We start from the raw sequence: 57,671 nt of genomic DNA on the forward strand, positions 1-57,671 counted from the left end.
TTTTAGGATTCTGAACAGGCTCCGACTCCAGATATATATTGACAGATTCCTGATCTTCTTCATATCCTATAAAATTAACCTGCAGGAATTTTGTATTGACCTTTAATTTAAAATACTCCGAACAATAAGCTTTTAAAGCGTCGTTAAGCTGAGACTTGTATTTTGCATCATTGAAATGAAAAGGTTTTCCATACTTTTTAGATAAGCCATTTTCTAAATCATCCAGAAAAAAACGTCCTGTAATCTCAAATGTTTTTGATTTTGCATTGTAATTAATTTCTACTGAACCTACATGATAAGGATGGAAAGTATTGATATCAGCTTTAGCTGAGCCAGGAAAGCCGGCCTGAAATAAAAATACAAGAGCATAAAAAAACGAGATCAGTTTGGAAGGCATTGAATTTATTTTAAACAAATATAAAAAAAGTGGCAGTCATATGACTGCCACTTCACAAAGAGGTACAATAAATTTTAATTTATTCTTTTATTACTTTTTTTACAACTTTCGTATCGTTATTAAGTATTATGTTAAATAGGTAAGTTCCTTTTACCAGTTCAGATACATCTATCTTATTGGAAGTGGCACTCACCTCAGCTTGCTTAATTAATTTTCCTGATGCATCAAAAATAGTCACAGCTGCTTTGCTATATTTTCCAAGAGAGACATTCACCGCGCTTCTGGCCGGGTTAGGATAGATATTGATCTGAGAACCGGCTGCTGATTCTCCGGTTCCTAATGTCGCAGAATTTGTTTTCACAAAATATCCTCCAAATCCCGTTGTCTGGAAAGTCACTTCCCAATATTTATACGTGTCATTCCATACGATATCGGTCACATTCGGAGTGATGGTTGTGGTAAGACCTCCCGAATATGAAGCTACAGTTCCTGTATTTCCTGTACTGGCTCCAGCATATCTTTCAACGATAAGATTGGCTTTATTTGCATTATCTGTAGGAGACATCGGAAGTTTTACAGTACTCGTCTGATTGTAGGCATCAAACTCATCCTGTTTAAAATACAGTGTCACTTTTCCGGTAGACGCTACGGCATTATTTTCAGGATTTATTTCATATCTGCGTGTTACATATGATGGCTGAAGATTATCTGTCCAGACTTTTGAAGTCACATTTCCGGCAACCGTGCTTGCCGTTTCTTTTTCAACTCTGGCAATAAGCTGGCAGTTGTTTGTAAAATAATTATATCCATTAGCAACCGCTGAGGTTTTGTTTTGATTGGCAGTTGCAATATTTTTCACCTCAGCAATATTCTCATAGACCGTAGCTCGCATCTTCAGGTCAAATGTTCTTGAGGTCCATGTCGTCCCATCTGCAGAGGTTTTAGATCTGTTATTCAGAACAGCATTTTCAGCTTTCATAGCGATTCTTCCACCCAAACCGTTCACAACAATATAAAATTCTTTTCCTGTCACAATCTGAAGATTAAGATCAGAAAGATCCAGATAATTCCATGTAAATCTTTGAGTTCCGTTCAGCCATGAAGAAATATTCTTAGTCGCTATAATATCACCGGGATTACCATTGGCATCTACTTTTCGGATCTGAATATCCACTGGAATATTTCCCGGAACCGTACTTCCCGTCAGGAATGAAAAACCGCCAAGTTTCCCTGTTAAGGTAGGTGTATAACGAACAGCCAGGGCTACATTATCAAAATAATAATTAGCTTCTGTATTTGCGATGATATAAGGCTCATCATAAGTAATGGTTTCAAAGTTTGATTCTACACAATTCAGTTCATCAGAAACGGCTTTATAAATATCCAGTTTTCCGGCTCCCCATCTTGTGTTAGGAACAGTTCCCGTTGCTCCGTCCTGTCTTGCATTCAGGGTAAGACGGCTTTTCACCTGTGCGGCAGTAAGAGCAGGATTAGCCTGTAACAATAAAGCAACAGCTCCCGCAACTCCCGGAGAAGACATACTTGTCCCCTGATTTTTCACATAATAGGTCCCGTCTATATTATCTGAGGCTACTACAGTCGCATCGCTTGATCTTGTGGAGATTACATTTTGTCCAGAAGCAGTAATGTCAGGTTTCTGAAAACCATCCACTCTAGGTCCTTGAGAACTGAATGAAGAAATAGATTCCTGCGGAGTCAGTGTATAATAAGATCCTGAAGTGGAAGTCCAGCTTGCTCTTCCCAAATAAGCTGCCACCGTAATCGCATTGGATGCATTTCCAGGTGAACCCACAATATATTCATTATCACCATTCTGTAAAGCAGTAGCAACTCCCTGACTGTAAAGCCATCCGTGAGTATTGATCTGCTGAGTTCCGTTGTTGGTAATTTCTAAAGTATAAGTACCCTGTGCATTGGTCGTTGAACCTGTATTTCTGCTTACAATAAGCTGTATAAAACGTTTGTTATTATCAGTATGCCAATAATTATACATCGTAGCTGAAAGCCCTCCCCCAAGAATACTGTGAGTAGTAGTTGTACTTATATTCTGAATATATTGCTGACCATCAGGAGCTGTTAATTTAGCGGTTACCGGGCTATCATCATTAGCAAACATGATAAATGAAAACACAGAGGCTGCTGATGTATTACTGGCCACTGTAAATGTATAATTCTGTGAAGCAGCCGGTGCAATATCTACTTTTCTGTGAATACTGCCTCCATAATCATTTCCTGCAGAGATCACCACAACTCTTCCGGGACCTGAAGACGTAAAATTATTCACAGCGACCTCATGGGCTCCAGTACCGTCATGTGCATTTCCCTGTCCACCAATACTCATGTTTACCACAATGGGTTTATTAAGTGCTGTCGCTACATTCTGAAAATATGTAACTGCATTAATAGTATTGGTCATTGGGAAAGAACCGTTTCCTCCTTTTACGAAAACAATATCTGCTTCGGGAGCAAAACCTTTATGTCTTTTATCTGTCATGGCAGCTCCGTTTCCTGCTACCGTTCCGGCAACGTGAGTCCCGTGTCCGTTGGTATCTGTTTCACGGACGAAATTGGCGGGCGCGCCATCCAGCTCATCTTCAATCTGCGCTCTGGTATATTCTACACCGGTTGAAAATCCTGTAGGTGAAACTTCAGAACCTTGTGGAGTAAGCGTCTGATCCCAGATAGAATAAATTCTGCTTTTTGTCTGGTCAGTCAGTTTTCTGAAATCCGGATGCTTCCAGTCAATTCCACTATCATAAATTCCTACAAGAACTCCTGTTCCGTTATATGCCGTATTATTAAGCGCACCATCCTGCAGTAAACTTGCTCCGGACTGCGCTCTGCTCACATCATTATGAAGAATATCAAAACCAGGAGCCATCACCGAGGTTACATAAGACAGTTGCATTAATTTCTCAATATCAGCTATCCCAACTAGGGCGGTTGCAAAATTAGGCAGCACAGACTGTACAATAATTCCGTCCTGCTTTAATTTTTCCGGGCTTTTTGTATAAATAATACATGAGTACATCGTTTGAGCACCTTTTGAAGTAACCACCAGATGTTTATCCAGCTGCATTTCCGGTTTTTCAAACTCTTTTAAGCTTACTCCTTTAGCAATAGCTTCTTTGTTTCTCAGTAAAATTTCAAACCGGGAATCCAGTTTTTGGACCTGTCCGAATGCCGTAGCCGAATAAAGCCCGAGAAAAAGTGGAGCTACACTCAAGACAAGCTTCTTTCCTGAATGAGGAATGTGTACTTTTGCAGAAAGTAATTTTTTAATGTTCATATTGCGTATTTTTTAAAATGCAATTATACTATTTTTATTTAAAACAACAGTTTACAAACAAATAAACATAATCAATATCTAATAATTAAAATTAATTCAAAAAATACACCTATTTAAAACAAAAATTCACATTTATGCAGGATTTTCTATTTTATCTAAACCTGGGCTGGGAACACATCATTTCTTTGGATGCTTTGGATCACCAACTTTTTGTATTGGCATTAATAGCAGCTTATTCTTACACTGACTGGAAAAAAATCTTAATTTTAGTCACCGCTTTCACAATTGGGCACTCCATCACTCTGGCATTAAGTATTTTAGACATTGTAAGAGTTTCATCTGCGTGGATAGAGTTTTTAATTCCCTCTACCATCGTTATCACTTCTCTGGATAATATTTTAATGAAGAATAAAAAAAATACGCTGATGAAAATGAATTATTACCTCGCTTTATTTTTCGGTTTAATCCACGGAATGGGTTTCGCCAATACAGCAAGAGTGATGATTGCAAAAAGTCAGAGTATCGCAGTTCCGCTTTTAGGCTTTAATATCGGTTTGGAATTGGGACAGATCGTGATTGTTTTTGCTATTTTAATCCTGTTATTTATTTTACTTAAAATGTTTAAAGTCAATAAAAAAGACTGGGTATTATTTGTATCATCAGGAGTGTTTGCACTGTCCCTGAAAATGGCTCTGGAAAGACTTCCTTTCTAAGGTTGAAACATTTTTAATTTTTCAGCTACTTATTATTATATTTGACAATTCTTAAATCATCTGGCTATGAAACTAAAAATAACTGCCTTATCAGTGTTTTTATACGTAGGAACCTTTGCTCAAAATATTCAGAACAATCCGGGAAGTAACCACGGAAACAGGTTTGAGCAACTAGGAACCATTCTTCCCACACCCAATATTTACAGAACCGCTTCCGGAGCACCCGGGCACGGATACTGGCAAAACAGGGCAGATTACAGTATTACAGCTTATCTGGATGAGGATAAAAGGAATTTAAAAGGTTCTGAAACCATCACCTACTATAACAATTCGCCGGATGACCTCGATTATATCTGGTTACAGCTGGATGAAAACCAACAGTCCACTGTTAAAAAAGCAGATTTTCAGTCTTCTTCTACGATTCCGAAATCGACCAACGATCAACAACTTAAAGTTACAGATTTACCTGTAAAAGATAATGGCTACGGAGTGAATCTTGAAAAAGTAACTGACGCTGCAGGAGCCCCTTTATCTTACACCGTCAATAAAACCATGATGCGTATTGATCTTCCGAAAACTTTAAAGAAAGGAGAAAAACTTATTTTTAAAGTTGACTGGAATTACAACATCCCGAACAGAATCAAAATGGGCGGCCGTGGCGGTTATGAAAATTTCGCAGAAGATGGAAATGATCTTTACACCATGACGCAATGGTACCCGAGAATGTGCGTGTACAGCGATTTCCACGGATGGCAGAATCATCAGTTTACAGGAAGAGGCGAATTTGCACTGGTTTTCGGAAATTTTAAAGTTTCCATGAATGTTCCGGCAGATCATATTGTAGGCGGAACCGGAGAATGTAAAAACTATGATCAGGTTTTAACATCAGATCAAATGTCCAGATACCGAAAAGCTGAAAATGCCAGTGAGCCTATTGAAATTGTAACCCTTGATGAAGCTAAAAAGGCAGAAAAAAATCATTCCAAGCAAAGAAAAACATGGAATTTTGAAGCCAATGATGTAAGAGATTTTGCATGGACCTCATCCAGAAAATTTGTCTGGGACGGAATGCGCGTGACGATTCCTGAAAACAATAACAAAGTAATGGCCATGAGTTTCTATCCTAAAGAAGCTTACAATCTGTACAGAAAATACTCTACAAAAGCAGTGGCTCACACCATTAAAACATATTCTGAATTTACCATTCCATATCCATACCCTGTTGCACAATCTGTAGAAGCTGCCAACGGAATGGAATATCCGATGATCTGTTTCAATTTCGGAAGAACAGAAAAAGACGGAACGTATTCTGAAGGCACAAAAAACGGAATGATCGGCGTAGTTATTCATGAAGTGGGACATAATTTTTTCCCGATGATCGTAAATTCAGACGAAAGACAGTGGAGCTGGATGGATGAAGGACTGAATACCTTTACCGAATATCTTACCGAAGAAAAATGGGACAATAAATTCCCGTCAAAACGTGGTCCGGCATGGACGATCACAGATTATATGAAACTTCCCAAAGATCAGCTGGAACCCATTATGAGTAACTCTGAAAACATCATTCAGTTTGGTCCGAATGCCTATTCAAAACCTGCCACAGGATTGAATATTCTTCGTGAAACCATTATGGGAAGAGAACTTTTTGATAAAGCTTTTAAAACATATGCCAAAAGATGGGCTTTCAAACATCCTGAACCTGCAGATTTTTTCAGAACGATGGAAGACGCAAGCGGTGAAGATCTGGACTGGTTCTGGAGAGGATGGTTTTACGGAACAGATCCTGTAGATATTGCTATTGATAAAGTAACAGTTGCCACCCCGGATCTTAACACTGTTCCATTGGCTGCGGAAACGACCTATACTGTTGAGAAACCATTGCAAAATGAGTTTACAGATATTTCAAAAATCAGAAATAAAGAAGATAAAAATATTAGCTTTCAGGTAGAAAAAGATAAAGATCTTCAGGATTTTTATTACAAATATGACAGAGGTCAGGAAAAAGTAGATGCCAGTAAAGTCTATACTTCTAAATCGGATGAACATGAATCTTTGAACAAGAGTGACAAAGAAAAGTTTAAGAACATTACTGCTTATCAGATTGATTTCACCAACAAAGGCGGTCTGGTAATGCCTATTATCCTTGAATTTACATTTGAGGACGGTTCAAAATTATATGATAAATCCTCTGCACAAATCTGGAGACAGAATGAGCAAAAAGTTTCTAAAACGTTCTATTTTGATAAAAAGTTAAAATCAGTTCAGCTCGATCCGATGAGAGAAACAGCAGATATTGATACTTCCAATAATTTCTGGAGCAATGACGGATCATCTTCTGAAATATCGAAATTCCAGGTATTCAAACAAAAGCAAAACGGACCTGTAAGAGGCGGATCTAACGGAAGAGTAAATCCGATGCAGGCAGCAGGAAAGAAAAACTAAAAATTTAATAAAAAAAGAATCGCTTCAGGCGATTCTTTTTTGTTTGATCTTAATTCAGATAACTCTTCACAGAACTTTTATACGTTCTTCCCAACGGAAGCTTCTCCCCTCCTTCCAGATATACCGAACTGGTGTCATAAGAATTAATATGTGAAGAAAGGACAATATAAGATTTATGAATCCTTATGAATCCGAAGTCCTGAAATTTCTCTTCAAAATTTGACATCCGGTCCAGGATCATATATTTCTTGAAAGCTGTCACCAGAATGATATATTCTCCAAAGCCTTCCACCCATAAAATATCTTTCAGAAACACTTTATTGATCACATAGTTTGATTTAAACATAATAAAATCTTCCTGAGTTTTATTTTCGGTAGATTTTTTAAACTGCAGAAAATCTTTTGCTTTGTTAATTGCTTTTTTAAATGTCTCGAAATCTACCGGCTTAACCAGATAATGTACCACATCCAGTTCAAAAGCCTTCACGGCATGCTGCGTTTCCAATGTCATAAAAATGCACAATGGTTTATATGGTAGGCTTTCAAGAAGTTCGATTCCGTTGATCAAAGGCATATTGATATCTAAAATAACGAGGTCCGGCTTATTGGTTTTTAAATACTCCAAAGCATGAACGGGATTTTGGAAAGACTCCATGATTTCCACATCCTCTATATCGTTACAGTACTGCTTTACCAACTGTAATGCAGGATATTCGTCATCAACGCTTACGATTGTTAAATTAGCCATTATAATTAATTTTTAAAATAGTTCTGTAGTTTTTACGGTCTAAAGCTTCAGAAGAAAAACTGTATTTTTCAGGATAATATTTTTCAAGTATTCCTGTGATTGCTTTATTTCCCAATCCATGATAGCCTATATCCGAAGTATCGTTTTTGTTTTCGGCAATAGAATTTTCAATTTCGAGAATGATTTCATGATGTTCTATAGTACACATCACCTTTACAAAACCTGAAGTTTCCAGCCCGATTGCAGAATGCTTCAGTGAATTCTCAAACAGAGTAAGAAAAACGGATGGCGGAATTTCAATAACATCCCAAACGTCCTCGTTTTGAAGATGAAATGCAATATCCAAGCGGTTATTATATTTCAACTGGTACAATTCAGCAAGGGATTTTAGTGAAGAAAATTCCTGCTCAATGCTTATTTTTTCTTTTCCGCTGTCATAAATAATATATTGCAGCAATTTACTGAGCTGTAAAATCGAATTGGAAGTTTTTTCTGTCGGCACAAAGCTGTTTACATAAATATTATTAAGTGTATTTAATAAAAAATGCGGACTCAGCTTAGACTTCAGTAAGTCGACATACAGCTGTTCTTTCTGCTCTCCAAGATCTGCAACATCCTGTTCGATAAGGAATTTATCTTTTGTAATGCCCAAAAATGAAGCCACAAGAATTACAATCGCCTGCGTAATGTAGACATTATACAGAAAACTGATATTGGAGTCTCCTCTCAAAAAATGCAGGCTGAAAATAGCGGGTTCAGATAAAATCCTGAAAAGACTGGAAATTAAAAAGCAGATCAGCGCATACAAAATAAATTCAGGATACTTATTGGATAAATAAAATTTCGGAACAAGATATTGATATACCCAATAATAAATTCCCAAACTGTATATCGTATTAAAAATAATACTCCAAATAAGATCCGGAGGGTTCAGGAAGTTGTTTTCGGTGAAATAAATGATCAAAACAAACACCAAAAAGAAAAATACATGCTGAAATCCCAACAAGAACTTCCAGCGGTAAGACATCAGCTTATTTAAAATTCTAGGACTAAACAAAACCCTAAAAATCAACAATATAACTACAATATTTAAGAGTAAAAACATTTTTAAAATGTCAGTTTCAATGATTTCAAATATACCATCTTTTTAATGGGAAAATGCAGTTCACTGATAAAAAATGCCATTGATTGAAAAATTCATAAGCCGATATACGGATTGGATATATTTGAGAAATTACAATATTAACCAAATGTTACATGAAAATTATATTTAAATTAATTCCCGTATTGGCCTTATTTGCAGCCCCTATTTTTAAGGCTCAGAGTAAGGATAATTACAATATGTGGTTTCAGTATCTCATGTCTGCAAAACTTACAGACAAGAATACTTTAACAGCTTTGGCGCAATACCGTTCGTTTGATCTGGCTTACGACACCAGGCTCTTTTTGGTGAATGCCTATGTAGATCATGAAGTCGCCAACGGAATAAAGCCGGCAGTCGGTGCCATGTTCCTCGTTCTGGAGTCTTACAATGCGGATGACACCAAAAGAATACGTTATGAGAAAAGACCTTTCCAGCAGGTAACTATGGAAAATAATATCGGACGTACTTCTATTTCCAACCGTTTGCGTGTAGAAGAACGTTTCATCAACAATCCTGATGAATTTGTTGTCAGGCTTCGATATCTGATTTCTGTAAAAATACCCTTCAATAAAAAAGGCGAAAAAGAAAAAATATACGGTATTCTGAAAAATGAAATCAGAATGAATATGGTAAAAGACGAGCCTTTTGACAGCAACCGTATCACTGCCGGAATCGGAGTGAAAACCGGAAAAAATTCGGCACTGGAATTTGCTTTTATCAACCAGCTTGAAACCGGAAAAACAAGCAACTACGGCTATATCGGTTTCAGAAACAGCTTCGACTGGAGAAAAAAAGAGAAACAATAAAATAATCATTAAATCATAATATTATGCTTACAATTCTTGGGTTTTTGATGATCGTCATTTTTATGGTTCTGATTATGAACAAAAAACTGACCCCGCTTACCGCCTTGGTTTTGGTCCCCGTTATCATTGCTGTTGCAGCAGGCTACGGATCCGAACTTGGAGAGATGACAAAAAACGGAATTAAAGAAATTGCAATGACCGGCGTCATGCTTATATTCGCTATTCTTTTTTTCAGTTTAATGATCGACACCGGTCTATTTGAACCATTAGTAAATATCATTTTAAAAGCTGTAGGAGATAATCCGGTCAAAACAACCATCGGAACAGCCATTCTTACCACTTTGGTATCTCTGGACGGCGATGGTTCTTCCACCTATATTATTGTTGTGGCAGCCATGCTTCCTTTATATAAAAAACAGGGAATGAACCCGCTGATTCTTACCTGCATCGTGATGCTTGCCGGAGGAATTATGAATATTCTGCCGTGGGGAGGTCCTACAGCCAGAGTAATGAGCTCACTTAAGCTGAGCCACACAGAAATATTTGTTCCTATGCTTCCTATTATGCTGATCGGTATTTTATGGGTCATATTCGTAGCCTATATTCTTGGGGTACAGGAAAGAAAAAGAATTGCAAAACACGGAAAATATACGAAGTACAGTACAAACGATATTGTAGGAGAAAGTGATCCTAAATTACTGAGGCCAAAACTACTTTGGGTAAATTTTGCCCTTACAATAGTTCTTCTTGTAGTTATGATTCTTGACCTGATTCCTTTAGCCATCGCTTTTATGCTTGCCTTCTGTATTGCCGCGGTGATCAATTATCCACAGCTAAAAGATCAGCAAAAAATTGTAACAAAACATGCCGGAAATGCTTTATCGGTAGCAGGAATGATCTTTGCAGCAGGAATTTTCACCGGAATTATGAACGGTACCGGAATCATGCAGGCCATGGGAAACAGTATCATAGGGATTGTTCCTGAAAGCTGGGGTGGTTTTTTAAATATCATCACCGCTGTATTCAGTGTTCCGCTTACTTTTTTCCTTACCAATGATGCCTACTATTTCGGAATTCTGCCGATTATTACCGCTACCGGAGCGCAAATGGGAATTCCCGCCGATGTATTGGGCAGAGCAAGCCTTGTGGGACAGGCTTCCCACTTATTAAGTCCGCTTGTTCCTTCCACTTACCTGTTGGTTTCTCTGGCTGGGGTAGAATTTTCCGATCATTTAAAATATACTTTAAAATGGGCCATCGGCTCATCAATCATAATGTTGATAAGTGCATTGATTCTCGGAGTGATATAATATCATTCCGGGAACTTTATGACGGCTGTAATTGAATAACATCGAAATAATTGATCTCCATCTCAATATAAATTTTATTTTTGCATCAATAGAAGCACATATTGATGTCACCCTTTCAAACAAAAAAAACATTTACCGGTAAATATCTGAGAAATCTTACCTTATATGTATTTATAGCCATTATCGGCGGGGTGATTTCCGGGCACTATCTTCCTGAATTCAGTAAAAAGCTGGAGCTCATTAATTTTTATTTTTTCACCATTCTGGAGGCACTGATCCTTCCGGTGATATTTATTGCAATCATTTATGGAATTCTGAATCTGTTTGAAACAAAAAATTCAAAAAAAATCATTCTGCACACAGCGGTTTATTTTATTTCCATTACTTCTTTGAGCATCATTTTAGGGCTTTCCTTAGGCTTTCTAATAAAGCCGGGTGCTGATACAGGAATAGATCTTACAAAAATCCACTCCACCATTCCCAAGCGTTTCGAATTTGCTTCGGGAAGTCCGGATTTTTTCTCACTGTATAACAGCAGATACTCCATATTTCTTTTGATTTCCATTATCATCGGAATCATTGCGGGTAAGCTGAAAAGTAAAAAGCTGACCCATATTTTAAACTCAGGAATGGAGCTATTTTATGTTGTTATCAAATATCTGTACATCGTACTTCCCATTATTATTTTCTGCAACATCGCTTACGGTATTTCTGTATATGGTATCAACACTCTTCTTCCTTTAAGTAAAATTGTGGCGACGGTTTATCTGGCGAGTCTCATTTTTATATTTGGAATTTTGGGCTCACTATGTCATTTTTATCAATTGAATTTCAGAGAATTTCTGATCAGTATAAAAGATGAAATCATTCTTGTTATGACAACCTCATCTTCAAAAACGGCATTTCCTATGATTTTTGAAAAGCTCGAAAGTCAGGGCTACGCCAAAAAAGTGATCCGGTTTCTGATTCCGCTGGGATACAATTTTAACCTTGCCGGGGCCTGTATTTACATTTCTGCTTCCTGTATGTTTCTGGTTCAGTTTTATAATATTTCCATGGATTTACAGGACTATTTTATACTCTTCCTGATTATTTCCATCACTTCAAAAACAGCTTCCGGAGTTCCCGGATCAGGTTTTTTAGCATTGATCTTTACCCTTGAGAAGTTTGGAAAAATTCCATTAACAGATATCGCTCTTTTATACAGTGTCGACCGGTTTATGAACGAAGCCAGATCAGTTACCAATTTTATCGGAATAGCTGTTTCAGCCGCTATCATTTCAAAACTGCATCCTCTTCAGGAAGATGAATGATTATATTACACCTCCATACATTCATTTTTTTCTGCCAAAATTTCCACTCCACAAAATAAAAAGTCTGCCATTTCAGTCACAGGCAACCGATGGCACGCATTTAGAGAATTACAACACAGAAATAATTAAAAAATTAAATATATTATGTCAGTAAACTTTAAACCATTAGCAGACAGAGTTTTGATCGAGCCGATCGCTGCAGAAACTAAAACAGCTTCAGGTATTATTATTCCGGACACCGCAAAAGAAAAACCACAAGAAGGTACAGTAGTAGCAGTAGGTCCAGGGAAAAAAGATGAGCCTACAACTGTGAAAGTAGGTGACAAAGTTCTTTATGGAAAATATTCAGGTTCTGAATTGAAATTGGAAGGAAAAGATTTCTTAATCGTAAAAGAGGGAGATCTTTTGGGAATCATTGGTTAAGCAGTAGGCTTTAGGCTATAAGCAATAGGCGTGAGAGATTACAAAAAATATGATACTTGGAAAATTGCCCACGAGTTGGTAATGGAAATTTATATTATTTCTGAAAATTTCCCAAAATCTGAACTTTTTGGGTTAACCTCTCAAATAAGAAGAGCATCAGTCTCTATTCCAACAAATATTGCTGAAGGCTGTGGAAGATCAACCGATAAAGAATTTGCAAGATTTTTAGAAATAAGTCTAGGTTCAACAAACGAAACTGAATATTTACTTCTTCTCTCCTGCGATTTGGGTTTCACATCCGAAGATAAATTATCAAGCCTTAATCCTAAACTGAATTTAATCAGACAAAAACTTATACAACTTAGAAAAAAATTATTAAATAATAATTAACAGCTTAAAGGTTAAAAGCTTACTGCTTATAGCCTAAAGCTTAAAGCTTTAATATTATGGCAAAAGAAATAAAATTCGATATTGAATCAAGAGACGCTTTAAAAAGAGGTGTTGATGCATTGGCTAATGCAGTAAAAGTAACGTTGGGACCAAAAGGTAGAAACGTGGTAATCGAAAAATCTTTCGGTGCACCTCACGTAACTAAAGACGGTGTTTCTGTGGCTAAAGAAATCGAACTTGAAGACAGAGTAGAAAACATGGGAGCGCAAATGGTAAAAGAAGTGGCTTCCAAAACTAATGATATCGCAGGAGACGGTACTACTACTGCTACTGTATTGGCACAGGCTATCGTAAGAGAAGGTCTTAAGAACGTAGCTGCAGGTGCAAACCCAATGGATTTGAAAAGAGGGATCGACAAAGCAGTAACTGCAGTGGTTGAAAACTTAAAATCTCAATCTAAAACAGTTGGTGATTCTACAGAAATGGTGAAGCAGGTTGCTTCAGTTTCTGCTAACAACGACGAAACAATTGGTGCTTTGATCGCTGAAGCTTTCGGAAAAGTTGGTAAAGAAGGAGTTATCACGGTAGAAGAAGCTAAAGGGATCGATACAACGGTTGACGTTGTAGAAGGTATGCAGTTTGACAGAGGGTACCAGTCACCTTATTTCGTGACTAACCCTGAGAAAATGTTGGCTGAACTAGAAAATCCATACATCCTTTTAGTAGAGAAAAAAATCTCTTCAATGAAAGAATTACTTCCTGTTCTTGAACCAATCGCTCAAGGAGGTAAGTCTTTATTAATTATTTCTGAAGAAGTTGAAGGTGAAGCTTTGGCAACTTTAGTGGTAAACAAGTTGAGAGGTTCTCTTAAAATTGCTGCTGTAAAAGCTCCAGGATTCGGAGACAGAAGAAAAGCAATGTTGGAAGATATCGCTATTCTTACAGGAGGTACTGTTATTTCTGAGGAACAAGGTTTCACAATGGAAAACATTACTATTGATATGTTGGGAACTGCTGAGAAAGTATCTATCGACAAAGACAACACAACGATCGTAAACGGTGGTGGTGAAGAAAGCAAAATCAAAGGAAGAGTAGCACAAATCAAAGCTCAGATGGAAACATCTACTTCTGATTACGATAAAGAAAAATTGCAGGAGAGATTGGCTAAATTAGCTGGTGGTGTTGCCGTTCTTTACGTAGGTGCAGCTTCAGAAGTTGAAATGAAGGAGAAAAAAGACAGAGTGGATGATGCACTTCACGCTACAAGAGCAGCAGTTGAAGAAGGTATCGTTGCTGGTGGTGGTGTTGCTTTGGTAAGAGCTATTGCTGCTTTGGAAAACCTTACAGGAATCAATTCTGATGAAACTACAGGGATCAAAATCGTAAAAAGAGCGATCGAAGAGCCATTGAGACAAATCGTTGCTAACGCAGGTGGTGAAGGTTCTGTAATCGTTGCTAAAGTGGCAGAAGGAACTGCAGATTTCGGTTACAACGCTAAAACTGACGAGTATGTAAACATGCTTGAAGCAGGAATTATCGACCCTACGAAAGTAACAAGAGTTGCCCTTGAAAATGCAGCTTCTGTTTCTGGAATGTTGTTAACAACTGAATGTGTTATCACTGAAGTGAAGAGCGCTGAACCAGCTATGCCAATGGGTGGTGGAATGCCAGGAATGATGTAGTAGCGTTTCGCTAAGACAATTTGATATATAATATAAACCGTTCTGCTTTTTGTAGAGCGGTTTTTGTATATTAATTTTTGAAATACTATTTTCAAATATAATTTAAGATAACAGATATGACAAAGAAATTATTACTAATACTTTTTATCCTACAAAATTTTATAAATCTATATTGTCAGCAACACAAGTTTACTGATCTTGGAGAAGCTCTGAAATTCCCTGAAAATGTACATGAACTTAATTTAGATAAAAAAAACCTAACAAAAATTCCACTTGAGCTGAAAAAATTTAAAAATTTAAAAGTATTACGGCTGGTAGAAAATAATATTACTTCAATTCCTAATTGGATAGGCGAGCTGAAAAACTTAAAATATTTAAATCTCGGAGAAAATAAAATAAGTGCATTGCCTAATGAAATAGGAAATCTGGAAAATTTAATAGGTCTTGATTTGACATCAAATAATCTAACCACGCTACCTGATTCATTTGTTAATCTTAAAAATCTTGATTGGTTATGTCTTTATAAAAATAATAATTTCTCACACTTTCCTTCTAATTTTGGGAAGATGACTCAGCTAACCCAATTAAAATTAACAAGAAGTAATATAAAAGAGCTGCCGAAGTCATTTCAAAACCTGACCAATCTGGAGCTTTTGGATTTAGGATATAATCCAAATTTGAAATTCCCTTTAATAATTACAAAGCTTGTAAATCTTGAGTTCCTAAGTTTATATGGAAATGAAATAGAATCTATACCTAATGAAATTGTGAATCTGAAGAAGTTAAGAGAATTAAACCTTTCAAATAATAGAATTCAGACAATTAATGAAAGAATTGGCGAACTCCCAAAATTATACGAATTAAAACTATTTGGGAATGATATCAAAACTGTTCCCAAATCACTTGAAGATAACAAAGATTTAAGTATAAAACTTTAAACCGATGTGCAAACCCGATGTCGCGGATTTATAATCCGTGATTAAATTAATCGGATACAACGCTAAAACAGACGGGTATGTAAACATGCTTGAAGCAGGTATCATAGACTCTACGAAAGTAACAAGAGTTGCTCTTGAAAATGCAGCTTCTGTTTCTGAAATGTTGTTAACAACTGAATGTGTTATCACTGAAGTGAAGAGCGCTGAACCAGCTATGCCAATGGGTGGTGGAATGCCGGGAATGATGTAACAATCAGCGACCGAGGCAAATATATAAACCGTTCTGCTTTTTGTGGGGTGTTTTTTTTGTTAAATTAAAATTATAACAATAAAACAGATTAAGCACATGAATCATTTTTTATTATATTGCAAAAAATAACAAATATGGATGTATTTCAAATTCAACAGAAACAAATCGATCATCTTTTAAATTTAGATGAAGACCATTTCAACGACGTTAAAAGTAAAAGAATTTCACCTTCAAAACTTCAAGAAACATTTGTTGCATTTGCAAATTCAGATGGGGGAGATTTATATGTTGGTATTGAAGATAAAAGCGAAAAAGGAGAAAGGTTAGTAGGTTTAGTCAATCAAGAAGAGGCCAATGATATAATTTCCACTCTACTAGAAGAAACTAATCCAGCTGTCGAAAATGTGACAATTGAATTTTTAGAAACTCATACAAAAGGACTTATTCTTCATATATCTATACCAAAAAGCTCAAAAGTACACTATACTGCTAATGGAGATTGTTTTATTAGAATAAATGCAGCGAAAAGAAAAATAAAAGGAGAAAGAATTACACAGCTTGCTTACTCAAAAGGAGCTGCACCTTATGAAAAAAATCCCATTGATTCGTTAGAAGTAGCTGACATTCTAGAAAGTGAGCATCTTCAATCGTATATGCAAAGAGTTGAAACAATATTAGATGCAGATATTTTTTTAAGAAAACAACGATTATTAACAAAAGTAAAAAATGATTATAAGCCAAATGTTGCCTGTGCATTATTATTCGATGAAGAACCACAAGCTACTGTAGATACTAGATGTGCAGTAAAAATTTATAGACTAAGAACAACTGAAAAAGAATATAAACGAGAACAACTTGAAGAAAAACCAATAACAATAAATGGTCCAATAGAACAATTAATTGTCAAAACAATTTCACAAGTAAAAGAATATATAGATGGTGCATCTTTTCAAGATGGAACTGAATTAATAAAACTAACTTATCCATCAGAAGCTTTAAAAGAAATTTTTGTGAATGCCGTTATTCATCGAGACTATAGTTTGAACGACGACATCCACATAAAAATTTATGATAATAGAATTGAAGTTAAAAGCCCAGGACGTTTACCTGGCTATATGACAATAAATAATTTATACGAAGAACGTTTTTCTAGAAACCCGAATTTAGTTAGAATGCTTCATAATTTACCTGATCCCTTGAATCATGACATTGGTGAAGGATTAGATACAGCAAAAAATGAACTAAAAAAAGCAGGTTTAGTAGATCCGATTTTTGAAGAATTAGAAAATTCATTTGTTGTTACAATCAAACATCAAAAAATTGCATCAATTGAAGATGTAGTAATAAAACATTTAGAAGATAATCCAAAATCAATTATTTCAAATAAACTAGTGCGCCAACTCAGTGGTGAAGATGACATGCAAAAAGTAAAACTTGCACTACAGCGCCTTAGAAGTTTAGGAAAAATTAAACCTGTTGATGAAAAAGCATCAGCCTTTAATTTTAAATATATTAAAAATTAATAAAATATACATGTGGATTTACGCATTTAGTTTTTAATCAATAAGATTTTTTTTTATAGAAATAAACCGCCTCTTTTAAAGGATGATTTATTGTAAAAAGCAGGTTAATATTAATCAGAAATACCAAAAACCTTCCTCAAACATTTTCCCTATCTTTAAAACCAAATCCTACCATCATTGAAAACAAAATTATTCCTCCTGTCATTTTTCGGCCTATTCTTCGCGAATGCACAAACCCTAAATTTTAAATATCTCTCAGATATGTCAATGGGAAGAGGAGCTACAAGCAGTGTCATTGTAGATGATAATATCTATGTGAGCAATGGTTATAAAAGCACTGATGGCAATGCCAACTTTATTGAGAAATACAGTATTAAAGATAACCGCTGGAGTATCATCAACTCTACTCTGCTCCCTAGAAGATTCGCCAATTCGGAGACTTACAATAATAAAATCTATATTTTTAACGGTTGGGGAAATAGCCATCTTGAAATTCTAGACCTTGAAACTCATAAAATAACAAAAGGAGCTGTTAATCGTGCCTACACAGGAAATGCAGGTTCTGCCATCCATAACGGAAAAATATATACGTTCGGCGGCAGCGGACTAAACAATGCTGCAACCACTGTATTTTCCAATAGATTCCAATACTATGATATTGCTTCAGATACATGGCATCCATTACCCGATATGCCCACAGCCAGAGAAGCAAGGGGCAAAATTGTGAATGATAAGCTGTATGTCATTGGTGGTTTTAACGGTACATCATCCCGTCTGGTCAATGTTTACGATCTCAACAAAAATCTTTGGACTGAGCAATACACGATGCCTGCTGCGATATCCGGTCATGCATTAGCGGTATCCGGTCATAAGATTTTTATTGTTGGGGGGTATAATAATCAAACTTTTCTGGCTTATTTCGATACAGAAACCAATAAACTGCATCAGTTATCATCCAACATGATCCCGCGAAGACATGCTGCTGCAGAAGTTTATAACAACAAATTATACATCATGGGTGGAAGTACAACGTCTTCAACCAAATCAGCTATTAGAAGTATTCAGGTTGCGGATATTAGTGAAGAAGCACTTTCCAATGAAGAAACCAATAAAGATGTATTTAAATCAAAAGTGTATACCAATGCCCACAAAGATGGTTTCGTCATCAGCAATAAAAATAACAGCAATCAGTTTGAATACATTGTTTATACAATGGATGGAAAGGAGGTCGGAAAAGGTTTTGCGCATTACAACAAAAATATAGATTTGTCAAAAGTACCGCGTGGAACGTATATTTTTACGTATAAAAACGAGAAAGGAGTATTGCAGAAAGTTAGAGTTATGAGGTAAAATTAATAGGCAGGAAGAAGGAAGCCTGAGGTTAGAAGTTTTAACACTACCGATATCGCATCGCAGATTTACAATCCGTGACTTTTTCCCTATCTTTGTCCCTCAATTTTCTATTGAAGCAAACTCTTCAACAGAAAGTCAAATCAAAAACTAACAATCTTAAAACCAGTGAAAACCAAATTTTTACTTATTCCTTTATTTGCTTCATTCTTAGCAAATGCACAAACCCTAAATTTCCAAAATCTTGTGGATATGTCTGCCGGAAGAGGCGCAATTACAAGCGTAATCGTGAATGATAACATTTATGTAAGCACTGGCTATACCGCAAACGGAGATTCCGGTTACATTGAAAAATATAACATTACGAATAACACTTGGACTGTTCTCGATATGGCTCTGACTCCTAAAAGATTTGCCAGTTCGGAAACGTACAATAATAAAATTTATGTTTTTAACGGTTGGGGAAATAACAATATGGAAATCGTAGATCTTGGCACAAATACGGTAACCAACGGAGCGACCAACCCATTGTATGCCGGAAATCTAGGCTCTGCAATTCATAGCGGAAAAATATACACCTTTGGAGGCAGCGGATTAAATGGTACTTCTCCTTACTCTAATAAATTTCAGTATTACGATATCGCTTTAAATACCTGGACTACATTACCGGATATGCCGACAGCCAAAGAAACGAAAGGCAAAATCGTGAATAATAAATTGTATGTGATCGGTGGTTTTAATGGAACAAACTCTAATCTGATCGATGTGTACGACCTTAATACAAATGCCTGGACCAATCAATATTCAATGCCTGTTGGCGTTTCTGGACATTCGGTCGCTGTATCGAATAATAAGATTTTTATTGTAGGTGATTATGATAATCAAACTTATCTGGCTTATTTTGATACGACCACCAATCAACTGCATCAGTTATCATCCAATATGACTGCCCGAAGACATTCCGCAGCAGAAGTGTATAACAACAAGTTGTACATTATGGGAGGTAATACAACAGCTGTTATCGGTTCATCAATTAAAAGTACACAAGTTGCGGATATCAGTGAAAATATACTTGCCGTAAATGAAAAAAATGTATTTAAAATACAGGCATATCCCAATCCATTCAGAGATCATTTGGTCATCAAAAATAAAAGTGACAGTCGGTTTGAGTACATTATTTTCTCAATGGATGGAAAACAAATTATTAAGGGTTCGGCCAATTTCAATCAACATATAGATTTATCATCTTTAGAAAAGGGAATTTATATTTTTAGTTTTAAAAATGAAAAAGGATTGTTGGAGCAGATTAAGATTATGAAGTAATAAAAAGTAAATAAAAAAACAATGACCAAACAATTAAAATTAGCAGCTGTATTACTCGTGACAGTTGCAAGTATGAGTGTAAATGCTCAAAAGAAAGCACCTGCAAAAGCTGCTAAACCAACCACTGAAAATAAAACCACCAAACCTACCAAACAGGAAACAATGGATTGGATTGGATTGCAGGAAAAATGAAAGAAAATATAGGCACACATCGTGACGAAGCATTTCTTTCTTATAAAGACGGAATTTTTACCTATAGAAGCAATTACGGAATTGATAAGTTTTGTGATTATAGTTTTGACTTAAATAAAGTCACAAAAATGAATAGCGAATATTCAGACGATTTTTATATTCAAGGAAGACAATTAATTTACGTTCAATGTGATTATGACAAAGCAGGCCAAGGTAATTTTTATAACAACCTTTCAATAAGTGGACCCAATTATAATAATTATAGAACACCATTCAGTTTTACACCTGATCAAGCCCTAGTAGATAGATTAAAGAAAGCATTTGCAACATTAGTTGAATATAATTCTACAAAAAAAGAAGCATCAGAAGCTTTTTAACAATACGCATAAAAGCTTAATCATATTTTAAGGCAGGAAAAAGAATAATCATAAATTGATCTTGATCACTTCAAACTCCTGCTTTATATATTTTAATAATTAAACACATTATGAAAATCACCCTTTTTTCCGACATCCACGCCAAAATACTATTACCTTTCAAATTGGTTGATTTGTATCAAAAAGAAACAGGAAATACTATTGATTTCATATTGCAATGCGGCAGGCCTTTAATCAATTATACAACATTTTAAACTACATCAATAACCTACCATTAAGTACATATGAAAAAAAATATACTTTTTTTATTGAGCTTTATATTTTCGGCTTTGTTTTTTGGACAAACGGCAAACCTAGACCTTTCCTTTAATCCTGCAACAAGCAGTTATACCCATATTCGATGCATTGCAATCCAATCCGATAATAAAGTCCTGATAGGAGGTGATGCCTACATTGGACAACCTGTACCAATCGTTGCAATTGCCAGACTCAATGCTAACGGGAGCTTTGATTCTACTTTTAATCCTCCGACTACATTTAATAATTTCATGACCACTTCAATCGTCGTGCAGCCTGATGGAAAAATTCTTGTTGGAGGTTCGGATAACGGCTCTGGAGTCAAAAACTATATTTCCAGATTAAATCCTGACGGCAGCATTGATTCATCCTTTAATACAGGATCCGGGGCAAATGAAATGGTAAGATCAATAGTGCTTCAGCCTGATGGAAAAATTATCATTGCCGGCGATTTTACTTATGTTAACGGTCATTTTGCGAACTACATAACACGTCTCAACGGAGACGGAAGTATTGATACATCTTTCGCACCTCAGTTTGGTCCTAATAATAAAATAAATTCTTGTACACTTCTCCAAAATGGAAAAATTATTATAAATGGTATTTTCAGTGCTTATGACAATGTAACCAGAAATTCCATTGCTCGCCTTAACGCCAATGGAACACTTGATACTTCATTTGATCCTCAGATCACCATCAATGATTTTGTACGTTCAAATGCTGTAGAAGATAATAACGGGAATATTCTTTTCGGAGCTTATTTTTCTATCAACGGGATATCGAAACAGCGACTTATCCGATTGAAAAATGACGGTGCATTAGACACTAATTTTAATTTGGATAATGAAACTGATACTCCGATAGGTTCAATTTGCCTTCAAAGCAATCAGAAAATATTAATTGGAGGAGAATTGAATCAATATAACGGAATACCGATCAAAAAAATTGCCCGTTTAAATAGTGATGGAAGCCTTGATCCATCTTTTAACGTGGGAACAGGACCCAATAGTGCCGTTTCTTCCATAATATCAATTAGTAATGATACCATTTTTATTTACGGGGCATTTTCTAAATATAATAATAACGATAGATTTAGAATTGCAAAAATCATAATAACCGGTAATCTTAGCACTGCCGATGCCGAAAAATTAAAAATCAACGTATATCCTAATCCTGCTCATGATCGATTATTTGTGTCTGAAAAAAACATCAGGACGTATGAAATTTTCAATATGATCGGACAGAAAGTGTCATCGGATACCGTTGACAAATCTTTCATTGATATTTCAAATCTACTGAAAGGAACTTATCTATTGAAATTCAAATTACAAACAGGAGAAACCATGACACAAAAATTTATTAAAGAATAATTTTAAAATAACTAAAGATGAACTCAAAAAGGTGTATCAAGTTTCGGTAAGCTCCTTTAGGTTTGTAGGTATGAAAATAATATCTTTAGAAGAAGAGAAAGCGTTTAATTAAAGGCCCGCTCTGAATAAACTCATAGGTTGATAAAGAATTAAATGCTCTTTCTTTAAAAATAAAATCCAAATTTAAATATGATTTCCACTAAAGACTACACTCTCCTTCCCGACCCCAAAATACTGCAAACCATCTGCAAAGCAATCTCTGTTTTAGATGCTATTCTTTCTCAGGAATGGGAATACCGCTATTATTCTTACAATAATAAATGGTCGGATAATGAAGAGTTTTTCGAAATGCGAGATGGTTCAGGAGATCAAATGCTCGTTTTGTTTTCACCGAAAGGATGTGTCATCAACGGTTTTGCGCACGAATATCCACCGTCTGACAAACATCAATTAACAGCAAATTTACCTTCAGCTTTTAACGAGTTTATTTTTGGAGAACCCGTTAACACAATCGGAACAACATTTTGTCTATGGGCTACCGACAAAGAAAACTGGCAAACAGGGCAGCTTCAAAGTGATGATGACCATTCTGCAGAACTGTTGAGTATTTTTGACGGTAATCCACAAACGTACATCGACTGGGCAACAGAATATTTTGAAGATAGCTATAAAGAACCCGGAATTCCTTTGGAAACCGTTGCAAAAATTTACAATAAAGAGACCCTAACAAAAAACATGGTATTGACTCTTGTTGAAGAACCAGAAGACTGGCAACAACTTGAAGCAGATCTTAAAGAAATCGGTTATCCGTACGATTTCAATTAAAAAAATAGCAGGTAGCGTATGGATAAAAATGAAAAAAAACGGAGAAAGCAAATCCTTGATGAACTGAGACAAAAACAACAGGAAGAATTCGAACTCAATTTGCCTATGGCGCGAGAAGCTTTTGAAAAATTATTTGACGACCTTGATGAGCGTTTAGAAAAAATAGGTTGTGATAATACCAACAGATTAACAATAGAATTTTTAAGGGATAATAAAATACAAAACCCTGAAAATGTTTTAAAATGGTTAGCTGAAAACGGCGGTTATTGTGACTGCGAAATTTTAACAAACGTTGAGGAAAAATTTGAAAATTAAATATGATTCAGATCTGTTACATATACTTACTGATTTAAAATCGAGAAACAATCATTGCTTTTCTTTATTTTTACTGTCACAAAAAGAAAAGTCAGATATGAAGAAAATAGAAACAAAAATTGATGAGGCCTTTAAAAATACTTTCCTTCTGCCCAGAGAAAAAGCAGTAACCGATTTTTTGACTGATGTTTTAAGTTCAAAATATAAATTTCGGGAAGATGATGAAAAAATCGAAGTCATCAGCCTCTACTACTACGCTTCAAGTCCTTTGAGCTTTTTGTTTGCTTTACCTAATTATGAATTTTATTCTCCGGATAAAACCGTCAATATTGCAGAACTGCATTTGAAAGAGCATGCCTTGGAAGACTACTCTTTCATGGATGTTCAGGAATTATGTAAAAAAGTTCTGGATGAAAATAATATTGATTATTCAGCCTATCTTGATGAGAATGATCAATTGGATCCGGCTAATTACTGGGAAAATCAATTCGGTTTGGAATGTGATTTCTTAATGAACTGCTGGAGAAATGCCAAAGAAAAAACGCAGTCTAAAATGATTGGGTTTTTAGAATCTTCAGATTCCGGAGCAGGACTCTATGATTTAGATAACGGTTATGACGTTCCTTTTGATGTGGGCGTTGATGAATACCTTCAATCTAACGGCTTTAGTATTAAGAAGGTAATTTAAAGACACCCGAAAACTATAAATAAAGAAGAATATTTATAAAAAATAGTCTTTTTTCATTTCAATAATAAACCAAAACACTCCAAAGCCTGGAGTGTTTTTTCTTTACAATAAAAACTCATACTTCTTTCGTACTCCTGTAATATTTATAAAATCATTATTCTATAAATATTAATAATTCACTTACTAACAAATCGTTATGTTATTTTTTTTCGTAAATTCACATTAATAAAGTCACCAATAAAAGAAATATTATCATGAAAAATCTACATTTTCCACGAAATAATTTATAACGAAATACAGTACATTATCAAAAATGAAAACAAATTCTATAACCTAAAACATATTCAAATGATAACTAATATCCAAGAAAACATCATTCCTTACATTGGGGAAACCACTCCCTTCTTTTCAATTCCCGAAAACTTAAAATTTAATGATCATATCCTGGAAACAGAAATATTAGATTTCGATTTTCAGAATAAAAACTTTCCTGAGCACTGTAAAGTGTTTTCTTCACTCGGTAGCTGTAATTTATATCGGATTATAAACGATACCTCTCTAAAAAAAATATATTTTCTTGGCGAGACCATAAGATTCAGAAAATTATCCCATAAAACATCAAGTTCCGTTTTTGTTACCTGTGAAAGTTCTTTAGAATCAGAAATGAAAGGGAAATCAGTGATTCTTATCAAAGATATCCACTCCCGTGAAATGTTGTATTCATTCGAGATCAATCATTATATTATTGCAGAAGAAGCATTTAAACATTTTTACAAAAATTTCTATCATGATGATTCAATAACAGCTTATGATAAAAGCCTTCCGGAGAGTAGAATCAGTGAGATAAAAAGCGAGAACCGATTTAATATATCCATAAAACCCTTTACCCCGGAACAATGTAAAGGACATTTTGAAAACTATCCACTGGTCCCTTTTGCTTTTATCGGGGATCGAATTCTAAAGGAGATTTTTACTTTTTTAGGAGATAAATATTCCTATGAAATAGAAAGCATGGACGGCTATGCATCTAACGCAATTCCCACCGGTAAAGAAATTGTTATCGAAGTTTTCCATCAAAAGTTTTTAAAGGATTTATTTTACTTTAAATCAGAAATAAAAGATGCATCGGGCACATCTTACGGAACTTTAATTTTTAATATCAAGTCTAAAATTAAAGAATAAAACAAATTCGCAATAGAAAATCCTTCTTCAAATTAATTTTTAAAGTCGTTCTTCCGGAACGGCTTTTTATTATGAAAACAATTACATAAGTTTACAGGTTGTGAAAAACTCAAATAAACACTTAAAAAATGGAAAATAAAGAAGACATTCTGGATAAAGGACCATTCTACCACGGTACAAAAGCAGATCTTAAAATAGGAGAAATGCTGACTGCAGGATTCGGGTCGAACTATTATCCCGAAATCATAATGAATCATATCTATTTTACAGCTTTACAGAACGGCGCCGGATTGGCTGCTGCACTGGCAAAAGGAGAAGGTAGTGAACGTATTTATATTGTGGAGCCCACAGGAAAATTTGAAGATGACCCGAATGTAACCGATAAAAAATTTCCGGGAAATCCTACCCGATCTTTCCGCAGCAAAGAGCCTTTAAAAATTGTTGGTGAAATAACCGAATGGATAAAACTGACCGATGAAGAGCTCCAAAACTGGAAAGAAAGACTCGCAAAATTAAGAGAAAATCCTGATGCTGAAATTATAAATTAACTGATAGTTGATTATTTTGAGGTTGATTGGATAAGTATCTATAGCTTTATTCTTACGTTAGAAATAAAACAAGCAACTTGAACCCTCCATCTTCCATCTTTCATCTTCCTTTCTCAATTATTTTTCACAAAAGATGTCCAATCCCGAAACTCCGGTTGTCATTAAGATATAAACCCCTAAAAATATATACAATGAAAATCACAGTAATCGGCGGGACAGGATTGATCGGGAGCAAATTGGTCAACAGTCTTAAAAATTCAGAGCATGAAGTATTGGCAGCTTCACCAAATAAAGGTGTGAATACACTTACAGGAGAAGGCTTAGACCAGGCTTTGGAGCATGCAGACGTTGTTGTGGATGTTGCCAACTCCCCTTCTTTTGCGGATGAAGACGTCATGAATTTCTTCAAAACTTCCGGAGAAAATATAATAGCTGCAGAGAAAAAAGCAGGTGTCAGTCATCATATTGCTTTATCTGTTGTAGGAACCACGCGTTTGCAGGACAGCGGATATTTCAGGGCAAAAAAAATACAGGAAGATATTATAAAATCTTCAGGAATTCCTTACACTATTGTACACTCAACACAGTTTTTTGAATTTGTGGGCGGGATTGTTCATTCAAGTACCATAGATAATAAAATTATCGTTTCTCCGGCATTAATTCAACCTATTGCTTCCGATGATGTGGTAACAGCACTGACTGCCATAACCATTGGTGAGCCTAAAAATACAACCGTAGAAATCGGAGGTCCTGATAAAATCAAATTATCTGATTTGGTCAAAAAATACACAACCATCATGAAAAACAAAGATGAAGTAATTTCAGATCCTGATGCAACATATTTCGGAGCACCCTTGGACGACTCAACTTTAATTCCAAATAACAATGCGAAATTAGGAACAATTCATTACGATGAATGGATTTCCAATCCTGAAAATCAGAGATAAAACAACCGTTTTTATTATTAAATTTATACGATCCAATTACATTTATTAAAACATTAAATAAACATCATGAACGAATTTTTAATTGCCATACACAGAGATATCATCAACAAAGACGCTTCTCCATCTCCGGAACAAATGCAGGCTGCCATTCAGCCTTTTCAGGACTGGCTGGGAGGAATTGCAGCTCAGAATAAATTGGTTGCTCCTCCAAAAAGATGGGATCTAGGCGGAAGAGTGGTAAAAAATAATACCGTAACCAACGGTCCATATGCAGAAATCAAGGAATCAATCGGTGGAATGTTTATCATCAGAGCCAATGATTACGATGAAGCAGTAGAAATCGCAAAAGGATGCCCGATTCTTGAATGGGGAGCAAGTGTGGAAGTGAGAATGGCTATTCCAACAGTAACTGAATAATTTTTTTCATTTAAATTAGATGCACGAAAACGCATTAATACCAAACTTATTCAGAACAGAGTACAGAAAAATAGTTTCTGTGCTCTGTTCTACATTTGGTATTGATCATATCGAAATTGCCGAAGATATTGTAAGTGACACTTTCCTTACTGCCACAGAATACTGGAGCATCAGTGGAATTCCCGAAAATCCAACGGCCTGGTTATACACCGTAGCAAAAAATAAATCTAAAAATTATTTTAAACGAAATTCTCTTTTTCAGCAGAAAATTTCAACTGAAATAAAATATGCTTCCAACGACCGCGAAGAATTTGAAATCGATCTTTCTCAGAAAAATATTGCCGACAGCCAACTGGCGATGATGTTTACCATTTGTAATCCTTCCATTTCAAAGGATTCTCAGATTTCTTTAGCCTTAAACTTACTTTGCGGGTTCGGAACGCAGGAAATTGCAGATGCTTTTTTAATCAATAAAGAAGTGGTTTACAAAAGACTGCAACGTGCCAAGGAAAAATTAAAAACAGAAGGCATTAAAATAGAACAACCCACTGTTTCACAAATTAATACAAATTTAGAAACCGTTCTTACGACTTTATATTTATTATTTTCCGAAGGCTATTATTCCACATCTCAAAATACAATTTTACGACAGGATTTTTGCCTTGAAGCCATTCGGTTGACTACTCTTCTCATTGAAAATAAAATGACCAATACTCCGGCAGCGAATGCTCTGTTATCATTAATGTATTTTCATTCTTCGAGATTTAATGCAAGGTTCAATGAAAAAGGAGAAAGTATTCTGTATGAAGAACAGGATGATAAACTTTGGGATTATGACTTAATCGAAAAAGGAATTGAGTATTTAAATCAAAGTGCCGCCGGAAATCTGTTAACGAAATTCCATCTCGAAGCAGCCATTGCTTTTTGGCATACGAAAAAACAGAATACTGATGAAAAGTGGGAAAATATTCTTCAGTTATACAACCAGCTTTTACAGATCGAGTACTCTCCTATCGCCGCGCTCAACCGCACTTTTGCTTTTTCAAAAGTAAGAGGAAAATCAGCAGCTATTTCCGAAGCTGCAAAATTAAATCTCACAGAAAATCCTTTTTATTATTCTTTGTTAGGGCATCTTTATACAGATATTGATGATGTTAAAGCCATTAAAAATTATGAAAAAGCATTGAAGCTTTCCAATTCAAGCTCGGATTCTGTGTCGAGTACGCTGAAAAAATATATTGATCAGTTGACGGAAAAATAACTAACAATGAATAAAACACCGATGAAATAAGGATTTCCGTAAGGTCAACCTGATGACTTGTTTTACTTTTGATTCTCAAATTTTTGATTTTTAAATATAAAACAATGAAAAAAGTATTACTAATTTTCACACTCGTATTTTTCGGAATGTATTATTCTCAAACGGCTCCAAAATTCGAAAATGATACGTTGACCACCTCAACCGGATTTAAAGTATATGAAGGTTTAGACTTAAAAATCGGAACGGGTTCCATGAATGACGGCGATTTCAAATTTATCCGAACCAATGCAGGTTCTATATTCAATTATTATTCGACGACTGGTTATCAAGGTTTGGCCAATCAGGCTAATTCTTTCAGAAGAAGCAATTCCGGACTGACTTTTAAAGTAAAGAAAATCATGACGCGAGGAAGCAAAAAGAATGGCTTTGTATATTACGTCAAAATCGGCAGCGGATTGATCAACTATGAAATGGATGTGGAAAATGCGATAAAATCAGGCGAAATTATTGTTCCTGATAAATTTTTACCCAAAGAAAAATCTCAAAATCAAAATTCAGAAACGAAATATGACAAATTGAAAAAGATAAAAGAATTGAGGGATTCAGGAGTTTTGTCGGAGGAAGAGTTTCAGAAAGAGAAAGATAAAATTATGAAAGAATAATTTATAAAAATGCTCTGATTTTTAGAGCATTTTTTATTTTTACAAAAAACAAAATAAAAAAATCCAATCATTATGGCCAAAAATAAAACCACCGAAACGACAGTCAGTGTTGAAGATTTCGTCAACTCATATGTAGAAAAAGACGAGAAAAAAGCAGACAGTTTTGAATTAATTAGACTGCTGAGCGAATGGTCAGGATTTGAACCTAAAATGTGGGGACCAACCATCATCGGATTTGGTAGCTATCATTACAAATATGAAAGCGGACATGAAGGCGACATGCCTTTAATTGGGTTTTCTCCACGCAAAGCAGAATTTTCACTATATGTTTATTCGCCAACTAAAGAAAGCGAACCTTTATTAAATGACCTTGGAAAATTTAAAATGGGTAAAGCTTGTATTTATATTAAAAAACTTTCTGATATTAATATTCATACTTTAGAAAAAATTTGCAGAGCAACCATTGCTTATTTAAATGAAAATCATGAATGTGCGTGCAGAGAAAAATAATGCACACGGATTATTCATAAATTTCTTCCCCATTCCAAAAAACTTCCCGAAATTTGCCATCTGTGCGTTAAATAAAAATCAATGAATTAAAAATTTAAATTAAAACATACAGTAAAAACTTAGTATAAGTTTTCTTCGGGGCAGGGTGCAATTCCCTACCGGCGGTTACAGTCCGCGACTCCTTTTTAATTAAAGGACTGATTTGGTGAAATTCCAAAACCGACAGTTAAAGTCTGGATGGGAGAAGAAAATGAAACAATCAGTGAGGCTATTTCAATGGACTCATTGTGTTGTATTTCATTTCCATGTACCGAAGTGTATTTTAACTTTCAAAAAGTAAAATAACATGGAAAAATTATTAGAAAAATTCGGAGCAACACCGAAAGAACGTGTAGAAAAAGCACTTCTAACATTACAACAGGGGAAAGGCATTCTTTTAGTCGATGATGAAAACCGTGAAAACGAAGGCGACATCATTTTCCCCGCATCCACCATTACAGAAAAAGACATGGCACTTTTGATCCGCGAATGCAGCGGAATCGTTTGTCTGTGTATTTCAGAGGAAAAAAGCAGGCATTTGAATCTTCGCCCGATGGTGGAAACCAACAATTCAAAAAACCAAACCGCATTTACGATTTCCATTGAAGCCAAAGAAGGCGTAGAATCTGGAGTTTCCGCAAAAGACCGTGTCACAACCATCAAAACAGCGGTTGCTGAAAATGCAGTGGCAGAGCACATTGCAAGTCCGGGACACGTTTTCCCGTTAATTGCAAGAAGAGACGGTGTTTTTGAAAGACGCGGACACACGGAAGGAAGTGTAGATTTGGTAAAACTCGCCAATCTGGGTCAGGACGCTGTTTTGTGTGAATTAACCAACGAAGACGGAACTATGGCAAGACTTCCGGAAATTGTAGATTTCGCAGAAAAAAGAGAAATGACTGTGGTGACCATCGAAGATATTTATTCATACCGAAAAATGATGATCAGCCAGAATTAGGAATTGAATGGGAAGATGGAGACTGAAAGTTAACATTATTGTAGATATTTTTCTGCATTGAAACTTCTAACACCCAGTTTCCGACTTCAAGTCACAGAGATCAACGCACAGAATAACCGTTCATTTTTTTGAGCGGTTTTTTCATTTTGAATTTCTTATTAAAATTAAGTTATCATTAAATAAAATTTATTTATGAATATGAGTTTTTGATTATCTTTAAGCCAAATTAAGGATTATGAAAAAAACTCTATTTTTTATGCTGACTGCTTATAGCTTATGTTCAGCGCAAACTACGATTACAAAAGCATTTAACGACCCTGTAGCAGGTGAAACTGTCAACAATTCCAATGTAAACGGAACGGTGGATAATTCTGCAACAGGTAACAACGTCACCTTCAGCAACGCTTCCTTAACTCAGGGTGCTGCTGCTCCTTCAGCCTATTCTTTGCCTACTCCCGCTGAAATCTCTACTTATCCGGGAACGACCATAAAAATGGTAAACGGCAGCAATACTATCTTCTATAAAGCAACCGCTTCCAAACTGGAGATCACAGGATTGGTAACACCGGATGCCACTCTGAATTTTTCAACCAATAACGGAACTTATATTTCGTATCCTGCAGCTTTTGGATATTCGGAAAATGATACAGCATCCGGAACATTCTCTTCTTCGGCAGCTTCTGGAAACTTCAGTGGAAACATTGTCATTTCTGCTGATGCCGCAGGAACTTTAATTATCGGAACAAAAACTTATACCGGAGTTTTAAGGATAAAATCTATACAGACTTTTAACTTAACAGTAAGTGGTTTCCCGGTAGGAACTGTTACCAATACAGCTTATATGTATTACAACAGTACGTATAAATTCCCGTTGCTTTCTTCAACAAGTGCGAATATCAACGTACCGGCTTTAGGTATGAATCAAACTACGGTGGGTGCTCAGGCTTTAAATGAAACATTTTTATCGGTTAACGATCATATAGCTAAAAAGCAAAACATTACCATCTATCCGAATCCTGCTCAGGATTTTATAAAATTTAAAGGAGAAACCAGCAAGTATTCTAAAGCAAATATTTACAGTTTAGACGGAAAATTAATCAAAACTTCAGATTTAAAATCAGGAAGAATTCAGGTATCAGAGTTACCGCCAGCTCCTTATTTTATTGAAGTTTCGGGAACAAACACAAAAGAAGCTACAAAATTCATTAAAAAATAGTAGTCACTATAAAAAATACAATCCGCTCAGTTGAATACCGGGCGGATTTTTATTTAATAAGAATAAAAAATTAGAAAGTAGCAGCAGGAGCTGTGGAGTTATTCAGTTTCTTTTGTAATTCAGTTTTCTTTCCTTTAGAAAAATCATAGCTGAGGCCCAGAATAAACATCGATTTGTTATTCATAATCTGATTAACACGACTGTAATTCACTAAACTTTCCTGCAGACTTTTCGTCTTATATTCAGAAGGCATTCCGACCCAGTACATTCCGGCCATAAAAGTCCATTCTTTCTTTTTATAACTGGCAAATACATGATTCTGGTTTTCATTGGTATTTAAAAAAGCTCCATTCAGCGTATAAACAGGAATATTCAACTGATATTGCAGACTGAAAGATTTGTATTCTGAAGACAATACCAAATTATTCGCGAGATAATTATTTTTAATTAAAGCTCCACTACTCGTTCGGATCATTTCTGAAGCAGGAGTTAAGTATAATTTTGCTACCAAAAGACTGTTTCCGAAAGGTTTATAAGAACCCGACAATTGCACACCGAATTGTTGGGAATTTTTAGCATTTTCATAAGTCAAAGCATATCCAAAATCCTGATCCAGCACATAATATTGATTGATCGTTCGATCTGTATATCTGTAAAATATATTTGCATTAAAATCAAAATACTTGTTATTAAATGAATAAATAAAATTATTCGCAAACATCTGCTGAGATTTTAAATAGGGATTTCCTTTCTGTACAATATTTGGAGCCATCTGAACAATATTACTGCTCAAAGCAGAACTCCACGGACCTATAGGTCTGTAGCTGCTCGTTAAACGGAGACTTTGATTATCTTTCAGCTGGTATCCTAAAATAATTTTCGGAGTAAACGACCATTGATCAAAAGTATTCTCTGCACTTTTATTGTGAATATTCGTTAATCCTGCTCCAATACGATAACTGAATTTTTTAACTTTTCCTGAAAATTCCGTGTAAAAATATTGCTCAAGATAATTGACACTGTATTCTGAAAAGCCGGAAAGGTTCTGAAGATCATTAGAAATATTCGTATTTGAAACACGATATCCCGAAGATAATTTTCCTGCGTCGAAAGTATGAACATGAGCCAGTTCACCCACAATTCCTGTTTGCCGGGTCTGAAGATTCATATCATTATCAAAAACCGGATCTCCCGAAGAAACAACCCATTCCTTAGCCAATTCCAAAGTATTTGTTTTAAATGCAGATCCTACAATATTCACGCTTAGCTCATCTTTTTTTCCGATGTTTTTTGAAAAATACAGATCTAAAGTAGGCGTTGTATAATCAGACGACCCGTTTTTCAGCATAGCATGCTCTTCCGACAAATGATCCTGAGTAAAAATACTTTTTCCGTTTCCTTTCACGAAACTTGAATAAATATCTACATTCATTTTAGCCTGAAAAGCGTAATTATCGGGTACCATTCGGGTATATCTTAAGGCTACGTTCTGATAAGTGTATCCGAAATGATCCTTTTTATTTTCATCTGAACGGTAATGGCTGTTATTAAGCTGATAATCGTAAATACTATTGACTTTTCTATTGTCATAATCTCTGAAATTGATAGAATATTCCAAACCTAAATTATTTTTCCCTTTGGTATAATTCGCATAAGCTGCTCCATTAACAAAACCCGTATTTAAAGCAGAACTTACGTCTGTTCCGAAAACATAGCCTGTTTCGGTAGAACGGGTAATAAGATTCACCACAACATCAGCTCGTGTCGCCCATCTTGCAGGCGGAATATCATAATATTCCACTTTTACAACTTCAGAAGGAGCTACACTTCGAATCTGCAGGTCCGTAGCTTCAATTCCGTTGATTAAAAATAAAGTCGTCCCGCCTTTGGTACTTTTTAATGTATTAGCAATCGGATCGATTTGTAATTCCGGTAAAGTACTCAAAAGATCTTTTGCATAGCGGGCTTTTTCCAATGCCTCTTTATCAAAGGTATAGACCGATTTATCAGCAAACTGTTTTTTACGTTGGGATTTCAGGATCACTTCCTGAATCTCTTCCGTTTTAGTCTCATCAATCGTGTCTTTTTTTACATTTTCCTGAGAAAACACCAAAATTCCACATAGAAGAAGCACAGAAAATATAGTTTTTTTCATATCAGCAATAGAATAATATACAGTAATGACAGTCAATATCCGGTATTTGTTACATACGCAGCAAATTGAAATTATAAACACAATCGTAAATAACTCATAAACAGAAATTTATTTTTTCACAAAAAAGTGTTTTTTTTTCACCTTTGCCCGTTTTTTGCTGTTGCCTCAATAACCATCACTTTATATTAATGAAAATTTACGATTATGAAAAAGCATCTCACCTTAGTATTTTGCTCACTTCTCTTATCGGAAGTGAATGCCCAGGAAGCTAATGCTGTTTCTTCAGAAAAGCTCAATATTATTAAGACCAACGTTACAGCTTATGCATTTAGAAATATCAATTTAACGTACGAAAGATCATTCAACAAATGGCTGTCGGTAAATATGGGATTTGGGACGATGCCCGAGGGAAAAGTACCGTTTATCAATTCATTTTTAAATGATGAAGATGAAAAAAGATTTCAGAATCTCGAAGTAAAAGCCTTCAATTTCACCATTGAACCTCGTGTATATATTGGTCACGGCTATGGTAAGGGGTTTTATTTTGCTCCTTATTACCGGTATTCAAAAGTTACTTCGAATACGTTCGACTTTTACTATGATTACAATTTCAGCGGAACAACCTATGAGATTCCCTTAAAGGGTTATGGAGATACCCGTGGGCACAGCGGCGGCTTAATGGTCGGGGTTCAGTTTTTTCTTACAAGAAGCCAGAATCTCGTCCTTGATTTCTGGATTGCAGGAGCTCATTACGGTAGTGGCAATGGTGAGTTTACAATGACCAGCGATGTCGTCCTTACTCCCGACATGCAGGCACAGCTGAAACAGGAAATTGAAAATCTGGATATCCCTGTTGTCAATTATTCTGTAGAAACCAATGCCAATGGTGCTGTCATAAAAGTTGACGGACCGTGGCTGGGCTTCAGAAGCGGATTATCTCTGGGATATCGATTTTAGCATCAAAAAATATATTTAAACATTTTGACAGGTAAGGGAAAAAGAAATATCTTTCCCTTATGAATTCATCACAAATCACCACCGCCCAAAGAATCAAGGCGATTGTCGGCGGATCGATAGGAAATCTTGTAGAATGGTATGACTGGTATGCGTATGCCGCATTTGCCATCTATTTTTCGCATTCTTTTTTTCCGGATTCGGATCTTACGGCGCAATTATTAAATACAGCAGGAATTTTCGCTGTAGGTTTTTTAATGCGACCTGTCGGAGGCTGGCTTTTCGGAAGTATTGCTGACAGAATCGGAAGAAAAAAAGCCATGACCCTTTCCGTTTTACTGATGTCATTCGGATCTCTACTGATTGCGTTGACACCAACATATAAAACAATAGGCGTTCTGGCCCCCCTGTTATTATTAGTAGCACGCCTTTTACAAGGCTTAAGTGTGGGTGGCGAATATGGAGTTTCTGCGACCTACCTCAGCGAGATGGCAACAAGTGAAAGAAGAGGGTTTTATTCGAGTTTTCAATATGTCACCCTGATTGGCGGGCAGCTGATTGCGTTGGGAATTCAGTTGATTTTACAGAAACTATTATTAACGGAAGCTCAACTGGAAGATTGGGGCTGGAGAATTCCTTTTGTCATCGGAGCCTTACTTTCTGTCATTGCATTATATTTAAGAGCCAATCTTCATGAAACCGAAGCTTTTGAAAATAAAAAACAGGTTGATGAAAAGAAAAAAGGATCAATAAAAGAGCTTTTAAAACACCCGAAAGCCTTAATTACAGTAGTTGGATTAACGCTTGGCGGAACACTGGCATTTTATACCTACACCACCTATATGCAAAAATTCCTGGTGAATACGGTTCATCTTACAAAGGAAGAATCTACCTTAATTTCTTTTATTTCATTATTTATTTTTGCCTGTTTACAGCCGGTTTTTGGCGCTTTATCGGATAAAATCGGAAGAAGACCTTTATTATTAAGTTTCGGAATATTAGGAACAGTTTTCACGTATCCGCTTTTAAATGCCTTAAGTACAACGACATCAATGTGGGGCGCTTTCTTTTTAATTATGTCTGCATTAATTATCGTGAGTGGTTATACTTCTATAAACGCTGTGGTAAAAGCAGAACTTTTCCCTTCGGAAGTAAGAGCTCTCGGTGTGGGATTACCGTATGCATTAACGGTTGCTATTTTTGGAGGAACGGCAGAATATATTGCTCTTTGGTTTAAACAGGCTCATGTAGAACATTATTTCTACTGGTATATTACAGCGTGTATTTTCTTTTCATTCATTGTTTATGCAACGATGAAAGATACTAAGAAAAACTCGACACTGGATAAAGACTGATATACTTACTAAAATAAATTGGCGGCTCAGGGAATCTGAGCCGCCAATTTATTTATTTTAATGATAAGCTTGTCTAAACTTTTCAATGATATTATCCAGATTATGACGCTGTACATACACACTCTTCACCTCTTCGTACCGTGGAGATTTGTAAAAAACCTCATGGAAATCCATACTTCCGTTTCCTACTTTTACAACTTTCTGTACTTCGATATTTAATTTTTTCAATTCCTCTTTAAAGCTGTGGAATTCATCTTGAATGTTATTCATTTATATTTTTTGGATTTTAGGGTTAAAAATATCTTTTCATGCAAACACCCTACCAATTTTATAGAGGATGAAGCTTAATTTCCATTAAAATTAATAAATCTTTAACATAAAAACAAGGGTTTAGTGTATTTTTTATGTTATTTTGAAAAAAAATCACTTATTTATTTCTAATCCTTATACAATACGTACATTTGTTGACTATAAAAAAAGCTTGTATTAACCATGAATAGTAAATTTCTTCTCTTTTTTATCATTGTTTTTTCAAATTTTGCCTTCGCGCAGAAAAAAGAATTTCATGCCCCGGATTATACCCTGATAAAAAAGGCTATTACTGATAAAAATTCAGAATTCTATTATCCTCATCTTCTGGAAAGACTGAAAGCGAACGATACTTTGATCACGCCCAATCAATACAGACATTTATATTTTGGACAAACCTTACAAAAAAACTACAATCCTTATAACGGAAGGAAGAAAACGGATGAGCTTAAAAAATATTATCAGGCGACCGTAGAACTTAAGGAAGAGGACCTTCCGAAAGCAATACGGACTTTCCGTGAAGGATTGGAAGAAAACCCGTTAGATATTCGTGCTATGAACTATCTGGCCTATATGTATCATTTATCAGGTGATGAAGCCACCGCCAAAAAAGTTTCAGAGAATTTTCACGGATTATTCGGAGCTATTCTTTCTTCGGGAGACGGACTGAATTGCGAAACAGCTTTCCATGTGATTGCTGTTTCCCATGAATATGTTCTCCTCAATATGTTTCAGCTGGAAAATAAATCTCAGAGTTTTGACGGAACATGCGATTATCTAGAGTTTGAAAAAGGAAAATATAAAGTTCCAGGCATGTATTTTAACGTAAGTAAATTACAGGAAAAGAATCTGGAAATATTGAAAGCTAAATAACTTTAAAAATTCCTTTTCACAGCGGATAAAAAAACAACCTTACGATGGCAAGGTTGTTTTTTATGATGATAGCAAAGAAAAAAGATTTGGAAATTATTCCTAAGAATTATGGCTTTCCTCCTCTACTTCCACTTCATGTCTTAACTGGGCTTTATATAATGTTGCGTAATATCCGTTTTTATCAAGAAGTTCCAGGTGTTTTCCTTCCTCTACAATTTTACCGTGCTCCATTACAATAATCTTATCCGCCTTTTCAATAGTTGAAAGTCGGTGTGCAATGATGATGGAAGTTCTGTTTTTAGTAATTTTTTCTGTCGCTCTCTGGATTAGTTTTTCACTTTCATGATCAATTGAAGAAGTAGCTTCGTCTAAAATTAAAATCTTAGGATCCGATAAATAGGCTCTCAGGAAAGACAATAACTGTCTTTGACCAAGAGAAATTGATGATCCTCTTTCGCTTACCACATAATCATAACCTCCGGGAAGCTGTTCGATAAACTGGTCAACTTCAATTTCTCTGGCACCCGCTTTTATTTTTTCCAGAGTAATAGTTTCATCTCCGAACGCCAGGTTCTCGAAAATACTTCCATGAAACAGAAAAACATCCTGTAAAACAACCCCTATATGACTTCTTAAATTATACAGTTCGTAATCTTTAAGATCTACATCATCGATTAAAATATTTCCTGAATTAATATCATAAAGTCGGGTAATCAAGCTGATGATCGTAGATTTCCCGGCTCCGGTTGCTCCTACAATTGCGACTGTTTCTCCCGGATTTACTTTAAAATCAATCCCTTTCAGTACTTCCTGCTTTTCGTCATATGCAAAATGTACTTTTTTAAATTCGATCTTTCCGTCAAAATGATCTTTCTGTACTTCACCTGTATTCGGCATTGAATTTTCTTCATCCATTAAGCCTAAAACTCTTTCTGCTCCCACAATACCCCTCTGAATGTTGTTAAATCGGTCCGCAATCTGTCTCAAAGGACGAATCAGCATCGAAATATACTGTATAAAAGCAATCACAACTCCTGCACTGATGGTGATATACCCTCCGTAGAAAAGAATAAATCCTATAAAAAGTGAAGAAATTAATTCAACTACCGGAAAGAATAATGAGAAAATAAATACAGTTCTCAATAATGCTCCCTTCAGCGTAATATTAATATCATCAAATTTTTTAAACTCAGATGCCTGTCTGTTGAAAACCTGAATGATAGACATCCCGGCCAATCTTTCCTGAACAAAAGAGTTCTGCGTAGACGTCCAGTTTCTTTCATCACCAAAAGCTTTTTTTAATCTTTTTTGAAAAAACCTTGTAATCATTACCATTAAAGGTAAGATGGCCAATGTGATATAACTCAGATGAACATCGGTACTGAACATCATGATCAACACGAAAATGATTCTCAGAATATCCCCAAAAACCATCAGGAAACCGTCTGTATAAACGGTAGCAATAGTTTCAACATCACCTACTGCTCTTGTGACCAGCTGCCCGATAGGCGTTTTATCAAAGAATGAAGTTTTGAAGTAAATAAGTTTAGCATAAAGCCTTTCCCTGATATCTCTGATTACATTCTGAGAGATGAAATTGGAAAAATACACTAAGAAAAAGTTTAAAATAGTTTCTGCAAACACCAAGCCTACCAAAATGTAGATATGCTTCATCATTAAAGCCTTGTCCTGCAGTTTTGTAATATCATTATCCACCACTTCCATCGTGAGATAAGGTCTGTAAGTAGAAACTATTGACAGTATAATGGAAATTATCAAAGTAAAGATGAACCAAGAACGGAATTTCATCCCGATAAAGAACAGCCTCTTAATAATCCCCCAGGTATCTTGTTTTTTCATTGTACGAATTGAAGAAAGAATTAAAATAAAATTCTCTGCAAAAATAAGACTTTCTAATTTCTCCGCCTTTACAACTTTGTGAATTCCTGATGAAAAATTCAGATCGGTGTTATTTATGAGATAGATGATTTTGATTTTTATTGAATAGTGACTTTGAGCTTTTCCAGTCAATAATAAAGCTTTAATAAAAAGTCCTTCGACTCCGCTCAGGATGACATCGCTACAAATTAATCTCTCATAAAGGCAGTTAGTATTAGAAATATCATACTGAGTGTAGTCGAAGGATCTCTTAAATATAATTCAAATATAAATTTCGACATCCCAAACTCCTCCGTTGACGTCTCGAACCCATCTTACTACATCCAAAACTCCTCTCACGGGGTTATTTACACAAAAAATGACGTTATGCAACCCAAAATTTGACTTCCGAAATATCGAATTTGACGTTCCGAACCCCAATTTTGGGGTTGTACAACCTCAGTCGAGATATCTGAAACCACATCGGAGCACTTCTGGACATCATCAGATATATCAGATAAAAAAAGAGACCTGCTCCGCGAAAGCCGTCTCTTTTCAATTCTATGTAAAGGTATATTAATTGACTTTTGCAAGCCACTCTAATACATATCCTGCAACTTCTTCCCAATTTTTTTCACCTGCAATGAAATGGCTTCTTCCCGGAAATTCTTTAAAATCCACAATGCTGTTTTTGTCTTTGTAAGCTTCCGCAATTTTTCTTGAGAAATTGGCGGCAAAAATATGATCTCTTTCTCCGGCGATGAACAGTAGTGGCTCATGAGCTTTATGTAAGTCCAGTTTTGCAGAAGATTTGAATAACGGATCTCTGGCCAGTTTTCTACTTTCAGGAGCAGCAACCGTTTCATACAATCTGTCGCTTTCTTCTTTTGAATAATTATTGAAAAATGCCTTATGGTACCATTCTTTTGAGCCCATAAATACAGTATTTCCTTTAAAGAAATTCACCACGGGCCAAACAATTTTCACCGTAGAAAAAGGAGCGATCACATTTTTTGGAGGAGCACCGTCAATGCTTACCCCAGCAACAGCTTTTCCCATATCAATTAACTTCTGAACCATCAGCCCGCCAAACGAATGCCCGATCACAATTGGCTTTTCAGGAAGCGTATCGATAAATTTTGATAAATAATCTACCACATCATCGAAGCCTACCTCTTTCAGATCTGACGGAATATTCTTTTTCAGATCTTTAGGATCACCTTTATGTCCGGGATTTGCCGGAGTGTGTACGGTGTAGCCTTGAGCTTCAAAATAAGTTTTCCATTCTTTCCAGCTTGTATTGTTCACAAATAATCCATGAATTAATACGATAGTTTTTGTTTTCATAACTTTTATTTTTATTGGTTTTAAATTATGAGACAAAGTTCCGCGAATAAGATGAGGATAATTTTAACCTTGGTTAAAATCGTATTACTTACCCGAAATTCTTTTTCGGATTCTGCTCAGAGAAGGTCCCTGGATCCCTAAATAAGAAGAAATATGATACAGCGGAACATTATTAAAAATATCAGGATGCTGCTTGATGAGATCTAAATACCGTTCTTCTGGGGATTTCAGGATAAACCCTTCAATTCTTGACATCGTAATATTGAAAGCTTCCTGTGCGAGAAGTCTTCCAAACTTTTCCCATCGGTGCGACTGATGATACAAAGCCAGCAAATCGGTATAACGGATATAGATAATCGAAGCATCCGTCAAAGCCTGCGTATGATAATCACAAGGTATCTGATTAATAAAACTTTTAAAAGAAACGACAAAACCATTGGCTGAATACAAAAAAACATTCTTCTCTTCGCCTGTTTTTTCATCTATCGTATAAGAGCGGAAAACGCCATCCACAATAAATCCGAAATAGGTACAAACGGTTCCCCGAAGATTATAGAAATCTCCTTTTTTGTAATTTTTAGGCAGCCAGCAGTCTTCAGATAATTTAAAATCTTCTTCCGGAAGACCTGCGAAATGATTGAGGGCAAAGGCTAATTTTTCGATCTCATCCATGGTTTATGCTTTATATTGAAAATGAAAATGGTGACTTTGAAACATCAGGTCACCATCATATATTTATCATTCTTTACTTCCTATTTCTTCAATTTCCAGGGAAGGTTTTTTTAAGGTTTCTTTTCGAAATCTGTTTTCCAAAACTCTGTAAAAACCGTAAACAGCACCAATCGCAAATAACCAGCTTATTATATTAACCAAAGAAAAGCCTGTATAATTGTTTTCGTTATAAGTATTGGTAAGCCCCTGATAAATTCCGTAGCAAAAAAGAAATACGATCTGAAAGCCTAAATATATCCCAATAGCCAACAGGCCCAGCTGCCATTTTGTTTTTCCAAACCTCTCGGCAAGTTCTGCATAGTACCTGTAAGCACCAATCAGAATAAAGATTGACATCATAATATTATTAGTTTTATTTAATTAAATTCATAGCCCACATCTACCAGATATAACCCATGCGCCGGCGCAGAGGTTCCTGCAGAATTACGGTGTTTATCTTCAATGACCGTCCGAAGATCTTCCGGCTTCAATTTCCCGGCACCTATTTCTACCATCGTTCCCACAATTGCCCGCACCATATTTCTTAAAAAACGATTCGCTGAAACGGTAAATTTCAGCTCGCTGCCATTTTGCGCCCACTCTGCTTTATACATTTTACAGAGATTGGTTTTGTTGTCGGTATGTAATTTTGCAAAACTTGTAAAATCCTCATATTCAAATAAAATTTTACAGGCTTCATTCATTTTATCAATATCCAGAGGTCTTCTCCAGTGTTGCCATGCCGACTCTTCTGTAAAGGGATTTTTTTCCATTGAAATATAATATTCATATGTTCTGAAAGTTGCATCAAAACGCGCATGAAAATCATCTCTCACCTCAAAAATTCTTTTTACAGCAATATCAGCCGGAAGAAAACTGTTTAATCTGCGGGTAAAATCTTCATTCAATACTTTTTCAGTATCAAAATGGGCAAAAATTTTCTTTGCATGAACACCTGTATCCGTTCTTCCTGCTCCCGTTGTTTTTATTTTCTCTCTTAAAATCGTGGAAAGTGCTTTTTCCAATTCTTCCTGCACAGAAATAGCATTCGGCTGGATCTGATAGCCGAAATAATTTTTACCGTTGTAGGAAAATTCAATAAAATACCTCAATGTAATAAAATAACTCTACAAAAATACTTTAATTTAATGATAATCAATAATCATTTTTTTTAAATAAATGTTGAAAAGTCGCTACCATATTAAGTAAAATCCATGTGAAATTTCCTATTTTTGCAAACGTATGAAAAGATGGTACCTCTATCCTTTTTCCCTCGGTTATCACATGGTAACGGGTATCCGAAACACGATGTATGATCTGGGAATTTTTAAATCAACGAAATTCAAGACTCCGATAATTTGTGTCGGCAACCTTTCTGTGGGCGGAAGCGGAAAATCGCCAATGGTGATGTACCTCGCTCAATACCTGTCTAAACACTACAGAACGGGAGTCCTTTCACGCGGTTACGGAAGACTCACAAAAGGCTATGCTGTAACGAATTACGAAAGTAATTACAAAATGGTAGGCGATGAAGCCATGCAGCTGTTTGAGCGTTTCAAAAACCGCTTTGTGATCGCCGTTTCTGAAGACAGAGTTCCCGGAGCCAAAAAAGTGATTGATGATATGGATCTTGATGTTCTGGTATTGGATGACGCCATGCAGCACAGAGCCATCAAACCAGGATTCAATATTCTGATGACAGATTTTAATGATCCTTATTTTAAAGATCATCTTCTTCCCGGAGGAGATTTAAGAGAATCAAGAGCGGGATCAAGAAGAGCAGATATCATTATGGTCAGCAAATGTCCTGATGAACTGACAGAGGAAACCAAACAGTACTATGTTTCGAGAATAAGACCGGACCGTACTCAAAAAGTATTCTTTTCATCCATCGGATATGACGAAAATGTATACGGAAGAGAAAAAATACTTCCCGACAACAACCTGAATTATTATGATATACTTTTAATTACAGGAATTGCCAATCCAAAACCTTTACTCACCCATCTTGCAAAGTTCTCTCAAAGAGTGAAGCATTTAAAATTCAGGGATCATCACAATTTTACAGATGATGATATCAAAAAAATTATTGCTGAATATAAAAAACTGGGTGAATATAAATTAATCTTAACGACAGAAAAGGATTATGTCCGTCTTAAAACTTTTGACTATCTTAGAGACATTGTTTACTACTGGCCTATCAATGTAATCATTGATAAAAAGGAAGAATTCAATCAAATTATCTTAGATTATGTTAGAAAAAATTAAGCAGACCGCAGATTTTATAAAAAACATCATTAAAGAAACGCCTGATTTTGCGATTGTTCTGGGATCGGGATTAGGAAAATTACAGGATGAAGTAGAAGCCATTCATATCTTAGAATATCCTGAAATTCCGCACTTTCCTCAGACTACTGTTGTGGGGCATGGTGGAAAATTAATTTACGGAATTCTCGAAGGAAAAAAAGTGTTGATGATGAGTGGTCGTTTTCACTATTATGAAGGTCATTCTATAGAAACTGTTGTTTTTCCGGTCAGAGTTTTTCATTTATTAGGAATTAAAAATCTGATTTTATCTAATGCATCCGGGGGGGTCAATCCTCATTACAGTGTTGCTGATATCGTTATTTTGAAAGATCACATCAATATGATGCCCGAGCACCCTCTTCGTGGAAAAAATATCGATTCTTTCGGTCCTCGTTTTGTTGATATGAGCGAACCTTACAACAGGAAAATGATTTCTGTTGCCGGGCAGGTGGCCTCAGAAAATAATATTAAATTTCAACAGGGAACATACGTTGCTCTGCAAGGTCCTACTTTTGAAACCCCCGCAGAATACGGAATGATTAAAGCAATCGGTGGTGATATGGTCGGAATGAGTACTGTTCCTGAAGTAATTGTAGCCAAGCACATGGGAATGGATATTTTTGCGATCTCTATTATTACAGATCTGGGCGGGCCGGATATTGCCTTTGCCGTTTCCCACGAAGAAGTTCTGAATGCTGCCAACAAAGCAATGCCTCAAGTGATTACTCTTGTAAAAGGGCTTGTGAAGAATTATCAGTAATCTTTTATAGAAAACATCAATTTCATAAATTTTCATTAATTCATACGAAATCAATCCCTAATTGCGTTTCATTGTTTAGATTTGCATAAAATGAAATTGAAAATATGAGAAAGTTATTAGTCTTATTAATGATAGGAATCTTTGGAATAAGCTATTCACAAAAGCTTCCGACCGTTCTTAAAACAGGTTTTTCCAAAGAAGCATTAAATCAAAAACTTGAAAATGAAGAGGGAAAAAGTATTACGATACAGCAAATTCTGGATCAGCATAAAGGAAAAGTTTTAGTGATCGATTTTTGGGCCGGATGGTGCAGAGACTGCTTAAAAGCTCTTCCAAAAGCAAAAGAATTGGAGGTAAATAATAAAAATATCGATTTTGTATTTCTTTCATTAGACCGTTCTAAAGAAGGTTTCGATAAAAGTCTGGAAAGATTTGAAATGAAAGACAAAGAAAATTACTGGTTTGCTTCAGGCTGGAAAAACGACTTCAATAATTATATTGATCTTAACTGGATTCCAAGATACATGGTTATTGATCAAAAATCTGCGATTGCAAAATACTATGCTATTTCTCCGGAAGATCCTGAGATTCAGACAACGATTGATAAACTTTTAAAATAGATGATGATCGTAAGAGAAGCTACAGAACAAGATCTGAAAGTCCTTTTAGAATTTGAGCAGGGAATTGTTTCTTCAGAAAGACCTTTCAATGAAACTTTAATTGACGGAGAAATTCACTATTATGATCTTCATGCGCTCATTCTTTCTCCAGATGCAAGTTTAGTGGTGGTTGAAGGGAATAATAATGAAATTATCGCCTCAGGCTATGCCCTTATTAAACAATCTGAAAAAAACTATACTCAATTCAGAGAATACGGCTATCTCGGTTTTATGTTTGTAAAGCCTGAACATCGGGGAAAAGGAATTAATCAGCTGATTATAGACAATTTAACAGACTGGATAAAAGAGAAAGGTATTTCGGAAATCAGACTGGACGTTTACGATCAAAATGAATCTGCAGTAAAAGCTTATGAAAAAGCAGGCTTTGAGCCTCTTCTTCTTACCATGAGACTGAAAGCTTAATAAATTCAATCATTAAAAATACAGGAATCCATATCTTTGCGGTATGGATTCTTCTTTTCCTATCCGCAAAATAATTCATGTTGATATGGATGCATTTTATGCCTCCGTGGAACAGTATGATAATCCTGCACTGAGAGGGAAGCCCATTGCCGTGGGCGGCGGACACCGCGGGGTTGTTTCGGCAGCGAGTTATGAAGCCCGGAAATTTGGTGTTCGTTCTGCCATGCCCAGTAAAACAGCAAAAGAAAAATGCCCGCATCTGATTTTTGTTCCCCCCCGATTTCCACGCTATAAAGAAATTTCGAGAAAAATCCGTGAGATTTTCCATGAATACACAGACCTTGTTGAGCCTCTTTCTTTAGATGAAGCCTATCTTGATGTCACTGAAAATAAAAAAGGAATAGAATCTGCCAATCAGATAGCGAAAGAAATCCGTCAAAAAATTTTTGAAGAGACAGGTCTCACTGCTTCTGCCGGAATTTCAATTAATAAGTTTTTAGCAAAAGTAGCTTCAGATATCAATAAACCGAATGGGCAAAAAACCATTCATCCATATAAAATTGAAGGTTTTCTGGAAGAACTGCCTGTCGAAAAATTTTACGGCGTAGGGAAAGTTACAGCTAACAAAATGTTTAGTTTAGGGATTTATAAAGGAAAAGATTTAAAGAAAAGATCTATTGAGGACCTCACAAGAATGTTTGGAAAATCGGGTGCCTATTATTACAATGTGGTTCGGGGAATTCATAATTCAGAAGTCAAACCTCATCGTATTCAAAAAAGTGTAGCCGTAGAAAGGACTTTCTTTGAAGATCTTTTTGATGAGCAACAGGTTAATGAAAAAATAGAAAGCCTGAGTGAAGAACTTCATCAGAGACTTCAGAAAAATAATATCCTAGGCCGAACTTTAACCTTAAAAATTAAATATAAAGACTTTTCACTCTTTACCAGAAGTATGACTAAGGAAGAATATTTTGCATCACCGCAACAATATTTCAACACCGGAAAAAAACTTTGGGAACTCCGTCCCTTTGATAAACCTGTTCGTCTATTAGGATTATCCCTTTCCCATCTTAATACGGAAGAAAAAAAGCAGGTCTCTGTTCAACTAAAAATTCCGTTCAAAGAATTTGAGGACCAATAAATTGTTTTTTTTCACTACATTGTAGTAACCAAATTCAAAAATTTATGAACCAAACGATGATTCAATTTTTCCACTGGTATTCGGAAGGAGATGGAAAATTATGGAAAGAAGCCGAAAAACAGGCAGAATATTTATCAGAGCTCGGAATCACATCCGTTTGGTTTCCACCAGCATACAAAGGGACAAATGGAGGCTTTTCTATTGGATATGATGCTTATGATCTGTTTGATTTAGGCGAGTTCGATCAAAAAGGGACTACTCCGACAAAATACGGGACCAAGGACGATTATACCAAAGCCATTAAAGCTTTAAAAGAAAAGAATATCCAGATTATTGTTGATATTGTTTTAGGACATAAAGCCGGTGGCGATGAACTGGAAAAATTCAAAGCGGTAAAAGTTGATGAAAATAACCGGGAGAAAGTAATCTCCGATATTATTGAAATAGAATCTTATACTAAATTTACTTTTCCTGGAAGAGGCAAAAAATATTCTGATTTTGAATGGAATTTCACCTGTTTCAGCGGTGTTGATTATGCCGAAGGAATGGATTCCCATATTTTCAAAATCCAGTCTGAATATGGAGATGACTGGGAAGAAATGATTGATGATGAGAAAGGAAATTATGATTATCTGATGTATAACGACATTGAGCACCGCAATCCTCATGTTCGCGAAGAACTTAATAACTGGGCTAAATGGTATTTTGACCAAACAGATTTTGATGGGGTAAGACTCGATGCTTTAAAACATATCTCTTTCGATTTTTATAAAGAATGGCTTACCTTGCTCCGCTCCAATTCAGGGAAAAATATTTTTGCGGTGGGCGAATATTGGGCTCCCGGATATTTGAATCTTCTTCAAAAATATATTGATGTTACGGAAGGCTGTATGAGTCTGTTTGACAGTTCCCTGCAAAATAATTTCCATACCGCCTCTAAGGAAGGAGGATCCTATGACTTAAGACGAATTCTTGAAGAAACGCTGACCCAGGCAGATCCTTTACATTCGGTAAGTTTGGTAGATAATCATGATACTCAGCCTTTACAGGATCTTGAAGCTCCGGTAGAAGAATGGTTTAAGCCTATTGCTTATGCCCTTATTCTGCTGAGAAAAGATGGTTATCCCTGCGTTTTCTATCCCGATCTGTATGGTGCTCATTATATTGATAAAGACAGAGAAGGCAATGATCAGGAGATTTTTTTGAATAAAATAGACGGAATTGAAGAGCTCCTGAAAGCGAGAAAAGATTATGCCTACGGTGAACAAAAAGATTATTTTGAAGACGCCAACTGTCTTGGATGGGTGCGCGAAGGAGATGAAGAACATTCTGGCTGTGCCGTGGTTCTTAGCAATAAAGATGCTTACGAAAAACCTATGGAAATGGGTGAAAAATATATCGGAAAAATCTTTTACGACCTATTAAAAAGATCAGAGGATAAAGTAACTATAGATGAGAAAGGCTGGGGAAATTTCCCTGTTCCTGCCGGAAATGTGAGCGTTTGGATTGCTGAGTAATTTTTGGACTGGAAGACGAAAGTTGGAAGCAGGAAGTTAGATATACACTTATAACAATGTTTGTCTCTCTGTAGGAATCTAAGTAAAGGTTTTATAATTTAATCTGTAATACTACGTCTGGATTCCTACAGGATGATCAACTTCGAGAAGCATTTTTTATGTCAGTTAAATTTTTCGGAGTTCAAGAATCTCTGGTCTTTCCGAATGGTCTGAGATTTTTCCGGTACGGGCAAATTCTGCCCAAAGAGAGCGCATTTTCTTTCCGTTTTCCTGAATATGATTCCATGGGATATCTTTTAACAATCCTGAGTTTTTCCATGCAGATTCGTTTTCGAAAATCAAAGGAAGATCGACGCAATGGGAAGCTCCTATATAATTGTTTTTTAGTTTGGAATGAATTTTAAACTGATAAATATTCCCTCCACCTTCTTTATAGTTTTGAGCAAAAATATCGGTTGGCTTTTCATAAATAGATTCTGTTGTTTTCCGAACGATTTTATTAAGAATTTTTTCGTGAAAATAGGTATACAGTCCTTCTTCTGCAGTTTTTACATAGAAAGCTGTTTCGTCATTATTAAGCCCAATTAATACATCATATTTTTTTGCATTTTCTTTCCATTTTGGGAGGCTTTCCTCTTCTTTGCATAAAGGCGGATATCCATATTGTGTACAAAAAGGCATAGAAGTTTTTAATCCATATTTCATAAATGACGGTAAAAATTCCGCATAGCTTTCGGTCATTTTCAATGCATCAACCTCATCTTTTAATAATTCTGTTTTTTGGAAAAAATCAAGAGACATTTTGCTTCTTTTAAGGCGAAATCCTAGCGGTGCGCTGTGAATAATAGCTCTTTGAAATAAGTTATCCACCCCCTCAGAAATCATTAAATGCGCAATCGCATCGCCCCCGGAAGACTGCCCGAAAAGAGTAATATTTTCAGCATCCCCACCAAAATTAACAATATTTCTTTTTATCCATTTCAGGGATTCTATAATATCAAATAAACCGAGATTGGCAGGTCTGCTTTCATCACCTCCGAGAAATCCGAAAAGTCCGAGACGATAGGAAATGGAGACCACGATAATATTTTGTTCTTTCACCCAAAGTGTAGGATCGGAAGTCGGGAGATCACCACAGCCAATTTCGTACGAACCACCGTGAATCCAAACTACAACGGGTAATTTTTCATTTTCATTAAATTTTTCAGGTCGCGTAATCGTTAAATATTGAGGAGATTCATCAGGCTGGAAGTTTTCGACGTCCGTTTTCCCAATTAATCTTTCCAAAAGCGGACTGATATGTTGTGGACAAACTGGTGTTTTATCTAAAATTTCATATGATTCTAAAGATTCCAGAGGGATTGGCATTTTATATCTTTCCGAACGGGCATAGCGAATACTTTTAGCTTTAATGACTCCATTTTCTCTTAAAGCTAAAATTTTACCGAATGGCGTGTAAAATGTATGAGTTCCTATATTTTGCTGTGTTGTCATCCCAAAACAAAATTTATTTTTTCATATTAAATTTATGAATTTTTTCGTTTCATTTAAACACAATTATTTTATATTTTTTCAAGTACGAAAATCTCAAAGACCAACCCCTTAATCATTTAGGTTTATTATTAAACTGCAAAGTAAGAAAACATAAGTTCTCTACAAATCTATTTTCAGAGTTTCCCATCCCTGCAAAGATCTAAGCATAATATGGAAGGATTCATGCCTGGATTCTTTAAGAATGACAAACTGCCCGAATATTTTTTTTAATATTAAAAATTAATTCAAAGCTTTATACTCACTCGGAGATACGCCTACTTTACTTTTGAACAATCTCGTAAAATGCTGTGGATATTTAAATCCTAAATCATAAGAAATTTCACTGATCGATTTTTTTGCAGGATCGAAAATCTGATCTTTTGCGACATCAATCAGTTTATTGTGAATAAATTCCTGAGCGGAAACGCCCAATTCTTTTTTAATGATATCTCCAAAATAATTCGCCGAAAGGTTAAGCTGTTCAGCAAAATAATTGACCATCGGAAAGCCTATATTTTTAGGTTTGTCAGACTTTAAATAATCATTCAGTAAATTTTCAAATTTTCCGATAACCCCTTGGTTAATATGATCTCTTGTAATAAACTGACGGTCATAAAAACGCATACAATAATTTAGGAACAATTCAATATTGTTGACAATTAACGATTTACTGTGCTTGTCAATCGCTTGCCCGAGCTCATGCTTGATATTCTTAAAACATTCCAGAATAATTTCCCTTTCTTTTTCTGAAAGATGCAGCGCCTCATGAACATCGTAAGAAAAGAAATTATAGTCTTTGATATTTTTGCCCAAATTAGTCCCTTTCAATAAATCCGGATGAAAAATTAAAGCAAAACCTGCGGGTTGTATAAATTTATCTTTATTGTAAATTCCATAGGTCTGTCCGGGCGCAATAAAAACCAACGTCCCTTCCTGATAATCGTAGCTGTTTTTTCCGTAGATCATGTCTCCGCACATCACATCTTTCAAAAAGACGGTATAAAAACCAAACGTTCTTAAATGCTGGCAAATAGGATCTGATTTAGAAAAATCAATCACGCTTACCAGCGGATGCAGGGTTTCATGATTCGCCATTTTATTGTATTCCGAGACACTATTATAAATTTCAACCACCTGATTTTCCATGACGTACATTTTTATTTCTATTCAAAATTACCACTTTCTAAATTGACATTTTAAGGTGTCGGTAAAATTGGTAAATCTTTCCGTAATTTATATAAGTTGAGTTTATCCAAAAGTTTCGACTTTTGTACCCGTGATAGAAATTTTTCATCCGATGAAATCAATTTTAATCGTAAATTCAAAACAACTTGATTTCAAAAAAATTCTTTATCACAAATATATTTCAGACTAAAATTAATTAACACTTAAATTAAAAAAGCAAATGGGCACACTCACAGTAAAAGCTTACGGCGCAGAATCTAAAACAGCAGATTTAGCGGAAATTAATATCGAAAGAAGAGAAGTAACAACGAAAGATGTAGAAATTGAAATTCTATATTGCGGAGTTTGCCACTCGGATCTTCACACAGCGAGAAATGACTGGGGCGGATCTTTGTACCCTGTTGTTCCAGGACACGAAATCGTAGGAAGAATCACGAATGTTGGAAGCGAGGTTTCTAAATTTAAAGTTGGAGATTTAGCAGCAGTTGGCTGTATGGTAGATTCTTGCGGACATTGTGATAGCTGTAAACATGATTTGGAACAATATTGCGAAAACGGATTTACAGGAACTTATAACGGAAAAGACAAACATTTGGGAGGTCATACTTTTGGAGGCTATTCTCAAAAAGTTGTTGTAGACGAAGGATTTGTTCTAAGCGTTCCTGAAAATCTAGATTTGGCAGCAGTTGCCCCCCTTCTTTGTGCAGGAATCACAACTTGGTCACCTTTGAGACACTGGAATGTTGGCCCGAACTCTCAAGTTGCCGTAGTTGGTTTAGGAGGTTTGGGACACATGGCCATCAAATTAGCAAAAGGTTTGGGAGCTGAAGTGACTTTATTTTCAAGAACTCCGGGAAAAACGGAAGATGCGAAGAAATTAGGTGCCGATCACGTGATAATTTCTACTGAACAGGAGCAAATGGATGCTGTGAAAGCGAAATTCGACGTCATTATCGACACTGTTCCTTATGAGCACGACATCAATCCTTATATGCAGACTGTTGCATTGAACGGAACTTTGGTTTTGGTAGGTTTTGTAGGGGAATTCGAAAATGAATTTCCAAGCACAAGACCAATGATTTTCCAACGTCGTTCTGTTGCAGGATCGTTGATCGGAGGTATCGCCGAAACTCAGGAAATGCTAGATTTCTGCGGAAAAAATAATATTGTTTCTGATATTGAATTAATTAAAATTCAGGACATCAACAATGCATATGAAAGAATGCTGAAAAGCGATGTGAAATATCGTTTTGTAATTGATATGAAATCTTTGTAATTCTTCGTATATTTTTAACTAAGACTCTCATTTTTGGGAGTCTTTTTTATTTATTAGGATTTAGGTTTAGGAAAAATAAATTGTCATATTGGTCTATTTTTAAATTGTTACATTAATTCATATTTGCCTTCCATATCTTTAAACGCCCATTCTGCCATTGAATGAATGACCGGGATTAAACCTTTTCCGGCCTCACTTAGCTCATAGGTTACGTGAGGTGGAACAACCGGTTTTGCGGTTCTTATCACCAATCCGTCATTTTCCAGTTGTTTTAAATGCTGAATCAACATCTTTTCTGTTACGGCTGGGATAGCACGTTTCAATTCGCTATATCTTTTATCACCGTTTGAAAGATGATATAAGATAATAGGTTTCCAAAAGCCTCCTATCTTTTCCATCACATACGTTACGGGACAAGAATCGAGCGCATATTTTTTATTTTGCTGGATTGTTGAACTTTCTTTAATTGCTGCCATAATACATACTTTAGGGTAAGTACTTGTATAAAAGTAAGTACAAATATACCTTTGTATCAGGAAATAAAAAATATTTATCAACAAAAAAATAAAAATTATTATGAAAATTATCATCACAGGATCATTAGGAAATGTAGCAAAACCTCTTGCAGAACAATTAATTGCAGAAGGACATGATATCACCGTTATCAGCAGTAATGAATCTAAAAAAAATGAAATTGAAAGTTTAGGCGCAAAAGCAGCAATTGGTTCAATTACAGATCAAAATTTCTTAATTGAAACTTTTAAAGGGAATGACGCCGCATTTTTGATGACTCCACCCAATATGGGATTTGAAAATATTGTCGAAAACACCATTAATGCAGGAAAAAACTATGCTGAAGCTGTTAAACAGACCGGTTTAAAAAAAGTAGTTATGTTAAGCAGTATTGGTGTAGAATCTCCAGTTGAAAACGGTCCAATTAAAGGGCTTCATTTCATTGAAAAATTCTACCATGAATTGGAAAATACATCTGTTACTTTCTTGAGAGCCGGATATTTCTATATTAATTTCTTCAACGATATTCCATTAGTTAAAAACGCAGGAATTATTGGCAGCAATTTCCCTGAAAATGCAGAAATTCCATTGGTTCATCCGAAAGATATTGCGAAAGCCGCAGCTGGAGAGTTAACAAAAATTTCTGAAGGTAAAACGGTAAAATATATCGTGAGTGATGTTCGTTCCGGAAGTGATTTTGCTAAAGTTTTTGGAAATGCTATCGGAAAAACTGAACTTCCATGGGTTGAATTTAAAGATGAAGATTCTTTAAACGGAATGTTACAGGCTGGTCTCCCACAGGAAATTGCAGAATTGTACACGGAAATGGGTCTAGGAATCAGAACAGGTGTCGTACAGAAGGATTTTATTGAGCATGGTTCTGTAGTTAATGGAGAGATTAAGCTGGAAGAGTTTGCAAAGGAATTTGCAGAAAAATTTAATGCTTAATTCTCTTTGTTGAATTTAAAATAAGTTTCGGCGAGCCTTTGGCTCGCCGAAACTTATTTTAAATTCATTTTTTTGATAGGGTTTTCCCTATCCTGTTTTAAGTCGTCCCTTCGGGGCTTCCATTTATTTTTTCAATGTTTCTTTTAAGACTTTTAATTTCCCATCAATTGGTTGGTCTATTTTTAAACCTAAAATTTCTGTAACTAAAGGATAAACATTGATATTTTCAAATTCATCAATAACAAGGTTATTTTTAAATTCTGGCCCCCAGGCAAGGAAAGTAGCTTTCATTTCAGGAACAAGCCTTGGATTATACCCATGTTTTCCTACTGATGTTTTCTTTCCTTTTTCCAAAAATATTTTCGGAGCCTTTGGAATTAATAAAATCTGTCCGATCCTATTATATTTATCGTCCTTAGTTCCAAAGTGAAGATATTTCGGAAGTTTCTTATCCAAATAAACTTCATAGTCATCCGTTTTCTTAGCTTTCAATTCCTTATAGACACTTTTAACCTCATTCTGATTTTTAACATACACTCTCAACAGCGTCTGAGAATTATAATAGTCGAATCTATTTTTATCAAATAAAATAGCAGGAATTTCCAATGGAGCTCCACCATCCACTTTTATCATTCCGTGATCGGAAACAAAAACAAAGTTTACATTTTTTAATCCTAAATCATTTACTTTCTGTACCAGTTCACCAATTGCTTTATCGATTAAATGAACGGCATCTTCTGTTTCTTTTGTATCGGGACCGAAATGATGTCCGCTTCCGTCAACTTCAGGAAAGTATAATGAAATAAAATGAGGTCTCTGATCCATTGGCAGTTTAAGCCAGTTTACGACTTTATCAACTTTCTCTGAAGGTGAAAATTTCTCATGATAAGGATAATAGTAGGTTGGTCTTTTTCCACCAGCGTCACTTGCAGAACCCACCCACATTAAAGAAGCCGAAACCATTCCCTGGCTTTCTGCCAGTCCCCACAATGAAGTTCCGCCATACCAGCTTCCGTCTTCAGCATTTTTCCGGTTGCTCATTGCATAGTTTTCTTTTCTTTTATAATCGTAGAAAAAATTATCGATCAAACCGTGATGAGAAGGATATAGCCCTGTGATTAAGGTCCAGTGATTCGGAAAAGTGATACTCGGATAACTTGGAATCATCGCTTTTGCCTGAACCCCCTGATTTGAATACTTTAAAAGATTTTCGGCATTGTATTTTCTGGCGTAATCATATCTGAAACCATCCGTAGAAATCATGATCACATAAGGTTTAGTCTGAGCTTCAGCAGTATTATGTCTATTGGGAATAATTATCTGGGTCGTATCAACCGCTTCTTTTTGAGCAAAAACTGTCAATGAGAAAACTAACAGTAACAATTGTAATCCTCGCTTCATTATAAAATTTTTCGCAAAGTTACTTCCAGTATTTCTGATTGAAAAGTTTCCTGAGTTAAAAAAACATTAAAAGCATTTTTTAGAATTATTGTAAATAAAAATCCCTGAAAAGCAAAACTTCTCAGGGACAAAAAATAGTACCTTCCTAAACTTATTCTTTAATTAATTTCTCATAAGAAACAGATCCGTCTTTCAATAAAATTTCAAAATAATAGCTTCCCGATCTTAATTCGTTTACAGGAATACTTTCTCCGTCAAGTTTTACAGATTTTACTTTTCTGCCTGTTGATTCATAAATATCTACAGATTTTATTTTATCAGCATTTTTGAAACTTACTGTCTCTTTTGCAGGATTTGGATACAAAATAACTTTCTTCGCATTCGCAGCCACCTCATCTGTTCCTAAAGTAGCTGTCATATTCAATGTGGCATAACCTCTGTTGGCAGGCGTATGATTACTGATTGTCAGCGTATTATTCCCTTTTGCAAAGAAAATCCCGAAAGGTCCTGCTGCATTTGGTATTGGAGTATCTCCGGCACCGCCCGCCAGACTTCGTGTTGCCACTACTGTTCTTGTTCCTGAAGCTGTTGTGTTTGAGGTTACATTCCAGTCCTGAGCACCATCCGCTGAAGGCGTCACCCCAATTCCGTTGAATGTATAATCTCTGTTTGCTGTTGAATTATAGATAAATCCGTCTGCTCCGCCAGCCATTCCGCTGCTTCCGAATCCTATTCCTAAGAATGAATTATCTGCTCCTGTTACCGTTAAGGTAGCCAAAGTTGATGTAGTCTCCAACTTTACGGTCATTCCAGTCGTTCCGAGATTCACTACTCCCGAAGAAAACTGCGCCAATGCAAAATTGGCGATAACTAAACTTAATGTGAGTAAAACTTTTTTCATATTTTAATTTTTTAAGAGGTCAATAATTTCTTTATTGTTTGTTTGTAAGGCATATTCAAATGGGGTCATTCCCATTGAATCCTTTTTAGATTTATCAGCTTTATGCCTGATTAATAGTTCTGCTAATTCTTTGTTTCCAAATTTTACTGCCCAGAATAAAGGAGTAGATCCTGTGGCGTCTGCAATATTAGGATCTGCATTTTTATTGAGTAAATGCTGCACCAGATCTTTATTATATTTCACAGAAAGTCCGGCCAATGCTGTTCCTTCCGGACTTTTGTAATTGACGTCTTTTACATGATCAATGAGAAAATCAGCTACTTCAGTATTCCCACGATAGCATGCCAGAATAAGTGGCGAAAATCCTCCGTCATTATTTTTGTTGATGACATCCGGATCTTTTTTTATAAGCTCCTTAAGCTCTGTTAATGTTCCGCTTCGTGCAATATCGAAAACTGATTTTGCTTTTTCCTGAGCCGAAACAAATGTAAAACTCAAAAAAATACCGATTAATGAAATTAAATTTTTCATTGTTTTACCAGAATATAGTTGTATTCTACATTTACTGACTCAGCGACTTTTTTCATCACCATTTTCGGTATTGTCACTTTATAATCTGCTGCTTTTGCTACAAAACTTCCCTGCATATAGATTTTACCGTCTTTTGAATAAATAACAGCATTAGAAGTCACCGGATTTTCTACTCCATGAAAATTTAATTTTCCCTGAACAGTATATTTCTGAGGTGTTGCCGTAAGCTTTGATTTATCAAAATTTAAAATTTTTCCTGTGAAAGTAGTCTTCGGATATTTTGCTGTTTCTGCATAACTTTCGTTGAAGTGCTCTTCCATTAACTTGGTTTTAAAATGGAAATTTTTCACCATTGAAATAGATGCCAGATCTCCTGTATCTACATTCACAACGATCACATTGTTGTCATCCTTAGCCAATACATCTTCAAATAAAGGTACCGAGGCTTCAAAAGTAATTTTACCCGTCTTAGAGCTATATTTTTGAGCAAAAGCTAAGTTGGTCAATAGCAATGAAGCAGTTATTAATACTAATTTTTTCATATCCAGTTTTTTTTAATTTTCGACAAGCCCATCGGCTTTCCATTTAATAAAAATATTGATCTGAGATTGCGATAAAGATCCTCCCTGCGGCATTTTTCCCGGAACACCATTCGCTCTTTGTATCCTGTCCAGAATACCGTCTATATTCGTTTTTACATCGTTATAGGTCGTCAAAGGCTTAAAGCTCCCTGCAGAATGACATCCTATACAATTATTGTCTACTATGTTTTTCACATCTTTAGTATAGGTTACGGTTTCAGTAATTGGTGTATTATCTGAAATTTCTTCATAGGTTCTACTTTCACAAGCAATAAGCATGGCTGCTGCTGATACGATAAATAATAACTTCTTCATATTAGAAAACTCTGTAAAGGTTAAACCCAAAGAAAATCTGTCCTTTTTCCCACTTTCCCGAAGCATTCGTTAAATAACCGATGTCGGAATTAATCTGAGAATTAGTGAATAACAGCTGAAATACATGCCCTCCCGTTTCTATATCCATTCCTAAAGACAAAGGATTTTTATAAAAGCTATGGTTATCGAAATTCACAAAATATTCAGCGTTAATAGAAATCCTTTTCGA

At 35.6% G+C, this 57,671-nt stretch carries 58 protein-coding genes, 1 pseudogene and 1 riboswitch (2 of these 60 cut by a window edge); of the genes and pseudogenes, 39 read left to right on the forward strand and 20 right to left on the reverse strand.

Annotated features, from left to right (window positions below; translation table 11 throughout):
• Together M2373_RS09455 and M2373_RS09460 are read right to left on the reverse strand one after the other, a co-directional pair.
• Positions 1-397, reverse strand: the 5' portion of a protein-coding gene (locus tag M2373_RS09455) for a DUF6702 family protein (protein ID WP_259110001.1). 134 nt of this gene lie to the left of the window's left edge; the window shows 397 of its 531 coding nt (coding positions 1-397); the start codon lies at positions 395-397; its stop codon lies off the left edge, out of view.
• Between the two features lie 79 nt (positions 398-476).
• A complete protein-coding gene (locus M2373_RS09460; protein WP_259110003.1) occupies positions 477-3,707 on the reverse strand; it encodes a S8/S53 family peptidase in 3,231 nt (1,076 codons plus the stop codon).
• 134 nt (positions 3,708-3,841) lie between these two features.
• Here M2373_RS09460 and M2373_RS09465 point away from each other — a divergent pair, with 134 nt between their 5' ends.
• Together M2373_RS09465 and M2373_RS09470 are read left to right on the forward strand one after the other, a co-directional pair.
• Complete coding sequence (locus tag M2373_RS09465) at positions 3,842-4,420, forward strand: HupE/UreJ family protein (protein ID WP_259110005.1); 579 nt, start codon at positions 3,842-3,844, stop codon at positions 4,418-4,420.
• Positions 4,421-4,486: 66 nt separating this feature from the next.
• Positions 4,487-6,865 (forward strand): M1 family metallopeptidase, encoded by a 2,379-nt coding sequence (locus tag M2373_RS09470; RefSeq protein WP_259110006.1) that lies wholly within the window; start codon positions 4,487-4,489, stop codon positions 6,863-6,865.
• 49 nt (positions 6,866-6,914) lie between these two features.
• Here the strand turns inward: M2373_RS09470 and M2373_RS09475 are convergent, their stop codons facing one another.
• On the reverse strand, positions 6,915-7,613 hold the full coding sequence (locus M2373_RS09475) for a LytTR family DNA-binding domain-containing protein (RefSeq protein WP_259110008.1): 699 nt from the start codon (positions 7,611-7,613) through the stop codon (positions 6,915-6,917).
• On the reverse strand, positions 7,606-8,640 hold the full coding sequence (locus M2373_RS09480) for a sensor histidine kinase (RefSeq protein WP_259110010.1): 1,035 nt from the start codon (positions 8,638-8,640) through the stop codon (positions 7,606-7,608). The genes M2373_RS09475 and M2373_RS09480 overlap by 8 nt, the downstream gene beginning before the upstream one ends.
• Before the next feature lie 230 nt (positions 8,641-8,870).
• Between M2373_RS09480 and M2373_RS09485 the strand changes: the two genes are divergently transcribed.
• The 26 genes and pseudogenes from M2373_RS09485 (at position 8,871) to M2373_RS09610 (ending at position 31,869) form a co-directional block, all read left to right on the forward strand.
• Positions 8,871-9,563 (forward strand): DUF2490 domain-containing protein, encoded by a 693-nt coding sequence (locus M2373_RS09485; protein WP_259110012.1) that lies wholly within the window; start codon positions 8,871-8,873, stop codon positions 9,561-9,563.
• Between the two features lie 23 nt (positions 9,564-9,586).
• Entirely contained in the window at positions 9,587-10,873 is a 1,287-nt protein-coding gene (locus M2373_RS09490; protein WP_259110013.1) for a CitMHS family transporter, read from the forward strand.
• A 104-nt stretch (positions 10,874-10,977) separates the two neighbouring features.
• Positions 10,978-12,186, forward strand: a complete 1,209-nt coding sequence (locus M2373_RS09495) for a cation:dicarboxylate symporter family transporter (protein ID WP_259110015.1) — start codon at positions 10,978-10,980, stop codon at positions 12,184-12,186.
• Positions 12,187-12,330: 144 nt separating this feature from the next.
• Entirely contained in the window at positions 12,331-12,609 is a 279-nt protein-coding gene (gene groES / locus M2373_RS09500; RefSeq protein ID WP_047399416.1) for a co-chaperone GroES, read from the forward strand.
• Between the two features lie 30 nt (positions 12,610-12,639).
• On the forward strand, positions 12,640-12,999 hold the full coding sequence (locus M2373_RS09505; protein ID WP_259110017.1) for a four helix bundle protein: 360 nt from the start codon (positions 12,640-12,642) through the stop codon (positions 12,997-12,999).
• 56 nt (positions 13,000-13,055) lie between these two features.
• Positions 13,056-14,681 (forward strand): chaperonin GroEL, encoded by a 1,626-nt coding sequence (gene groL, locus M2373_RS09510; protein WP_259110019.1) that lies wholly within the window; start codon positions 13,056-13,058, stop codon positions 14,679-14,681.
• Between the two features lie 116 nt (positions 14,682-14,797).
• On the forward strand, positions 14,798-15,619 hold the full coding sequence (locus M2373_RS09515) for a leucine-rich repeat domain-containing protein (RefSeq protein WP_259110020.1): 822 nt from the start codon (positions 14,798-14,800) through the stop codon (positions 15,617-15,619).
• A 52-nt stretch (positions 15,620-15,671) separates the two neighbouring features.
• Positions 15,672-15,869, forward strand: a pseudogene (groEL, locus tag M2373_RS09520) (chaperonin GroEL); the annotation flags it as partial.
• A gap of 134 nt (positions 15,870-16,003) precedes the next feature.
• Entirely contained in the window at positions 16,004-17,392 is a 1,389-nt protein-coding gene (locus M2373_RS09525) for an RNA-binding domain-containing protein (RefSeq protein WP_259110022.1), read from the forward strand.
• Positions 17,393-17,653: 261 nt separating this feature from the next.
• Positions 17,654-18,742: a T9SS C-terminal target domain-containing protein gene (locus M2373_RS09530; RefSeq protein ID WP_259110024.1), complete on the forward strand. Its 1,089-nt coding sequence runs from the start codon at positions 17,654-17,656 to the stop codon at positions 18,740-18,742.
• A 168-nt stretch (positions 18,743-18,910) separates the two neighbouring features.
• The gene (locus M2373_RS09535; RefSeq protein ID WP_259110027.1) at positions 18,911-20,065 is read left to right on the forward strand and encodes a kelch repeat-containing protein; all 1,155 of its coding nucleotides are present in this window, start codon (positions 18,911-18,913) and stop codon (positions 20,063-20,065) included.
• A gap of 21 nt (positions 20,066-20,086) precedes the next feature.
• Positions 20,087-20,257, forward strand: coding sequence for a hypothetical protein (locus M2373_RS09540; protein ID WP_259110030.1), 171 nt, complete (start codon positions 20,087-20,089; stop codon positions 20,255-20,257).
• Positions 20,254-20,634: a hypothetical protein gene (locus M2373_RS09545; RefSeq protein ID WP_259110032.1), complete on the forward strand. Its 381-nt coding sequence runs from the start codon at positions 20,254-20,256 to the stop codon at positions 20,632-20,634. The genes M2373_RS09540 and M2373_RS09545 overlap by 4 nt, the downstream gene beginning before the upstream one ends.
• Positions 20,635-20,918: 284 nt before the next feature.
• Complete coding sequence (locus M2373_RS09550) at positions 20,919-22,301, forward strand: T9SS type A sorting domain-containing protein (RefSeq protein WP_259110034.1); 1,383 nt, start codon at positions 20,919-20,921, stop codon at positions 22,299-22,301.
• Positions 22,302-22,490: 189 nt separating this feature from the next.
• Positions 22,491-23,126 carry a hypothetical protein gene (locus M2373_RS09555; RefSeq protein ID WP_259110036.1) on the forward strand — a complete coding sequence of 212 codons (636 nt, stop codon included), beginning with the start codon at positions 22,491-22,493 and terminating at the stop codon, positions 23,124-23,126.
• Between the two features lie 18 nt (positions 23,127-23,144).
• Complete coding sequence (locus M2373_RS09560; RefSeq protein ID WP_259110038.1) at positions 23,145-23,441, forward strand: DUF2695 domain-containing protein; 297 nt, start codon at positions 23,145-23,147, stop codon at positions 23,439-23,441.
• A 97-nt stretch (positions 23,442-23,538) separates the two neighbouring features.
• A complete protein-coding gene (locus tag M2373_RS09565) occupies positions 23,539-24,129 on the forward strand; it encodes a hypothetical protein (RefSeq protein WP_259110040.1) in 591 nt (196 codons plus the stop codon).
• Positions 24,130-24,477: 348 nt separating this feature from the next.
• Complete coding sequence (locus M2373_RS09570; RefSeq protein ID WP_259110042.1) at positions 24,478-25,311, forward strand: hypothetical protein; 834 nt, start codon at positions 24,478-24,480, stop codon at positions 25,309-25,311.
• A 128-nt stretch (positions 25,312-25,439) separates the two neighbouring features.
• On the forward strand, positions 25,440-25,859 hold the full coding sequence (arr, locus tag M2373_RS09575) for an NAD(+)--rifampin ADP-ribosyltransferase (protein WP_259110044.1): 420 nt from the start codon (positions 25,440-25,442) through the stop codon (positions 25,857-25,859).
• 191 nt (positions 25,860-26,050) lie between these two features.
• The gene (locus M2373_RS09580; protein WP_259110046.1) at positions 26,051-26,806 is read left to right on the forward strand and encodes an SDR family oxidoreductase; all 756 of its coding nucleotides are present in this window, start codon (positions 26,051-26,053) and stop codon (positions 26,804-26,806) included.
• 66 nt (positions 26,807-26,872) lie between these two features.
• On the forward strand, positions 26,873-27,223 hold the full coding sequence (locus tag M2373_RS09585; protein WP_259110049.1) for a YciI family protein: 351 nt from the start codon (positions 26,873-26,875) through the stop codon (positions 27,221-27,223).
• A gap of 19 nt (positions 27,224-27,242) precedes the next feature.
• Positions 27,243-28,484 carry an RNA polymerase sigma factor gene (locus M2373_RS09590; RefSeq protein WP_259110051.1) on the forward strand — a complete coding sequence of 414 codons (1,242 nt, stop codon included), beginning with the start codon at positions 27,243-27,245 and terminating at the stop codon, positions 28,482-28,484.
• A gap of 104 nt (positions 28,485-28,588) precedes the next feature.
• Positions 28,589-29,146 carry an SHOCT domain-containing protein gene (locus tag M2373_RS09595; protein WP_259110053.1) on the forward strand — a complete coding sequence of 186 codons (558 nt, stop codon included), beginning with the start codon at positions 28,589-28,591 and terminating at the stop codon, positions 29,144-29,146.
• A 72-nt stretch (positions 29,147-29,218) separates the two neighbouring features.
• Positions 29,219-29,656 carry a DUF1801 domain-containing protein gene (locus tag M2373_RS09600; protein WP_259110055.1) on the forward strand — a complete coding sequence of 146 codons (438 nt, stop codon included), beginning with the start codon at positions 29,219-29,221 and terminating at the stop codon, positions 29,654-29,656.
• Between the two features lie 127 nt (positions 29,657-29,783).
• Positions 29,784-29,909: riboswitch (FMN riboswitch) on the forward strand.
• A gap of 93 nt (positions 29,910-30,002) precedes the next feature.
• On the forward strand, positions 30,003-30,653 hold the full coding sequence (ribB, locus tag M2373_RS09605; protein ID WP_259110058.1) for a 3,4-dihydroxy-2-butanone-4-phosphate synthase: 651 nt from the start codon (positions 30,003-30,005) through the stop codon (positions 30,651-30,653).
• Between the two features lie 235 nt (positions 30,654-30,888).
• A complete protein-coding gene (locus tag M2373_RS09610) occupies positions 30,889-31,869 on the forward strand; it encodes a T9SS type A sorting domain-containing protein (RefSeq protein WP_259110060.1) in 981 nt (326 codons plus the stop codon).
• Positions 31,870-31,939: 70 nt separating this feature from the next.
• Here M2373_RS09610 and M2373_RS09615 read toward each other — a convergent pair whose 3' ends face one another.
• Positions 31,940-34,024 carry an outer membrane beta-barrel protein gene (locus M2373_RS09615; RefSeq protein WP_259110063.1) on the reverse strand — a complete coding sequence of 695 codons (2,085 nt, stop codon included), beginning with the start codon at positions 34,022-34,024 and terminating at the stop codon, positions 31,940-31,942.
• A 204-nt stretch (positions 34,025-34,228) separates the two neighbouring features.
• Between M2373_RS09615 and M2373_RS09620 the strand changes: the two genes are divergently transcribed.
• Both M2373_RS09620 and M2373_RS09625 read left to right on the forward strand, forming a co-directional pair.
• Positions 34,229-34,981, forward strand: coding sequence for a DUF3575 domain-containing protein (locus M2373_RS09620; RefSeq protein WP_259110065.1), 753 nt, complete (start codon positions 34,229-34,231; stop codon positions 34,979-34,981).
• 59 nt (positions 34,982-35,040) lie between these two features.
• A complete protein-coding gene (locus M2373_RS09625) occupies positions 35,041-36,333 on the forward strand; it encodes an MFS transporter (protein ID WP_259110068.1) in 1,293 nt (430 codons plus the stop codon).
• A 57-nt stretch (positions 36,334-36,390) separates the two neighbouring features.
• Here the strand turns inward: M2373_RS09625 and M2373_RS09630 are convergent, their stop codons facing one another.
• Positions 36,391-36,603, reverse strand: a complete 213-nt coding sequence (locus M2373_RS09630; protein ID WP_259110071.1) for a hypothetical protein — start codon at positions 36,601-36,603, stop codon at positions 36,391-36,393.
• 222 nt (positions 36,604-36,825) lie between these two features.
• On the opposite strand from M2373_RS09630, the gene M2373_RS09635 reads away from it, so the two are divergent.
• Positions 36,826-37,515, forward strand: coding sequence for a DUF4919 domain-containing protein (locus M2373_RS09635; RefSeq protein ID WP_259110074.1), 690 nt, complete (start codon positions 36,826-36,828; stop codon positions 37,513-37,515).
• Between the two features lie 99 nt (positions 37,516-37,614).
• Here the strand turns inward: M2373_RS09635 and M2373_RS09640 are convergent, their stop codons facing one another.
• From M2373_RS09640 to truA, 5 genes are all read right to left on the reverse strand, one after another.
• Positions 37,615-39,375, reverse strand: a complete 1,761-nt coding sequence (locus M2373_RS09640; protein ID WP_259110076.1) for an ABC transporter ATP-binding protein — start codon at positions 39,373-39,375, stop codon at positions 37,615-37,617.
• Positions 39,376-39,969: 594 nt separating this feature from the next.
• Positions 39,970-40,740 (reverse strand): alpha/beta hydrolase, encoded by a 771-nt coding sequence (locus tag M2373_RS09645; protein ID WP_259110080.1) that lies wholly within the window; start codon positions 40,738-40,740, stop codon positions 39,970-39,972.
• Positions 40,741-40,824: 84 nt separating this feature from the next.
• Entirely contained in the window at positions 40,825-41,412 is a 588-nt protein-coding gene (locus M2373_RS09650; RefSeq protein WP_259110083.1) for a Crp/Fnr family transcriptional regulator, read from the reverse strand.
• A 66-nt stretch (positions 41,413-41,478) separates the two neighbouring features.
• Entirely contained in the window at positions 41,479-41,811 is a 333-nt protein-coding gene (locus M2373_RS09655) for a hypothetical protein (protein ID WP_259110085.1), read from the reverse strand.
• A gap of 17 nt (positions 41,812-41,828) precedes the next feature.
• On the reverse strand, positions 41,829-42,563 hold the full coding sequence (gene truA, locus M2373_RS09660; RefSeq protein ID WP_259110088.1) for a tRNA pseudouridine(38-40) synthase TruA: 735 nt from the start codon (positions 42,561-42,563) through the stop codon (positions 41,829-41,831).
• Positions 42,564-42,693: 130 nt separating this feature from the next.
• On the opposite strand from truA, the gene lpxK reads away from it, so the two are divergent.
• From lpxK to M2373_RS09690, 6 genes are all read left to right on the forward strand, one after another.
• Entirely contained in the window at positions 42,694-43,719 is a 1,026-nt protein-coding gene (gene lpxK, locus M2373_RS09665) for a tetraacyldisaccharide 4'-kinase (protein WP_259110092.1), read from the forward strand.
• The gene (locus tag M2373_RS09670) at positions 43,703-44,518 is read left to right on the forward strand and encodes a purine-nucleoside phosphorylase (RefSeq protein ID WP_259110094.1); all 816 of its coding nucleotides are present in this window, start codon (positions 43,703-43,705) and stop codon (positions 44,516-44,518) included. The genes lpxK and M2373_RS09670 overlap by 17 nt, the downstream gene beginning before the upstream one ends.
• 104 nt (positions 44,519-44,622) lie before the next feature.
• Positions 44,623-45,138 carry a thioredoxin family protein gene (locus M2373_RS09675; protein WP_259110097.1) on the forward strand — a complete coding sequence of 172 codons (516 nt, stop codon included), beginning with the start codon at positions 44,623-44,625 and terminating at the stop codon, positions 45,136-45,138.
• Positions 45,139-45,600, forward strand: coding sequence for a GNAT family N-acetyltransferase (locus tag M2373_RS09680; protein WP_259110099.1), 462 nt, complete (start codon positions 45,139-45,141; stop codon positions 45,598-45,600). It begins immediately after the preceding gene.
• Positions 45,601-45,643: 43 nt separating this feature from the next.
• Positions 45,644-46,741 carry a DNA polymerase IV gene (dinB, locus tag M2373_RS09685; RefSeq protein WP_259110102.1) on the forward strand — a complete coding sequence of 366 codons (1,098 nt, stop codon included), beginning with the start codon at positions 45,644-45,646 and terminating at the stop codon, positions 46,739-46,741.
• A 56-nt stretch (positions 46,742-46,797) separates the two neighbouring features.
• Positions 46,798-48,258 carry an alpha-amylase gene (locus tag M2373_RS09690; RefSeq protein ID WP_259110104.1) on the forward strand — a complete coding sequence of 487 codons (1,461 nt, stop codon included), beginning with the start codon at positions 46,798-46,800 and terminating at the stop codon, positions 48,256-48,258.
• Positions 48,259-48,423: 165 nt separating this feature from the next.
• On the opposite strand, the gene M2373_RS09695 is transcribed toward M2373_RS09690, so the two are convergent.
• Both M2373_RS09695 and M2373_RS09700 read right to left on the reverse strand, forming a co-directional pair.
• A complete protein-coding gene (locus M2373_RS09695) occupies positions 48,424-49,752 on the reverse strand; it encodes a carboxylesterase family protein (RefSeq protein WP_259110107.1) in 1,329 nt (442 codons plus the stop codon).
• A 279-nt stretch (positions 49,753-50,031) separates the two neighbouring features.
• Positions 50,032-50,937 carry an AraC family transcriptional regulator gene (locus M2373_RS09700; protein WP_259110109.1) on the reverse strand — a complete coding sequence of 302 codons (906 nt, stop codon included), beginning with the start codon at positions 50,935-50,937 and terminating at the stop codon, positions 50,032-50,034.
• A gap of 259 nt (positions 50,938-51,196) precedes the next feature.
• On the opposite strand from M2373_RS09700, the gene M2373_RS09705 reads away from it, so the two are divergent.
• The gene (locus M2373_RS09705; RefSeq protein ID WP_259110112.1) at positions 51,197-52,252 is read left to right on the forward strand and encodes an NAD(P)-dependent alcohol dehydrogenase; all 1,056 of its coding nucleotides are present in this window, start codon (positions 51,197-51,199) and stop codon (positions 52,250-52,252) included.
• A 107-nt stretch (positions 52,253-52,359) separates the two neighbouring features.
• Here M2373_RS09705 and M2373_RS09710 read toward each other — a convergent pair whose 3' ends face one another.
• Entirely contained in the window at positions 52,360-52,728 is a 369-nt protein-coding gene (locus M2373_RS09710) for a helix-turn-helix domain-containing protein (protein ID WP_259110114.1), read from the reverse strand.
• Between the two features lie 100 nt (positions 52,729-52,828).
• Here M2373_RS09710 and M2373_RS09715 point away from each other — a divergent pair, with 100 nt between their 5' ends.
• Positions 52,829-53,713, forward strand: a complete 885-nt coding sequence (locus M2373_RS09715) for an SDR family oxidoreductase (protein WP_259110116.1) — start codon at positions 52,829-52,831, stop codon at positions 53,711-53,713.
• Between the two features lie 123 nt (positions 53,714-53,836).
• Here M2373_RS09715 and M2373_RS09720 read toward each other — a convergent pair whose 3' ends face one another.
• The 6 genes from M2373_RS09720 to M2373_RS09745 all read right to left on the reverse strand — a co-directional run.
• Positions 53,837-55,114, reverse strand: coding sequence for an ectonucleotide pyrophosphatase/phosphodiesterase (locus M2373_RS09720; protein WP_259110119.1), 1,278 nt, complete (start codon positions 55,112-55,114; stop codon positions 53,837-53,839).
• 151 nt (positions 55,115-55,265) lie between these two features.
• Positions 55,266-56,015: a T9SS type A sorting domain-containing protein gene (locus M2373_RS09725; protein ID WP_259110122.1), complete on the reverse strand. Its 750-nt coding sequence runs from the start codon at positions 56,013-56,015 to the stop codon at positions 55,266-55,268.
• 3 nt (positions 56,016-56,018) lie between these two features.
• A complete protein-coding gene (locus tag M2373_RS09730; protein ID WP_259110125.1) occupies positions 56,019-56,546 on the reverse strand; it encodes an ankyrin repeat domain-containing protein in 528 nt (175 codons plus the stop codon).
• The gene (locus tag M2373_RS09735; RefSeq protein WP_259110130.1) at positions 56,543-57,088 is read right to left on the reverse strand and encodes a YceI family protein; all 546 of its coding nucleotides are present in this window, start codon (positions 57,086-57,088) and stop codon (positions 56,543-56,545) included. The genes M2373_RS09730 and M2373_RS09735 overlap by 4 nt, the downstream gene beginning before the upstream one ends.
• A 12-nt stretch (positions 57,089-57,100) precedes the next feature.
• Positions 57,101-57,442: a hypothetical protein gene (locus M2373_RS09740; RefSeq protein WP_259110134.1), complete on the reverse strand. Its 342-nt coding sequence runs from the start codon at positions 57,440-57,442 to the stop codon at positions 57,101-57,103.
• 1 nt (position 57,443) lies between these two features.
• A protein-coding gene (locus M2373_RS09745) for a DUF5777 family beta-barrel protein (protein ID WP_259110137.1) crosses the window boundary here: on the reverse strand, positions 57,444-57,671 show its 3' end. It continues 615 nt past the right edge of the window; 228 of the gene's 843 nt are visible here — the last part of the coding sequence; the start codon falls outside the window, past its right edge; it ends in the stop codon at positions 57,444-57,446.

The organism is Chryseobacterium sp. JUb7, assembly GCF_024806495.1.
In the GTDB taxonomy this organism is placed as follows: Bacteria; Bacteroidota; Bacteroidia; order Flavobacteriales; family Weeksellaceae; genus Chryseobacterium.

Excerpts from the sequence above, each read along its gene's own strand:
- M2373_RS09460 (WP_259110003.1), bottom strand. The coding sequence starts at position 3,707 with ATGAACATTAAAAAATTACTTTCTGCAAAAGTACACATTCCTCATTCA.
- M2373_RS09465 (WP_259110005.1), top strand. The coding sequence starts at position 3,842 with ATGCAGGATTTTCTATTTTATCTAAACCTGGGCTGGGAACACATCATT.
- M2373_RS09470 (WP_259110006.1), top strand. The coding sequence starts at position 4,487 with ATGAAACTAAAAATAACTGCCTTATCAGTGTTTTTATACGTAGGAACC.
- M2373_RS09475 (WP_259110008.1), bottom strand. The coding sequence starts at position 7,613 with ATGGCTAATTTAACAATCGTAAGCGTTGATGACGAATATCCTGCATTA.
- M2373_RS09480 (WP_259110010.1), bottom strand. The coding sequence starts at position 8,640 with ATGTCTTACCGCTGGAAGTTCTTGTTGGGATTTCAGCATGTATTTTTC.
- M2373_RS09485 (WP_259110012.1), top strand. The coding sequence starts at position 8,871 with ATGAAAATTATATTTAAATTAATTCCCGTATTGGCCTTATTTGCAGCC.
- M2373_RS09490 (WP_259110013.1), top strand. The coding sequence starts at position 9,587 with ATGCTTACAATTCTTGGGTTTTTGATGATCGTCATTTTTATGGTTCTG.
- M2373_RS09495 (WP_259110015.1), top strand. The coding sequence starts at position 10,978 with ATGTCACCCTTTCAAACAAAAAAAACATTTACCGGTAAATATCTGAGA.
- groES (WP_047399416.1), top strand. The coding sequence starts at position 12,331 with ATGTCAGTAAACTTTAAACCATTAGCAGACAGAGTTTTGATCGAGCCG.
- groL (WP_259110019.1), top strand. The coding sequence starts at position 13,056 with ATGGCAAAAGAAATAAAATTCGATATTGAATCAAGAGACGCTTTAAAA.
- M2373_RS09515 (WP_259110020.1), top strand. The coding sequence starts at position 14,798 with ATGACAAAGAAATTATTACTAATACTTTTTATCCTACAAAATTTTATA.
- M2373_RS09525 (WP_259110022.1), top strand. The coding sequence starts at position 16,004 with ATGGATGTATTTCAAATTCAACAGAAACAAATCGATCATCTTTTAAAT.
- M2373_RS09530 (WP_259110024.1), top strand. The coding sequence starts at position 17,654 with ATGTCAATGGGAAGAGGAGCTACAAGCAGTGTCATTGTAGATGATAAT.
- M2373_RS09540 (WP_259110030.1), top strand. The coding sequence starts at position 20,087 with ATGACCAAACAATTAAAATTAGCAGCTGTATTACTCGTGACAGTTGCA.
- M2373_RS09545 (WP_259110032.1), top strand. The coding sequence starts at position 20,254 with ATGAAAGAAAATATAGGCACACATCGTGACGAAGCATTTCTTTCTTAT.
- M2373_RS09550 (WP_259110034.1), top strand. The coding sequence starts at position 20,919 with ATGAAAAAAAATATACTTTTTTTATTGAGCTTTATATTTTCGGCTTTG.
- M2373_RS09555 (WP_259110036.1), top strand. The coding sequence starts at position 22,491 with ATGATTTCCACTAAAGACTACACTCTCCTTCCCGACCCCAAAATACTG.
- M2373_RS09560 (WP_259110038.1), top strand. The coding sequence starts at position 23,145 with ATGGATAAAAATGAAAAAAAACGGAGAAAGCAAATCCTTGATGAACTG.
- M2373_RS09565 (WP_259110040.1), top strand. The coding sequence starts at position 23,539 with ATGAAGAAAATAGAAACAAAAATTGATGAGGCCTTTAAAAATACTTTC.
- M2373_RS09570 (WP_259110042.1), top strand. The coding sequence starts at position 24,478 with ATGATAACTAATATCCAAGAAAACATCATTCCTTACATTGGGGAAACC.
- arr (WP_259110044.1), top strand. The coding sequence starts at position 25,440 with ATGGAAAATAAAGAAGACATTCTGGATAAAGGACCATTCTACCACGGT.
- M2373_RS09580 (WP_259110046.1), top strand. The coding sequence starts at position 26,051 with ATGAAAATCACAGTAATCGGCGGGACAGGATTGATCGGGAGCAAATTG.
- M2373_RS09585 (WP_259110049.1), top strand. The coding sequence starts at position 26,873 with ATGAACGAATTTTTAATTGCCATACACAGAGATATCATCAACAAAGAC.
- M2373_RS09590 (WP_259110051.1), top strand. The coding sequence starts at position 27,243 with ATGCACGAAAACGCATTAATACCAAACTTATTCAGAACAGAGTACAGA.
- M2373_RS09595 (WP_259110053.1), top strand. The coding sequence starts at position 28,589 with ATGAAAAAAGTATTACTAATTTTCACACTCGTATTTTTCGGAATGTAT.
- M2373_RS09600 (WP_259110055.1), top strand. The coding sequence starts at position 29,219 with ATGGCCAAAAATAAAACCACCGAAACGACAGTCAGTGTTGAAGATTTC.
- ribB (WP_259110058.1), top strand. The coding sequence starts at position 30,003 with ATGGAAAAATTATTAGAAAAATTCGGAGCAACACCGAAAGAACGTGTA.
- M2373_RS09610 (WP_259110060.1), top strand. The coding sequence starts at position 30,889 with ATGAAAAAAACTCTATTTTTTATGCTGACTGCTTATAGCTTATGTTCA.
- M2373_RS09615 (WP_259110063.1), bottom strand. The coding sequence starts at position 34,024 with ATGAAAAAAACTATATTTTCTGTGCTTCTTCTATGTGGAATTTTGGTG.
- M2373_RS09620 (WP_259110065.1), top strand. The coding sequence starts at position 34,229 with ATGAAAAAGCATCTCACCTTAGTATTTTGCTCACTTCTCTTATCGGAA.
- M2373_RS09625 (WP_259110068.1), top strand. The coding sequence starts at position 35,041 with ATGAATTCATCACAAATCACCACCGCCCAAAGAATCAAGGCGATTGTC.
- M2373_RS09630 (WP_259110071.1), bottom strand. The coding sequence starts at position 36,603 with ATGAATAACATTCAAGATGAATTCCACAGCTTTAAAGAGGAATTGAAA.
- M2373_RS09635 (WP_259110074.1), top strand. The coding sequence starts at position 36,826 with ATGAATAGTAAATTTCTTCTCTTTTTTATCATTGTTTTTTCAAATTTT.
- M2373_RS09640 (WP_259110076.1), bottom strand. The coding sequence starts at position 39,375 with ATGAAAAAACAAGATACCTGGGGGATTATTAAGAGGCTGTTCTTTATC.
- M2373_RS09645 (WP_259110080.1), bottom strand. The coding sequence starts at position 40,740 with ATGAAAACAAAAACTATCGTATTAATTCATGGATTATTTGTGAACAAT.
- M2373_RS09650 (WP_259110083.1), bottom strand. The coding sequence starts at position 41,412 with ATGGATGAGATCGAAAAATTAGCCTTTGCCCTCAATCATTTCGCAGGT.
- M2373_RS09655 (WP_259110085.1), bottom strand. The coding sequence starts at position 41,811 with ATGATGTCAATCTTTATTCTGATTGGTGCTTACAGGTACTATGCAGAA.
- lpxK (WP_259110092.1), top strand. The coding sequence starts at position 42,694 with ATGAAAAGATGGTACCTCTATCCTTTTTCCCTCGGTTATCACATGGTA.
- M2373_RS09670 (WP_259110094.1), top strand. The coding sequence starts at position 43,703 with ATGTTAGAAAAAATTAAGCAGACCGCAGATTTTATAAAAAACATCATT.
- M2373_RS09675 (WP_259110097.1), top strand. The coding sequence starts at position 44,623 with ATGAGAAAGTTATTAGTCTTATTAATGATAGGAATCTTTGGAATAAGC.
- M2373_RS09680 (WP_259110099.1), top strand. The coding sequence starts at position 45,139 with ATGATGATCGTAAGAGAAGCTACAGAACAAGATCTGAAAGTCCTTTTA.
- dinB (WP_259110102.1), top strand. The coding sequence starts at position 45,644 with ATGGATTCTTCTTTTCCTATCCGCAAAATAATTCATGTTGATATGGAT.
- M2373_RS09690 (WP_259110104.1), top strand. The coding sequence starts at position 46,798 with ATGATTCAATTTTTCCACTGGTATTCGGAAGGAGATGGAAAATTATGG.
- M2373_RS09695 (WP_259110107.1), bottom strand. The coding sequence starts at position 49,752 with ATGACAACACAGCAAAATATAGGAACTCATACATTTTACACGCCATTC.
- M2373_RS09700 (WP_259110109.1), bottom strand. The coding sequence starts at position 50,937 with ATGGAAAATCAGGTGGTTGAAATTTATAATAGTGTCTCGGAATACAAT.
- M2373_RS09705 (WP_259110112.1), top strand. The coding sequence starts at position 51,197 with ATGGGCACACTCACAGTAAAAGCTTACGGCGCAGAATCTAAAACAGCA.
- M2373_RS09710 (WP_259110114.1), bottom strand. The coding sequence starts at position 52,728 with ATGGCAGCAATTAAAGAAAGTTCAACAATCCAGCAAAATAAAAAATAT.
- M2373_RS09715 (WP_259110116.1), top strand. The coding sequence starts at position 52,829 with ATGAAAATTATCATCACAGGATCATTAGGAAATGTAGCAAAACCTCTT.
- M2373_RS09720 (WP_259110119.1), bottom strand. The coding sequence starts at position 55,114 with ATGAAGCGAGGATTACAATTGTTACTGTTAGTTTTCTCATTGACAGTT.
- M2373_RS09725 (WP_259110122.1), bottom strand. The coding sequence starts at position 56,015 with ATGAAAAAAGTTTTACTCACATTAAGTTTAGTTATCGCCAATTTTGCA.
- M2373_RS09730 (WP_259110125.1), bottom strand. The coding sequence starts at position 56,546 with ATGAAAAATTTAATTTCATTAATCGGTATTTTTTTGAGTTTTACATTT.
- M2373_RS09735 (WP_259110130.1), bottom strand. The coding sequence starts at position 57,088 with ATGAAAAAATTAGTATTAATAACTGCTTCATTGCTATTGACCAACTTA.
- M2373_RS09740 (WP_259110134.1), bottom strand. The coding sequence starts at position 57,442 with ATGAAGAAGTTATTATTTATCGTATCAGCAGCAGCCATGCTTATTGCT.